We start from the raw sequence: 55964 nt of genomic DNA on the forward strand, positions 1-55964 counted from the left end.
GTGCCAACAGCAGGCCCAGCGCGACGAACAGTGAGCGCGGGGCAATCACCGGTTTCATGGGGTGGCGGGTGCCAGCGGTGTACGCCCGGGGTAGAAGGCGGCGGAAAGCTCGGCGAGGCCGGCGGGAATGCGCGGGCCGAGCCCACCGACCAGCAGGGTCGGGTCGATGGCCACCAGGCGCCCTTGCTTGCCGGCCTTGGTCGAGGCCAGGGCCGGGTTCTGCTTGAGCAGCGCCTGGCGGGCCTCGTCGCCGCCCAGGCGGCGGTCGGCGAAGATCACCACTTCAGGGTCCAGCGCCAGCAGCGCCTCGGTGGACAGCGCCTTGTAGCCTTCGTGAGTGGTCAGGTTCTTGCCACCAGCGTGCTCGATCATCCAGGCCGCCGCCGTATCCTTGCCGCCGGCCATGGGGCTGCTGCCGGCATGACCGAGCAGCAGCACAACGGTCGGCGCCGGGCTTTGCGCCTGGGCCTTGGCGACCCAGTCGGCCTGCTCGCTCAGGCGCGCCTGGTAAGCGGCGAATACGCTCTCGGCACGCGCCTCATCGTCCAGCAGCGCTCCAATGCGCATGAGATTGCCATGCAGCACCTGCAGGTCGGCATCGGCAGGCAGCGCCTCGACCTTCACGCCGGCGGCGGCCAGTTGCGCCAGCACCGGCGGCGGCCCCATCTCCTCGGTACCGAGCAGCACCTCGGGGCGCAAGGCCAGAATGCCCTCGGCGGCCAGTTGGCGCTGGTAACCGACGCTGGGCAGCTTCTGCAACGAAGCCGGGTGTTGGCTGGTGGTGTCCACGCCGACCAGTTTGGCCTCACCGCCGAGCGCGACCACCCACTCGCTCAGGGAGCCCCCGGCGCTGACCCAGCGTTGCGGCAGGTTGTCGGCGCTTGCCGCCAGTGGCACCAGCAGGCTGGCGAACAGGGTGAATGCAGCGAGGGGACGGATCATGGAGCAACTCCGGAAGCGGATTCGTATCGGCCGTCCGAATATAGGGGCGACCGAGGCTGGCAGTGTAGCGTCAGGCTGGCAGGGCGGGTGTCTGCTCGGCCAGAAGACGCCAATCCTCGCGCTCCGGCACGCCCGGTTTGCGCGCGCCGAACACCTGCACGATCAGCTCACCGCTGGCATCGAACGCCTCCCAACTGGTGATCACGCCGTCGCTGCTCGGTTTGCGTACGCGCCACAGCTCGTGAATGTCGCCGGTCTTGAGGTGCAGGTTGAACTGCGGGTCGAGCACGTTGAACCAGGTGTCCATCCACTTCAGGTTGCTCACCGGCCCGGTATGGATCTGGATGCAGTGACGGTTGCCGACGAACACCATGATCGGCACGTCGCCGGCTGCCGCGCGCTCGAACAACCCCGCAAGCGCCTCGGGCGCCAGCGGTTCGGCCCATTCACGGCCGGCCAGGCGTAACGCCTGGGTGCGTGCCGCGCCGTGGTTCTTCAGCAGGGCGAAGAAATGGTGGGTGTCCTTCAGTGCCGCCCAGCCGGCGCGCAAGGCGTCGCCGTCGATGGCGGCGTCCGGCTGAACAGTCGTAGGAGTCGGCATCGGTTTGAGCGCCAGTTCGCTGCTTTGCTGCTCATCGCGTAAACGCGCGAGCAGCGGCTCCCAGGCTTCCAGCTCGCTGTGTTCGGTAAGGTAGACCTTGTGCACCGCGGTGCCCTGGTGATCGAACACCTGGACGCTGCGCAACACGCCGCGCGGCGTCTGCTCGGCCACGGCGAAGACGCTGGCCCAACCACTGAGGAACAGGCGCAGGTCGATATCCGGCGACACCACTAGGCCCATCTGACCATTCCCGGCAATCGTCACCTCGCGGTAAATGCCCTTGCGCTCATGCACGCAGGATTCGTTGCGGGTCAGCGCCATCACGTGGCCAAGCTCGCCCAGCGCGGGCAGCAGCGTTGCCCAGTCAGGGCGCAGGCGCACGGTATCCACAGCCAGGCGGCTGGCGGTCAGCTCGGCCTCGCTGACGCCCAGCTTCGCCGCCGCATCCCGGGCCCGCAGGTGCGGCTGCTCGGCACGCAGGCTCTGCCAGGCGGCATACAGGCCTGCCCCGGCCACGGACTGATCGCTCATCACTTCAACTCCCTTGCAAGGCCCGCTGAACAGGCGAGGAAAAACCATAGACCGGAAGGGTAAACGGCTGGGTTGGAGAGTAAAACCCAGCAAACATTAAATAATCTTAACCGCCAGTCAATCCTGTTTACAAACGATAATCACTACCATCTAATGCGGCGTCCTTTTCCTTCGCCTCTCGACATGACAGGAGAATCGCATGTCGCCTACCCCGCCCTTCCCACTTCGCTCCTGCTTGGCCTTTTTGTTGTTCAGTCCTGCATTTGCTGGCGCGCAATCCCTGCAGTTGGAGAAAACCACGATCAGCGCAACGCGCATCGAGCAGAGCACCGACAGCGTCCCCAATACGGTGTCGGTCATCAGCGCGCGGGATGTAGATCGCAAGAACGTGAAGAACATCAGGGATCTGGTTCGTTACGAGCCGGGGGTGTCGGTCAGCGGTACGGGTAGTCGGTTCGGCCTGGCAGGCTTCACCATTCGCGGCATCGGCGGCAATCGCATCCTCACTCAGGTGGATGGTGTGCCGATGCCCGATGCATTCGCCTTCGGCCCGTTCCTCGACGCGCGGCGCAACTACGTCGACCCTGATACGCTCAAGCGCGTGGAGATCATTCGCGGCCCAGCCAGCTCGCTATATGGCAGTGATGCGATTGGCGGCGCGGTCAGCTTCCTGACCAAGGATGCCGCCGACTATCTCGACGCGGGTGATGACGCCTACGCACGACTCAAGACCGGCTACGATGGTGCCGACGACAGCTGGTCGCGCAGCGCCACGTTCGCCGCACGCCAGGGCCAGGTCGATGGCCTGCTGCACCTGGGCCGACGTGACGGCCAGGCGCTCGACACCTTCGGTGGCCGCGGCGGAATCGGGGCAGCACGGGAAGAAGCCAACCCTCAGGACTACACCGCCAACAATCTGCTCGCCAAGCTCGGCTGGAATTACCTCGACAATGATCGCTTGCAACTGACCTATGAGCGCTACGAAGACGATGCCGATACCCGGGTGCTCAGCGAATACAGCACCACGGCCACCGTTCGCACCTCCGACGCGACCGACAATACCGACCGCCAGCGTCTCAGCCTGCAGCACAGCTTCGCCCTGGATACGGCCATCAGCGACAGCGCCGAATGGCAATTGAGTTATCAGGAAAGCCAGATTCGCCAGCGCACTTTCCAGCAGCGGTTCAGCGGTGGCAGCCTGCGTGAGCGCAGCCGCGACTCGACCTATCAGGAAGACCTGTGGGCGTTCAACGCCAAGCTCGACAAAGCCTTCGACACCGGAGCAGCAAGCCACCACCTGATCTATGGCGTCGACTTCAAACGCCTGGAAAGCAGCGACCTGCGCAAGGGCCGCGAAGCATTCGCCAGCACCGGTTTGCCCGTCCCGGCCATCCCCGGCGATGAAAGCTTCCCGCTCAGCGACTTCCCCGAGCCCACCTCGACCGAATACGCCTTCTTCGTGCAGGACACCATCGACATCGGCCGCTGGACGCTGCTGCCCGGCCTGCGCTACGACCATTACAAGATGAAGCCCGAGGTTACGCCTCACTACCTGAACAGCCAGCCGATCAACCGCAACCCGGCTGATTATCGCGACGAGGCGCTATCTCCCAAGCTCGGTATCACCTATCGCATCGATGACGCCCATAGTGTTTACGGCCAATACGCAGCGGGTTTTCGCGCACCGAACCCGGTGGATATCTTTGGCGAGTTCATCAACTTCGCCCGTAATTATCAGACCATCGCCAACCCCAGCCTCAAGCCGGAAACCAGCGAAAGCTACGAAATCGGCCTGCGCGGTCAGTACGACGCCGGCGCCTTTGGCATCGCGCTCTTCTACAACCACTACGACGACTTCATCGAGCAGGTCACGCTGCCCAACGATCCAACGGGCGCGGGCCGCATGACGTTCCAGTACCAGAACCTCGACCGTGTGACCATTCGGGGTGCCGAGGCGCGTGGCGAACTGCGCCTGGATCGCCTCGGTCTGCCGGCTGGCAGCCATTTGCGCAGCGCCATCGCTTACGCCCGCGGCAAGGATGAGGCATCCGGCCAGCCGATCAACAGCATCGACCCGCTCAAGGCGGTGTTCGGCCTCGGCTACGATGCACCGAGCGGGCAGTACGGCGGCGAACTGAGCTGGACGCTGGCGGCCGCCAAGAAGCGCGTCGATCAGACGCAGATCGCCAATCAATACGAACCCTCGGGTTACGGCACGCTGGATCTGAGCGCGTACTGGAACATCGGCGCTGGCGTGTCGGTCAATGCCGGGCTGTTCAACCTGACGGACAAGCAATATTGGCAATGGGGCGACGTGCGCAGCCTCACCGAGAACAGCTCGAGCCTTGGCCGCTACTCCCAGCCAGGTCGCCACGCGGCTTTCAACGTGATCTGGGAAATCTGAGCCCAAAAGCCCCTCGCGCACGGACGCGCGCCCCTTCCATCCCCAGGCCGATGCGGGATAATCACCCGCCCTGGCCTGGAGAATTCGATGATCCGTCTATGCGCCCCCGATGAGCTGCCGGAAGCTCAGAGCCGGGGCTTCGATGTTGAAGGCATGCAGCTGCTCGCCGTGCGCAAGGGCGGCGAGGTGTTCGTGTACCGCAACCGTTGCCCGCACCGGGGCGTGCCGCTGGAATGGCAGGCCGACCAGTTTCTCGACCCCAGCGCCAGCCTGATTCAGTGCGCCCGGCATGGCGCGCTGTTTCTGATCGAGTCCGGTGAGTGCGTGGCAGGGCCGTGCGAGGGGCAAACGCTGCGGCCTATCGACAGCTGCGAGAATGGCGAAGGGATCTGGGTCGATCTGTAGCACCAATAACCCTGGGTATCGCTTCGCTCAACGCCAGGCTACAAGAGCGACGCCGCCCCGTAGCCCGGGTCGAGCGCAGCGATCCCCGGGAACGCTCTCAAGTCAGCAGCACATTCAGACGGCGTACCACCTCGATCCCCTGAGGCGAAATATCCACCCCATAGGCCAGCACCTCAACGCCCGCACGCACCGCCTCGCGCAGCGCAGCAGCATAGGCCGGATCGATTTCTTCGGCTGGGCGCACGGCGTCGATGCCCGACAGGTTCACGCAATACAGCTGCACGGCGCGCACGCCACTGCGCGCCAGGGCAGCCAGCTCGCGCAGGTGCTTGGCGCCACGCTCGGTGCGCGCATCCGGGAAGGCAGCGACCCGGCTGTCGGCAAACCCCAGGGTCACGCTTTTCACTTCGACGAAGGCCACGCCACTCGGGTACTCGAGGCAGAAGTCGACCCGGCTGCGCTCCACACCGTAGGGCACCTCGCGGCGCAACGCGCTGAAGCCGGCCAGCTCGGGGATTCGCCCGGCACGCAGGGCCTCTTCGACCAGCGCGTTGGCCCGCGCGGTATTGATGCAGGCCAGCCGGCCATGGGGCGTTTCACCGACTTCCCAGGTGCCGGGCAGTTTGCGTTTGGGGTCGTTGGAGCGGCTGAACCATACCCGACAGCCTTCGCTCATGCAGTTGAGCATCGAGCCGGTGTTCGGGCAGTGGATGGTCAGCAGCTCGCCGCCAGCGGTCTCGATATCGGCGAGAAAGCGCTTGTAGCGGCGCAGCAACCGGGCCTCTTCGAGGGGCGGATCAAACTGCATGGGCTTGCCAGCTCTTCAGGCCACGGGCGATGCGCGCGACGGCTTCTTCGAGACGCGGTAGGCTCTGGGTGTAGGCGAAACGCACATGGTGGCCGGCCTGGTGGCGACCGAAGTCCAATCCCGGCGTGAAGGCCACATGCTCGGTTTCCAGGAAGTGCTGGCAGAAGGCATAGGCATCGCCGCCAAAGGCGCTCACGTCGGCGTACAGATAGAAGGCTCCCTCGGGCTCGACGGCAATGCCGAAGCCGAGTTCGCGCAATGCTGGCAACAGAAAGTCGCGGCGCTGGGCAAAGGCGGCGCGGCGTTCCTCGAAGATGGCCATCGACTCTGGCTGGAAGCAGGCCAGCGCAGCATGCTGGGCCATGCTCGGGGCGCTGATGTAGAGGTTCTGCGCCAGTTTCTCCAGGTCCGCCACCGCCGCCTCGGGCGCCACCAGCCAGCCCAGACGCCAACCGGTCATGCCGAAGTACTTGGAGAAGCTGTTGAGCACGAAGGCTTCGTCATCCACCTCCAGCACGCTGCTGGCGTCCACGCCGTAGGTCAGGCCGTGGTAAATCTCGTCGACCACCATATGCCCGCCACGGACTTTCAGCGCCTGGGACAGGGCAGCGAGCTCGGCGGCGCTCAGCAGCGTGCCCGTCGGGTTGGCCGGCGAGGCGAGCAAGGCGCCGACGCTGTCGGCATTCCAGTGCTCGGCAACCGTTTCCGGTGTGAGCTGATAACGCTGCTCGGGGCCGACCGGCACCAACTGCGCCGCCCCTTCGACCAGGCGCAGAAAATGCCGGTTGCAAGGGTAGCCCGGGTCGGCCAGTAGCCAGTGCTTGCCGGGGTCGACCAACAGGCTCGCTGCCAGCAGCAGTGCACCGGAGCCGCCCGGCGTGATGAGAACGCGCTGGGGGTCTATGCTCAATCGATAGCGTTGCGCGTAGAAGCCGGCGATCGCCTCACGCAATGCCGGCAAGCCGCGCGCTGCGGTGTAACGGGTATGGCCGGCAGCCAACGCCGCCTGGCCGGCGGCCACGATGGGCGCGGCGGTGGTGAAATCCGGCTCGCCGATCTCCAGGTGAATGACGTCATGGCCCTCGGCCTGCAACTGATTGGCGCGCGCCAGCAGGGCCATCACGTGAAAGGGTTCGATCGCGCGGCTGCGGGCGCTGTAAGGCTGTGCCATGGGAATGCCCCGGGAAACGATAAAGGTGGAATTCTATCAGGGGCGCTGTGTCATACCGTGCCAACGCGCCACTGAAATACGTGTTTACATTGCGATTGCAGGCTTTGGCATCCGCCACGGGGTGGCTCCTCAGGCTCACCACGAAACCCAGGCAGGGCCGGCTGGAAACCAGACGCACAACCGCGACATCCGGGAGTGGCGCGGCTTGAGTCGATCTGGTAAGTTCGCCCGCTTGCAGTCGCAGGGCCGTTATTGTAAACGGCAACGGACACATACCCTGCGCAGTGGATTAGAGAGAGTGAGAGGCGGTCATCCATGCCCACCAAAGCAAAAGCAACAAACGGCCAATTGATTCGTGGCTTCGAACCCTACAAGGAAACCAAGGGCGAGGAGTACATGAGCGAGGCGATGCGCGCCCACTTCACCAGTATCCTGAACAAGTGGAAGCTTGAGCTGATGCAGGAAGTCGACCGTACCGTGCATCACATGCAGGACGAAGCGGCCAACTTCCCCGACCCAGCCGACCGCGCCAGCCAGGAAGAAGAGTTCAGCCTGGAGCTGCGCGCCCGTGATCGCGAGCGCAAGCTGATCAAGAAGATCGACGAGACGCTGCAACTGATCGAAGACGAGGACTACGGCTGGTGCGACTCCTGCGGTGTCGAGATCGGCATTCGTCGCCTGGAAGCGCGCCCTACCGCCACCCTGTGCATCGACTGCAAGACCCTGGCGGAAATCAAGGAAAAACAGGTCGGCTCCTGAGTCGATCCACAGACGGGGCGCTCAGGCGCCCCGTTTCGTTTCGCCCCGCACAAACGTCCCGCCATGCCTAAACCCGCCTATATCGGTCGCTTCGCGCCCACACCCAGTGGCTACCTGCACTTCGGCTCGCTGGTCGCCGCCCTCGCCTCCTATCTCGATGCCCGCTCCGCTGGCGGCCGCTGGCTGCTGCGCATGGAAGACCTCGACCCGCCCCGGGAAGTGCCTGGTGCACAGGCCGCCATCCTGCAGACCCTGGAGCGCTATGGCCTGCACTGGGACGGCGAGCTGGTGCGCCAGAGCGATCGCCACGGCGAATACGAAACGCTGGTGCAACGCCTGTTCGACCAGGGCCTGGCCTACGCCTGCACCTGTTCGCGCAAGCAACTCGAGGGCAGCGGCGGCATCTATCCGGGTCATTGCCGCAATGCCGGGCACGCCCGCCATGACGCAGCCATCCGCCTGCGCGTCCCCGAGCTGACCTACCGCTTCACCGATCGCGTGCAGGGCGAGTACAGCCAGCACCTGGGCCGCGAGGTCGGCGACTTCGTGATCCGCCGCCGCGACGGCCTCTACGCCTACCAGCTCGCCGTGGTGCTGGACGATGCCTGGCAGGGCATCAACAGCGTGGTACGCGGCGCCGATCTGCTCGACTCCACGCCACGCCAGCTTTACCTGCAAGAGCTGCTCGGCTTCTCCCAGCCGCGTTATCTGCACGTGCCGCTGATCATCCAGCCCGACGGCCACAAGCTCGGCAAGTCCTACCGCTCGCCGCCCTTGCCCGGCGACCAGGCCACGCCACTGCTGATCCGCGCATTACGTGCCCTGGGTCAGCCCGCGCCCGACGAGCTGGCCGACGCCTGCGCCGAAGAACTGCTGCAGTGGAGCGCCAGGTACTGGGACGCCGGCCTCATTCCCCGTACCCGCAACCTGGCGGAAAGTCAGTTGCGCTGAACGCCGCTAACGGGCAGCCTTGCGCACCCACCGTGATCATCAGGAAATCGCCATGCGCGCCCAGCTCGAAGAACTCATCGGCAAAATCAGCTCGGGCTGCCTGCCTCAGAACGAAATCAGCCGCATCGCCGACGAAGCGGCCCAGGCCTATGTCGACCCAGCCGCCTTCCTGGCGGCCAATTCGGACATCAATTACGACGACAGCTTCCCCATTCCCCTGGGCGAGTGGATGGTGGTCGGCAACCTGCCGGAGACCGTACTGTTCCAGGCCGACAGCTACGAAGCGCTGTTCGGCCAGATCACCGAGTCGTTCGGGCCCGAAGTGAGCTTCGTGCTGACCGCCAAGCAGTTGAAGAAAGTCGAACCGCTCAAGGCCCTGAACCGCATCCAGGTGCAGCTCGGCAGCCTGTCGAAAGAAACCCAGGGCTACACGCTGGTCGACTTCAGCGAACCGCTGGATGACGAGTTGCAGGCCGTGCTGGTTTACACCACCGACCTGCCTCGAGTGCTGGAGCTGGCAGTAGAAATCGGCATTTACGCGGCGCCAGCTTACGAAGCGCTGAAGGCTGCTCAGGCGGAATAAAGCCTCCCGGATATCGCTTCGTTCGACCCAGGTCGCGTCGCGTTACAGACCCGCCTCGTGCAGCCGACGCAGGTGTTCGATGTAAAGGCTGACCGGATCGACACCCTCGCCGACCCGGCCGAAGTGCTGGTTGACGATGTCCAGGTGATCGAGCGGGTAGTCGTCGCGAATCACCTTGCCCAGGTGCGAGCTGACCCGCCCGACCATGCCGTCGCATTGCCCGGCCTCACGCACGAAGGCGCGGGCGAAACGGCGACAGAACCAGTTCGACGGATCACGTCGGTTGCCACCCTGGTCGGTGATGCCCGGCTGCAGGGTGCCGGACCAGGAGTAATAGCGCACGCCATTGACCTCCTCGGGCCCGTCTTCGCCCCAGGTCGGGGGTAAACCCTGCGGGTACTGATGGTTGAAGATGCCCACGCCCTCGGTGGTCAGCGAGCGATGGGCAGCGATGGCGTTGATGGGCATCGTCGCGCCGCGCGCGCCGCTGTCCAGCAAGGTGAACAGCCGCGCCAGCATATGGGTGCCCATGCGCAGCAGCAGGCTTTTCAGGCCATTCGTGGCGTATTTGCGTTCCAGGTGATCGGCCAACTCCGAGCCCTGGTTGGGGCCTGCCACCGAGGTGACCGAGGCAATCCATTCCGGCCGATGTGCGGCAGCGTAGCGACACACCAGAGCACCCTGGCTGTGGCCGATCAGGTGCACCTTTTCCGCACCGCTGCGCCGCCGCGCCTCGGCGATCTGCAAAATCAGCTGCTCGCCGCGCAGCTCGGTTGCATGCACCGGCGACAGGCGCGCCGGATACACGTCCACGCCCTGGTTACGCAGCGCGGTAGTGATGCCGTACCAGTATTCGAAACCGAACAAGCTGACGAAACCCAGCATGCCGGGCACCAGCACCAGTGGATAACGGGGAACTGCACGATGACCCATTTCAGTCTCCATTGGGGCGTCCTTGTCCGAGTCGATGGTCACGCGCAACACGCATCATGACGGTCGATGGCCACTATCGAGCCATTCGACTTCATCCCTGACTGCCTCGCCCCTAGCATGGTTCCGTGAAACACCGAACATAGCGAGACGAGGTACACCATGAAAGCCCTGACCATCACCCTGCTGCTGAGCCTGCTCAGCGCCCAGGCACTGGCATTGCCCAGCCGCCATCCGGCCCCCATTCTGGGCGAAGCCGTCGACAGCAGCCAGCAGCAGTCCGCCTGCAAGCGATAAGACCAGCGGCCGGCAAGCTCACTGAAAACGACCTGCACAAGCCGCGGTGATTTAAGCCGAACTTAATTCCCTGGCCCAGGCTCAGAAAAATGGTCTGGTTCATCACAAGGGAAATTAACCATGTTCAAGCAAAGCCTGGGTGCCGCCTGCGTACTGGCCGTTCTGACCGGTTGTGCCGGCAAGCCCGAGAATCCGGTCGACCATTTCACCTTCCGCAACGAACCGCTGGTCAAGCAGGTGGAAAAGGACATGAGCAAGTCCACCGTGCTGGAACTGGGTGGCCCACCCTCTTCGGAAGTAAACCGCACCATCGCCCCCGGTACTTGCAACAACTACATCCTCAACAAGGATGGCAAGGAGCAGCCCTACTACGTCGCCTTCAACTCGGCTGACCGTGTGGAAAGCAAAGGCTTCCTGACCTGCGAACAGATGGAGATCAACGAGCGCGAGCGCGCCCGTGGTCACGGCATCTGATCGTCAGAGCTGAAATGAAAATGCCCGCCTCGTGAGAGAGCGGGCATTTTTTATGGCCAGCAAACCTGCTTCTAGCGCAGCTGCACCGAAGTGCAGTTGGCCATAAACAGGTTTTAGATGGCGCCGCGAGCGCGCAGTACGGCCAGCACCTGCTTGACGCCGTCCTCCACCGACACGCTTTGGGTGTCGATGACCAGGTCGGCATCGAGCGGCACATCGTACGGGAAAGACTCGCCCGGGATGTTGTCGCCAGCTGCCGCATACAGCCCCTGCGGATCACGCTCGGCACATGCCTGCGGCGAGGCCTGCACGTAGACGGTGATCAGCCGCTCGGCACCGATCAGCACCTTGGCCTGCTCACGCCCTTCGGCATCCGGCGCCACGAACGCGGCCAGGGCGATCAGCCCGGCTTCGTTGAACTGACGCGCCACATGGGCTGCACGACGCCAGTTCTCGGCACGGCCGGCACGATCCTGCGGCAGGCCTTTGTTCAGATCATGACGCAGGTTCTGGCCGTCGAGAACATAGACCGCACGCCCCATGTCGAACAGCTTGCGCTCCAGGGCGTAGGCCAGGGTGCTCTTGCCAGCCCCGGACAGGCCGCTGAACAGCACGGTAGCCGGCTGCTGGCCGAGGCGCGCAGCACGTTCCTCGGTGGACACGTGGCCGCTGTCGGCATGGTGCGCGCCGCTGCTGGCATCGGCGATGATCATGCCAGCGCCTACGGTGCCGTTGGTCAGGCGATCAATGACGATGAACGCACCGGTGGTGCGGTTGTGCTCGTAGCCGTCCAGGGCGATGGGCGCATCCAGCGCGACCTTGACCTTGCCGATCTCGTTGAGCTGCAGGCTGCTCGCCGCGCCCTGCTCCAGGGTGTTCACGTCGACCCGGTGGGTGATGCTGGCGATCGAGCCCGGCACGTAGCTGGTGGCACGCTTGATGTCGTATTTCTTGCCCGGCAGCATCGGCTCTTCGGCCATCCACACCAGCATGGCGTCAAAGGTGTCGACTACCTGCGGGCGGTTGTCGGCGTGCACCAGCATGTCGCCACGCGATACGTCGATCTCGTCTTCCAGGGTCAGGGTGATGGCCTGGCCCGGGCCGGCCTGCTCCAGCTCGCCTTCGAAGGTGACGATGGACTTGACCCGGCTACCCTTGCCCGACGGCAGCGCGATGACTTCGTCGCCCTTGCGCACGATGCCGCTGGCCAGGGTGCCGGCGAAACCGCGGAAGTTGAGGTTCGGACGGTTGACGTACTGCACCGGGAAACGCAGGTCGTCGAAGTTGCGGTCGCCCGCCACTTCGACGCTCTCGAGGATTTCCATCAGCGACTGGCCGGTGTACCACGGCGAGCGCTCGGACTTGTTGACCACGTTGTCGCCCTTGAGCGCCGACATGGGCACGAACTCCAGGGTGCTCGGACGCAGGTTGATCTTCTCGGCGAAGGCCAGGTAGTCGGCCTTGATCTGCTCGAACACGCCCTGGTCGAAGTCCTTGAGGTCCATCTTGTTGATGGCCACGACGATGTGCTTGATGCCCAGCAAGGACGCGATGAAGCTGTGTCGCTTGGTCTGGGTCTGCACGCCGTAACGGGCGTCGATCAGAATGATCGCCAGGTCGCAGGTCGAAGCACCGGTGGCCATGTTGCGCGTGTACTGCTCATGGCCAGGGGTGTCGGCGATGATGAACTTGCGCTTGGCGGTGGAGAAATAGCGGTAGGCGACATCGATGGTGATGCCCTGCTCGCGCTCGGCCTGCAGGCCGTCGACCAGCAGCGCCAGGTCGACTTCCTCACCAGTGGTGCCGCTCTTCTTCGAATCGCGGGTGATGGCTTCCAGGTGATCTTCGTAGATCATCTTGGAGTCATGCAGCAGGCGCCCGATCAGGGTGCTCTTGCCGTCATCGACGTTACCGCAGGTAAGGAAGCGCAGCAGTTCCTTGCGCTCGTGCTGAGCCAGGTAGGCGTGAATGTCCTGGCTGATCAAATCGGATTGGTGACTCATGGTGGGTGATCCTCAGAAATAGCCCTGACGTTTCTTTTCTTCCATCGAGCCGGCGGCGTCGTGATCGATCACGCGGCCCTGGCGTTCGGAAGTCCGGGTCAGGAGCATTTCCTGGATGATGTCGGTCAGGCTTTGCGCCTCGGATTCCACCGCGCCAGTCAGCGGGTAGCAACCCAGGGTGCGGAAACGCACCTTCTTCTTCTGGATGCGCGCCTTCTCCTCATCGCTCAAGTGCTCGAGGATGCGCTCGTCATCGATCATGATCAGCGTGCCGTTCTTCTCGATCACCTCACGCTCGGCGGCGAAGTAAAGCGGCACGATCGGGATCTGTTCCAGATAGATGTACTGCCAGATATCCAGTTCGGTCCAGTTGGAGAGCGGGAACACGCGGATCGACTCGCCCTTCTTGACGTTGCCGTTGTACACGTTCCACAGCTCGGGACGCTGGTTCTTCGGGTCCCAGCGGTGCTTGCTGTCGCGGAACGAGTAGACGCGCTCCTTGGCACGGGACTTCTCTTCGTCACGACGCGCGCCACCAAAGGCGGCGTCGAAGCCGTACTTGTCCAGCGCCTGCTTGAGGCCCTCGGTCTTCATCACGTCGGTGTGCTTGGCACTGCCGTAGGTGAAGGGGTTCATGTCCTGCGCCACACCGTCGGGATTGATGTGGGTGATCAGGTCCAGGCCCATCTCGCTGACCATTTTGTCGCGAAAGCTATACATTTCCTGGAATTTCCAGCGCGTATCGACGTGCATCACCGGAAACGGCAGTTTGCCGGGAAAGAACGCCTTGCGCGCCAGATGCAGCATCACGGCGGAATCCTTGCCGATGGAATAGAGCATCACCGGGTTATCGAATTCGGCGGCCACTTCACGAATGATGTGGATACTTTCCGCCTCGAGCTGTTTCAAGTGCGTCAGTTTGTCGAGCATGGCTACTCACGAGGTCACGGTATTTATTCAGGCCAGACGGGCCTTGGACGAGCGCGCACTCTAGCACAGCGCCTACTTCTAATCAGGGCGCCGCTTAGATCGAAACGCTCTAGGTTTATTCCAGTGAAACAGGCACCAGCACCTCGCCTCGTGGCGACTCCGGAGCCAGGACTGCGGACTGGCAGGCCACCATGGCAACACCGAACATGCCCTGGTGCGGCGACGACAGACCAGACCACGTCCGCACGACAGTGTCGAACCGCCAGCAGTTTCGGAAGAAAAACCTCGGATTTTGTTTCCTGAGATTGTTGAACACTACACAGGGGGCTCCACCGGCTTTAGGCTTGCCAAGCCAGCGGCACTGAGCGCTCTAGCGCGCCCGCCGGCGTTATCGGAACCGGTTACCGCGCTCAAGGAGAGCCCATGCAACAACGCCCCCTTTCACTGTCCCTGCTCACTCTCGCCATTACAGCTGCCAGCCTCTCGGCCCAGGCAGAAACCTATCAGATCGATGACGGCCCCAAAACCTGGGAAAACATCATCATCACAGATGGTCTGAACATCAGCGGTGCGCTGACCACTGCAGCCGATGCACTGACCCTGAAGCCAGGTACCCAGGTGTTGGGCGATCTGATTGTCGACGCCACCATCAAGACCACGGGCGCCGAGAATGCGCAAGGCCGCTACGCCAGGCCACTGACCCTGGGCAGCCTGAACACTTACCTGAACGACAGAGTGCGCATCGACGGCGACTTGATTAACAAAGGTCGCCTCAGCACTGGCGGCAGTGACGCGATTGGCATCAGAGTGTACAACACCAATATCAGCGGCACCCTGCAAAATGAAGGGACTATTTCCGTTGAAGACAGTACCTTCGAGGGGGTCAACGGCAATGGGGCCGGCAATGCCATGCCCATGGGCCTCAATTTGAACAATGCCAACCTGGGCGGACTGAGCAACAGTGGCCGCATCGCGCTGACCAGCAGCGACATCGCCAGGGGCATCATGATGGGTTACTCCCAGGTAACCGGAGTTCTGGAGAACACCAGCAGCGGCGTTATCGAAGTCACGGGCGATGAGATCCGCGCCATATCCGTCAGCTTCCTGAACGACGTGGGCGAACTGATCAACGCTGGCACCCTGCGCGCCACCGGTATTACTGCACCCGGCGACGCCAGCAACCTCAGCGAAGCCAACGGTATAAGCGTCGGGGATAGTCTCGTTCGCGGCCGGCTGCTCAACAGCGGCAACATCACCGTCAGCGGCTACGAAGCCACAGGCATCGAACTGATCACTTATGGCAGTAACGGCGATCTGGCACGCGTCAATGGTGATCTCGTCAACAGTGGCAGCATTGATGTGAGCGCCGTGGCCGAGCCTGGAGCGACGGCCCGTGCTATCGAGATTTCCAATGCGACCGTCGGCGGAGCACTGAACAATAGCGGCACGATTATCGCGCGCGGCACCGACTCTGCAGCGATCCATGTCGATGGCGGACATATTGCTGGGGATATCTTCAACAGTGGAACGATACAGGGCGGCCGTTACGGTATCTATCTCAAAAATCTGCAGCCCAGTGAAAACCTTCCCGCCCACGTGCCGTTCAGCTTGATTCATCAAAACGCAGGAACGATTGAGGGGGGCGAGTATGCTCTCTATGCCGACCCTGCAAGCACCGAAGCACGGCTGATATGGGCCGGCGGCACGTTGAAGGGCAACATCCACGGCAGTACTTACATCGACGTGATTGGTGATGCTGTGTTCGATGGCACTCACATCAGCGGTTTTGGCTACGGCAACTCTGGTGGGGGTGGCATCGACCTGTTCAATGCAGAGGACAGTCCACTGGGCCGCGCAGCAAGTCTCACCCTAACGCAACCGCACGTGACCATTGATGGCCACCTGGAAATGAACCGTGGCACCGTGCTGCAACTCAACCTGAGCCAGGCTACAGATCCCCAGACGGCAATCGTGAAGGTACGCACGGATGCCTATTTCTCGCCAAGCAGCAGCATCGCCCTGCGCCCGACATCCGAAGACTTCCGCGCCACGGGCCGGGAGTACAAGGTGATCGAGGCGGGTTCTGTAGAGTACGAAGGTACCGATAAGCTGGTGGTCAGCAGCTCGGCCTTGTTGAATATCGACTCGATCGCGATCACCGACACAGAGGTAAGGGCAACGGTCACCACCAAGTCCGACGAGCAGGCCGGAGCGGTCGTCGGTACTGCGGGCGCCAGTGCCAATGCCAGGGCTGCGTTCGCGCCCTTCTACAGCAGTGCTTTGGGCCAACTGGACAACGATGACCCCGTATTCCAGGCGTTCGCCAATGCCGACGAAGCGCAGCTTGCCGCCCTCAGCGAACAGCTTGCGCCTCACGTTGATGGCGCCGTACGTGCTGCTGCCAATTCAGTACAAAGAATGGTCAGCGGCGCCGTTGGTTCTCGAACCTCTTCCCTGCGCGGAGCATCGTCCGGCTCGGCATTCAGCGAAGCGGGCTTTTGGGTACAAGGTCACGACAGCGACCTGCGTCAGGGCCGTCGCAGTGGTATCGCCGGTTACGATGCAGACAGCCGCGGCCTCAGCCTGGGCCTCGATGGCAAACTGAATGAGCAGTGGACGCTGGGTGTTGCCTACAGCAACCTGGACACCAAGGTCAGCGGTCGCACCGGCAACAAGAGCGAGATCGACAGCCAGGTACTGACCCTGTACTCGGGCTTCGAGCAAGGGCCGATCTTCGTCGATACCAGCCTGAGCTACGGCTTCAACGACAACACCAGCAAGCGAGACATCGCCGGTACCCGTGCCAAGGGCGAATTCGACAGCCGCTCCCTGGCGCTGAATCTGGAAGCGGGCTACGGCCTGCATGCCGGCGGCGTTACCCTCGAGCCCCGTGTAGCCACGCGCTACAGCCGTCTGGACATCGACAGCTACCGTGAAAAAGGCTCTTCGGCAGCACTGGCGGTGAGCAGCCAACGCTATGAAGCAATCGAGCTCGGTGCAGGTGCACGCCTGGCCAGTGCCATCGCGCTGGGCCAGGGAGCGCTGGAGCCGGAGCTGAAGCTGATGGCCTACCACGACTTCGCAGCCGATCAATCCAGCAGCACGTCGAGCTTCGTGCTCGGTGGCTCGTCTTTCGTGACTCATGGTGCCAAGCCGGCACGCGATAGCTACGAGGCCAGCCTTGGCGTCAACTACCGTATCGGCGCCCTGAGCCTCGGAGCAGGCTACGAGCATGTGGGCCGCTCGGGCTTCGATGCCGATACGCTCCGCGCGAAAGTCCGTTACGACTTCTGATTGTGACCACGTGGCGTTCAGGGCAAAACCTGGACGCCACCTCTCCTCCTACTCCCTTCTCAAATCGGATTCGGGCAATCGATGAACAGATGCTCGAGGGCGAAGCGCCGACTCAGGTATTCGCCCAGGGCCTGCACACCGTAGCGCTCGGTGGCGTGGTGGCCGGCGGCAATGAAGCTGACGCGGTTTTCGCGGGCGCTGTGGTAGGTCTGCTCGGATGCTTCCCCGGTGAGATACAGGTCGACGCCTGCGGCGATGGCCTGGTCGATGTAGCCCTGGCCGCCGCCCGTGCACCAGCCGATACGGCTGACCATTCTATCCTCCTCCACCAGCAGTGGTTCGCGGCCCAGCACCTCGTGGACACGCCGTGCGAAGTCGCGGGCACTCAACGGTTGCGCCAGGGAGCCGACCAGCCCGACGGTACGCGGGTTATCCGGTTCCAGCGGGCCTTCGACGGTGATATCGAGCTGGCGCGCCAGCTGAACGTTGTTGCCGACCTCGGGGTGCACGTCCAGCGGCAGGTGATAAGCCAGCAGGCTGATGTCGTTGGCCAGCAAGGTTTTCAGACGACGCTGCTTCATGCCGGTGACGCAAGGGTTCTCGCCTTTCCAGAAATAGCCGTGGTGCACCAGCAGTACATCGGCGCGCGCCTCGACGGCGGCTTCGATCATCGCCAGGCTGGCGGTCACACCGCTGACGATGCGCTGAACCTGGGGCCGTCCTTCGACCTGCAGGCCGTTGGGGCAGTAATCGCTGATGCGCGCAGCGCCCAGGTAGCGTTCGGCGTCCTCTACGAGCGTGGTCAGGGCGATGGCCATACAGTTTTCCTCACGAACGGTGGCGAACCGCTGCTTTCTTGGCGCGGTTCTCTATAATGGCGCACCTTAAGGGCCCGATAGGGGCCTCGCAACCCTCAGGATTGATCGATGTTCAAGGCCCTGCGTTTTTTCGGCTGGCCACTCTTGGTTGGCGTTCTGGTATCGCTGCTGATCATGCAGCAGTACCCGCAACTGGTCGGCCTGCCCATGCACGACGTGCAGTTGCGCCAGGCGCCGATCTACGCCCGCTCCCAGGAGGGCCCGGCCTCCTACGCCACGGCCGTCAGCGTCGCCTCGCCGGCGGTGGCCAACCTGTACACCACCAAGTACGTGGGCAAGTCCAACCACCCGTTGCTCGATGATCCGCAGTTCCGCAAGTTCTATGGCGACAACCTGCCCGGCCAGCGGCGCATGGAGTCCAGCCTCGGCTCAGCAGTGATCATGAGCCCGGAAGGTTACCTGCTGACCAACAACCACGTGACCGCCAATGCCGACCAGATCGTGGTGGCCCTCAAGGATGGCCGCGAAACCCTGGCCCGGGTGATCGGCAGCGACCCGGAGACCGACCTGGCGGTACTGAAGATCGACCTCAAGGACCTGCCGGCCATGACCCTCGGGCGCTCGGACAATATCCGCATCGGCGACGTCACCCTGGCCATCGGCAACCCGTTCGGCGTCGGCCAGACGGTGACCATGGGCATCATCAGCGCCACCGGGCGCAACCAGCTGGGCCTCAACACCTACGAAGACTTCATCCAGACCGACGCGGCGATCAACCCGGGCAACTCCGGCGGCGCGCTGGTCGACGCCTACGGCAACCTGGTCGGCATCAACACGGCGATCTTCTCCAAATCCGGCGGTTCCCAGGGTATCGGCTTCGCGATTCCGGTGAAGCTGGCGATGGAGGTGATGCAAGCGATCATCGAGCACGGCAAGGTGATCCGCGGCTGGCTGGGCCTCGAAGTACAACCGCTGACCCCGGAGCTGGCCGAGTCATTCGGTTTGGAAGGCCGCCAGGGCATCATCGTCGCCGGCATCTACCGCAACGGCCCGGCGCAGAAGGCCGGCCTGCAACCCAACGACCTGATTCTCAAGATCGACGGCGAACCGGCGGGCGATGCGCGCCGCTCGATGAACCAGGTCGCCCGCGCCAAGCCCGGCGAGACCATTCGCATCGAAGTGATGCGCAATGGCAAGCCGATGGAGCTCAAGGCCGAGATCGGCATCCGCCCGCCTGTCGCCACCAGCAACTGATCCACAGCCAAGGCTGCATCGTCTAGACACAGATGTTGCAGTTGGCAGGCATTAAAATGTAATGTTATTACGTTTTATAATTTGCCAAGGATCTGCATCTTGCGTCGCTCCCTCGCGCTGTTCAGCAGCTTGCCGCTCGGCTTGCTGAGTGTCTCCTCGTACGCCGAAAGCACCGGTATCCTGCAACTCGATGAGAGCGTGATCAGCGCCGAGCATCGCCAGGAGTCGGCCGATGGCCCGGTAATGGGCTACCGCGCCACGCGCTCGGCAACGGCCACCCGTACCGATACCGACATTCGCGACACGCCGCAGAGCATCCAGGTAGTGCCTGCCCAGGTGCTCGAGGATCTCAACTCCACACGCATCGACCGAGCCCTGGACTTTGCCGGCGGCGTATCGCGGCAGAACAACTTCGGCGGCCTGACCTTCCTCAACTACAGCGTGCGCGGTTTCACCACCGGCGAGCTGTACAAGAATGGCTTCGCCATCAACCGTGGCAGCTACAGCTCGCCGGATACCTCCAACATCGAGCGCATCGAAGTGCTGAAGGGGCCGGCGGCCAGTCTTTATGGCCGCGGCGACCCCGGCGGCCTGGTGAATATCGTCAGCAAGCGCCCGCAGGAAGAGGCCTTCAGCACGCTGTCGTTCAGCGCCGGCAGCTGGGATCGCTACCGCAGCAGCCTGGATGTGAACACGCCGCTAAGCGAAGACGGCAGCCTGCTGTCGCGAGTCAACATGGCAATCGAAGACAACGGCAGCTTTCGCGATCACGTCGACGGCGAGCGGCGCATCGTCAGCCCCTCGCTGAGCTGGCAGCTGTCCCCCGACACCCACCTGCTGCTGGACGCCGAGTTTTCGCGAACCGAGTCGGTATTCGACCGGGGCATTCCTGCCGTCAATGGCCAGCTTGGTTCGGTGAAGCGTTCGACCTTCATGGGCGAGCCCAATGACGGTGGTGTTCGCAATGACAACCAGACCCTCGACCTCGCCCTCGAGCATTACCTGAGCGACACCTGGAAACTGCGACTGGCCAACCACTACACACAGGGCACCTTGCAGGGCAACAGCTCGGAACCCCAGGCACTGGTCGGCACGACTATCAGCCGCTTCTATCGCCAGCGCGATTTCGAATGGAACGACAACATCACCCAGGCCGAACTGCATGGTGATTTCAAATTCGCTGGCTGGCAGCACCAGACGCTGATCGGTCTCGAGTACGAGAACTACCGCAACAGCCAGAAGTACCCGCAGAGTGCGACGCTGCTGAGCTATGGCCTGGATATCTACAACCCGGTGTACGGCCAGCCCAAACCGGTACTGACCCGCGCCAACGACTTCCACGAACGCACCGAAAGCTACGCCCTCAACCTGCAGGATCAGATTGCCTTCACTGACCGTCTGCGCGGCCTGATCGGCGTACGTTTGGAGCATATCGAGCAAACCTCGCTCAACCGAGCGACGCGCATCAGCAACACCCAGGAAAAGGACGTTGCCACACCACGCCTCGGCCTGCTCTATCAGCTCACGCCAGCGGTGGGCGTGTTCGCCAATGCCTCGACCTCGTTCAAACCCAACACCCTTGGTACTCGTGGCCAGGTGTACAAACCAGAGAAAGGCCTGGGCTACGAGACCGGCGTGAAGCTCGACCTGCTCGACGGGCGCCTTGGCGGCACCATCGCGCTGTTCCAGATCGACAAGGAAAACGTCATCACCACCGACGCCGTGGGCGACAGCGTCGCGGCCGGCAAGGCGCGCAGCCAAGGCCTGGACATGCAGCTCAGCGGCCAATTGAGCGACGCGGTGCGGGTCATCGGCGCCTACGCCTACATCGATGCCGAAGTCACCGAGGGCGATGCAGCGCTGCCCAAGGGCAGTGACCTGCTGGGCATCGCTCGCCACAGCGGCAGCCTGCTGAGCGTGTACGAGTTCCAGAACGGCACCCTGCGCGGGTCCGACATCGGCGCCGCCTTCAACTATGTCGGCGAACGCTCTGGCCAGGCGGGCAGCGACTTTACCCTGCCGTCCTACAGCACGGTCGACCTGCTCGCCCATTACAAGGCCAGCGAAGACGTGACCCTGGGCCTGAACCTCAACAACCTGTTCGACCGCAAGTACTACGAACGCTCGTTCAACAGCGCCTGGGTCGTGCCGGGCGAACCTCGCAACGTCAGCCTCAGCCTGTCTCTCAACCTCTGATCGAAGGAAGCATCATGCGCATCTCACACAAAACCGCCGCTCTACTCGCCCTCCTGGCCTTCGCCGAGCACGCCAGCGCCCATGGTCTGTGGACCGAGCAGCGCCGCGGCAACATCGAAGCAGTCTATGGCCACGGCGCCGAAGACGACGCCTTCAAAGCCGAGAAAATCAGCCGGGCATGGGCCTTCGACGCTGCCGGCAAGAGCATTCCGGTGACCATCGAGCGCCTCGCCGACCACGCACGCCTCAAGCCCCTGAATGCACCAGCCTCGCTTGCCGTGGCCCTGGATAACGGCGCCTGGTCGAAGACTGCCGAAGGCAAGTGGATCAACCAGGGCCGCAGTCAGGTACCCGCCGCCGTGGAAGCCTTGCACACCTACAAATACAGCCTGTCGATCCTCCAGGCACATGCCCACCTGCCAGACCTCAAAGGGCTGCGCATGGTGATCGTGCCCCTGGCCGATCCTCTGGAGGTCGGCGTCGGCAAGCCGCTTCCCGTACGCGTGCTGATCGACGGCAAACCGGCCGCCGACGTGAAGCTGATCGGTGACTACCGCAGCGCGCCGGATACCATCAGCGCCACCACCGACGCCAAGGGCGAAGCGCAGGTGACGGTACGCAACGAAGGCCTGAACGTGATCGCCGCCGAGGCCACCCAGGCGGTGAAAGGTGATGCGGACATCGATAGCCGTGGCTATTTCACTTCGCTGACCTTTATCGGCCAGGGCCATCAGCACTGAGCCGCGTCGCGTCACCGACTTCGCGGATACTAAAAAGCCAGGGCCTATGCCCTGGCTTTTTCATGGACGGCTGACGCTCAGAGCGACACGAGTGCGTCGAGCAGCGCCTGGTTCTGCTCGGGCGAGCCGATGCTGATGCGCAGGAACTGGGCGATGCGTTCTTGCTTGAAGTGGCGCACGATCACGCCCTGTTCACGCAGCGAGGCGGCAATGCCGGCGGCGTCACGCTGCGGATGACGGGCGAAGATGAAGTTGGCGGCTGACGGCAGCACCTCGAAGCCCAGAGCCTGCAGGCCGGCGACGACCTTTTCGCGGCTGTCGATCACTGCCGCGCAGGTTTGCTCGAAGTAGGCGCGATCCTCGAACGCAGCAGCAGCACCGGCGATAGCGATGCGGTCCAGCGGGTAGGAGTTGAAGCTGTTCTTGATCCGCTCCAACGCCTCGATCAGATCCTCGTGCCCCACCGCCAGGCCGACGCGCAGACCGGCCAGCGAGCGCGACTTGGACAACGTCTGGGTGACCAGCAGGTTAGGGTATTTGCTCACCAGACTGATCGCCGACTCGCCGCCGAAATCGATATAGGCCTCGTCCACCAGCACCACGCTGTCCGGGTTGGCCTGCAGCAGGCGCTCCACCGCCTCCAGCGCCAACAGGCAACCGGTTGGCGCATTGGGGTTGGGGAAAATGATGCCGCCGTTGGGCCGCGCATAATCCTCGACGCGGATCTGGAACTGCTCGTCCAGGGCGATCGGCTCGGCCTGGATGCCGTACAACCCGCAGTAAACCGGATAAAAGCTGTAGCTGATATCGGGAAACAGCAGCGGCTTGCCGTGCTGGAACAGGCCATGGAAGGCATGGGCCAGTACTTCGTCGGAGCCATTGCCGACGAACACCTGGCTGCTCGGCACGCCGTAGTAGGCCGCCACCGCCTGCTTGAGGCGATCGCCGTTGGGATCGGGGTACAGGCGCAAGTCGTCGTTCAGCTCGGCCTGCATGGCGGCGATGGCTTTCGGCGACGGGCCGTAGGGGTTCTCGTTGGTGTTGAGCTTGACCAGCTTGGTCAGCTTCGGCTGCTCACCCGGCACATAAGGCACCAGGCTCTTGACGAAGGGGCTCCAGAATTTGCTCATCTGCCCTTCTCTCCTCGAAATTGTTCAGACGACGTGATGGACGACAAGAACGTCGTCCACCCTACGATCAGCGATCAGTTCTTGATGCGGTATTCGGCGCTACGAGCATGGGCGGTCAGCGACTCGCCGCGAGCGAGCACTGAAGCCACCTTGCCCAACTCGGAAGCACCGTCGGCCGAACAGTGGATGATCGACGAGCGCTTCTGGAAGTCGTAGACCCCCAGTGGCGACGAGAAGCGCGCAGTGCCGGATGTAGGCAACACATGGTTCGGCCCCGCGCAGTAATCGCCCAGCGCTTCGGCGGTATAACGGCCCATGAAGATCGCGCCGGCATGGCGGATCTGCGGCAGGTACTGCTCAGGGTTTTCAACCGAGAGTTCAAGGTGCTCGGGCGCAATACGGTTGGCCACTTCGATGGCCTGGGCCATGTCTTCGACCAGAATCAGCGCGCCGCGGCCTTCGATGGAGGTCCGGGCAATGGCCTCGCGCTCCAGGCTCGGCAGCAGTTTGGCGATGCTCTCTGCTACCTTGTCGAGAAACGCGGCGTCCGGGCTGACCAGGATCGACTGCGCGTCTTCGTCGTGTTCGGCCTGGGAGAACAGATCCATGGCGATCCAGTCCGGGTCGGTCTGGCCATCGCAGACGACAAGAATTTCCGATGGCCCGGCGATCATGTCGATGCCGACCTTGCCGAACACGTGGCGCTTGGCGGTGGCCACGTAGATGTTGCCCGGCCCGACGATCTTGTCCACCGGCGGTACGCTCTCGGTACCGTAGGCCAGCGCGGCGACGGCCTGGGCGCCACCGATGGTGAACACCCGGTCGACGCCGGCAATGGCAGCGGCGGCCAGTACGATCTCGTTGATCTCGCCACGCGGCGTTGGCACCACCATGACCACCTCGGGCACGCCAGCGACCTTGGCGGGAATGGCATTCATCAACACCGAGGATGGGTACGAGGCTTTGCCGCCAGGCACGTACAGGCCGGCACGATCGAGCGGCGTGACCTTCTGGCCCAGCACCGTGCCGTCGGCCTCGGTGTAGGTCCAGGAATCCTGTTTCTGCTTTTCGTGGTAGCTGCGCACCCGGGCGGCGGCGGTTTCCAGCGCCTGGCGCTGCTCGGCGGTAATGCGGGTGAGCGCCAGTTCCAGGCGCTCGCGCGGTAGAATCAGGTCGGCCATGGAGGCTACTTCAAGGGCATCGAAACGCTGGGTGAATTCGACCAGCGCGGCATCACCGCGCTCGCGCACCGCCTTGATGATATCCAGCACGCGCCCATTGACGCCGTCGTCGGAGACGCTTTCCCAGCTCAGCAGATGATCCAGATGCTGGGCGAAATCCGCGTCGGCAGCGTTGAGTCGGCGAATGGCAACTGGAGCGGTCATAGCTGAAGCCTCATCTGGATGGCGGTATTCTCAGGCGCCGCTAGAGTAGCAAGCCCACCGTGCGGGCACCTGAGAATTTGGCAATGACACGGATAGGACGTGCGTGGCTGCTAGGCCACGCGAGAGAGGGTCAATGCGGATGATGGCTCTCGACCGCTTCACGCAGCGTGTCGATCAGAGCCTGGACGCGGCCGTGCTGCATCTTCATGGACGCTTTGTTGACGATCAGGCGCGAGCTGATGTGGGCGATCAGTTCCTGAGCTTCCAGGCCGTTGGCCTTGAGCGTGTTACCGGTGTCGACCACGTCGATGATCTTGTCGGCCAGACCCACCAGAGGCCCCAGCTCCATGGAGCCGTACAGCTTGATGATGTCGACCTGGCGGCCCTGTTCGGCATAGTAGCGCTTGGCGACGTTGACGAACTTGGTGGCCACGCGCAGCCGGCCTTTCGGCTCGGGCGCCCCCACCGCACCGGCGGTCATCAGCTTGCAGCGCGCGATACGCAGGTCCAGTGGCTCGTAGAGCCCCTGGCCACCGTATTCGAGCAGCACGTCCTTGCCGGCTACGCCGAGGTCGGCAGCACCATGCTCGACGTAGGTCGGCACATCGGTGGCACGCACGATCAGCAGGCGCACATCGTCCTGGGTGGTCGGGATGATCAGCTTGCGGCTCTTGTCCGGATTCTCGGTCGGCACGATGCCTGCCGCCGCGAGCAGCGGCAGGGTGTCGTCGAGAATACGGCCTTTGGACAGGGCAATGGTCAGCATGTGGTCAGCCCGGCACGCGGCGAATCTTCGCCCCCAGCAATTGCAGTTTTTCCTCGATGCATTCGTAACCACGGTCGATGTGGTAGATGCGATCGATCACGGTGTCGCCCTGGGCGACCAGCGCGGCGATGACCAGGCTCGCCGAAGCGCGCAGGTCGGTGGCCATGACCGGAGCACCCTTGAGCTGCGGCGCGCCGGTGACGATGGCGGTGTTGCCCTCGACCTGAATCTGCGCGCCCATGCGGCTCATTTCGTATACGTGCATGAAGCGATTTTCGAAAATCGTCTCGATCACCGTGCCAGTGCCTTCGGCGATGGCATTGAGGGCGATGAACTGCGCCTGCATGTCGGTCGGGAATGCCGGGTACGGCGCGGTACGCAGGCTCACGGCCTTCGGACGCTTGCCCTTCATGTCCAGCTCGATCCAGTCGGAACCGGTAGTGATCTCGGCGCCCGCCTCCTGCAGCTTGGCCAGTACGGCTTCCAGCGTGCTCGGGTCGGCGTCCTTGACCTTCACGCGGCCACCGGTGGCCGCCGCGGCGACCAGGTAGGTGCCGGTTTCGATACGATCGGGCATCACGTTGAAACGTGCGCCGTGCAGGCGCTCGACGCCATCGATGGTGATGGTGTCGGTACCGGCGCCCTGAATCTTCGCGCCCATGGCGATCAGGCAGTTGGCCAGATCCACCACCTCCGGTTCACGCGCGGCGTTTTCCAGAACGGTGCGGCCCTTGGCCAGGGTGGCGGCCATCAGGATGTTTTCGGTGCCGGTCACACTGACCATGTCGAAGAAGAAGTGCGCACCGCGCAGGCCGCCCTCGGGCGCCTTGGCCTTGATGTAACCGCCTTCGACATCGATGATCGCGCCCATCGCTTCGAGGCCACGGATGTGCAGGTCGACCGGACGCGAACCAATGGCGCAACCACCTGGCAGCGCCACCTCGGCCTCACCGAAACGGGCGACCATGGGGCCGAGCACCAGGATCGAGGCGCGCATGGTTTTCACCAGCTCGTAAGGCGCGACCAGCGTCTTCATGGTGCGCGCATCGACTTCGACGCTGAGCTTCTCGTCGATGATCGGCTCGATACCCATGCGACCGAACAGCTCGATCATCGTGGTGATGTCGTGCAGGTGCGGCAGGTTGCAGATGGTCACCGGCGCGTCGCCCAGCAGGGTCGCGGCCAGGATCGGCAGTGCGGAGTTCTTCGCACCGGAAATGCGGATTTCGCCGTCGAGACGCACGCCGCCCGTAATGCTCAATTTATCCATAGCTAATTCGTCGTCTCAGGAACGCGCGGCCCAGTCGGCACGGCTGAAGAATTTCATGCTCACGGCGTGGATGCTGCCATCGGCGATCCAGGGGTTGAGGTGAGCGTAGATCTGTTGCTGACGCTTGACCGGGCTGAGGCCGGCCAACTCGTCGCTGATCAGGTTGAGCTGGAAGTTGCAGCCTTCGCCGTCGACCTCTACCTGAACATCCGGCAATTTGGTCTCCAAGAAACTTTTTACCTCAAGGGCCTGCATGCTCAACCTCGATCAACGTATCCAATATGCGTGGACGTCGCCTGGCGACGCCTGTGAAAGCAGACCATGTCCGGACAGCGGGACGCGCCTGGCAGCGTCATTCGGTGATGACCGGCAGACATGGGGCCGGCATCATACCAAAAAATCGCCAGCGGCGATTTTCCACTTCAGCCGGCGGCGCGCCTGGTAGCCAAGCGCTCAGGCCGACATCGGCAGCACGTGCTGCAGCTCGCAAACCTTGGCGATTCCGCCCATATCCTGGGGCAGCGCCCGCACGCTCAGTTGCTTGCCAGCAGTGCGCGCATCGCGCATGTAGCACAGCAGCAGCGACAGGCCGACGCTGCTGGATTTCTCGACGGCCGAGCAGTCGATCACGCAAGCCGCCGCCTGAGTGGCACGGATCAGCCGCCCGCCCTGCTCACGCAGGGCCGGGCCACTCTGGTGGTCGAGCACGCCGGAGAGTGCGAACACGCCCGGCGCCTGCTCGACGATGGCCGCTGAACTCACGACGTCCCCCGAGCTTGGCGGGCCCTGGCGACGGTGTCGGCCCAGCTGTCGATGACCTTGTCGAGATCGTTGCGGTTGCTCTGCATCGACTGGGCGAACTGATCGCGGAACAGCTTGCCGACGTTGATGCCGTTGATCACCACGTTACGCAGCTTCCAGGTTCCGTCCATGGCGACCATGGTGTAGGACAGCGGGTACACGGTGCCCTTGCCGTCACGGATCTCCATGTTCACCGAAGTCCGTTGCGAGTCCTGCTTGCCGGAAGCCGGGATCACGCGAATGTCCTGGTTGTTGTATTCCAGCAGCGCGTTGCCGTAGAACTGCATCAGGCTGCGCTTGAAGTTTTCCTGGAAGCGCGTCATCTGCTCGGGCGTGGCTTCGCGGGAGTAGCGCACGGTCATCACGCTGCGCGAAATGCCGTCGACATCAACCACTGGGCCGAGAATCTCGTTGAGCGAGTTGTAGAAGGCCTCGGGATTCTGGCGGTACTCATCCTTGTTGGCTTTCAGATCAGCCAGCAGGGTGTCGGTGGTTTTCTGCACCACTTCGTGGGCAGCAGGCGCAGCCATGGCCATCAATGGCAGGGTGGCCAGCAGAGCGACAAGGCTGTTGCGCAGGGTCTTGATCATCATCGGGTACCTCATTGGCTTTCCTGGTCACGGTTCACCGAATTGAGCAAGAACTTGCCAATCAGGTCTTCCAGCACCAGGGAAGATTGGGTGTCGTGGATGGTTCCGCCATCGGCCAGCAACTCTTCGTCGCCGCCCACGCTGATACCCACGTACTTTTCACCGAGCAGACCAGCGGTCAGGATCGATGCGGTGGAGTCCACCGGAAGATTGTCGACAGCGCTGTCGAGTTCCATCGTTACGCGCCCGGTGTAGCTGTCGCGGTCCAGATCGATGGCGGTGACGCGACCGATATTGACCCCCGCCATGGTCACCTTGGCGCGTACGGTAAGGCCGGCAATGTTGTCGAAATGCGCGTAAACCTTGTAAGTGTCGACGTTGCTACCCGGCGCCAGACCGCTGACTCGCAGAGCCAGCAGCAGCAGGGCCAGCAGGCCGGCGAGCAGGAACAGGCCGACACCGATTTCCATCGTGCGGTTTTGCATCAGAAATCTCCAAACATCAAAGCGGTCAGAATGAAGTCCAGCCCCAGTACGGCCAGCGAGGCATACACCACCGTGCGGGTGGTCGCACGGCTGATGCCTTCGGAAGTGGGTTCGCAGTCATAGCCCTGGAACACGGCGATCCAGGTCACCACGAAGGCGAAGACCAGGCTCTTGATCACGCCGTTGAGCACGTCTTCGCGGAACGAAACACTGTTTTGCATGTTGGCCCAGAACGAGCCTTCGTAGACACCCAGCCAGTCGACGGCGACCATCGCGCCGCCCCAGATGCCGACCACGCTGAAGATCATCGCCAGCAGCGGCATGGAAATGAACCCGGCCCACAGGCGCGGCGCGACGATGTGCTTGAGCGGGTCGACGCCGATCATCGCCAGGCTCGACAGCTGCTCGGTGGATTTCATGTTGCCGATCTCGGCGGTCAACGCCGAGCCGGCACGCCCGGCGAACAGCAGCGCGGTCACTACCGGCCCAAGCTCGCGCAGCAGCGTCAGGGCGACCATCTGCCCCACCGCCTGTTCGGAACCGTACTTGGCCAGAATGCTGAAGCCCTGCAGCGACAGCACCATGCCGATGAACACACCCGATACCACGATGATCGCCAGGGACAGCACACCCACCGAATACAGCTGCTTGATCAACAACTGCAGGCCATTGCCCGAGGTGCCGCGGCCGAACAGCGCGCGCAGTAGAAAGATCGTCGAACGCCCGAGCGCGGCGACCACATCGATACCCGCCCGCCCGAACAGGCGAACGCGTTCGAGTGAAGATGTCCTGCGCATCAGCGCCCTCCCAGTAGATCGTCGTGGTAATTCGGCGCTTGGAAATGGAAGGGAACCGGGCCGTCTGGCGTTCCCTGCATGAATTGACGTACCCGTGGATTATCCGAGTCACGCAGCTCGGCCGGCGTTCCCTGGCCCAGCACCTGACTGTCGCCGACCACGTAGATGTAGTCGGCGATGCTGGCCGTTTCGGCCAGATCATGGGACACCACGATGCTGGTGATCCCCAGCGCATCGTTGAGCAGACGAATCAGCCGAACCAGCACGCCCATGGCGATCGGATCCTGGCCGACGAACGGCTCGTCGTACATGAGAATCTGCGGATCCAGAGCGATTGCCCGCGCCAGCGCCACGCGACGCTTCATGCCACCGGATAGCTCATCAGGCATCAGCTCGATGGCGCCGCGCAAGCCGACGGCCTGCAGCTTCATCAGAACAATGTCACGAATCATTTCTTCGGGCAGCTGGGTGTGCACACGCAGCGGAAAGGCCACGTTCTCGAACACGTCGAGGTCCGTGAACAGCGCGCCGCTCTGGAACAGCACGCCCATCTGCTTGCGCATATCGAACAGCTCGCTGCGCGACAGGTCGGGCAGGTTCAGGTCATTGACCCGAATCTCGCCAGCGCTCGGGCGCAGCTCGGCCGCGATCAGGCGCAACAGCGTGGTCTTGCCACAGCCGGACGGCCCCATGATCCCGGTGACCTTGCCACGCGGGATGCAGATATCGACGTTCTTGAAGATGTGTCGCTCGCCGCGCTGAAAACTTACGTTCTTAAGCTCGACCGCGTACTGATTTTCCGCGCTCATCGGAACTCCATTGCGTACTGCCTTCCTAATCAGACGCCCGGGATCGGGACAAGGGCACTCCGTTCGCCCCTAGAAAAGGCTGCGGACTATAGCATTTGCGCATTTGCCCGCCAAAGCTGGGCCGCACCAGCGTTCAGGGTTGTGACAGCTTTGCCATTTACCGGTTGCTGCATGAATGATGAGTCCACAGGGCTTTCCCGCTATAATCCCCGTCTTTTTCGTCGAGCAGTCCAAGCCGAGCATGAACCAGACCCGCGACCTGATTGATTCCGCACAGCGCACCATTCGCCTCGAGATCGAGGCGGTGCAAGAGCTGCTGCCTCGTATCGACGCCAATTTCGTCAAGGCTTGCGAGCTGATCCTGGCCAGCAAGGGCCGCGTGGTCGTGGTGGGCATGGGCAAGTCCGGGCATATCGGCAACAAGATCGCCGCGACCCTGGCCAGCACCGGCACCACGGCGTTCTTCGTGCACCCGGCCGAGGCCAGCCATGGCGACATGGGCATGATCACCCGTGACGACGTGGTGCTGGCGCTCTCCAATTCGGGCTCCACCGCGGAAATCGTCACCCTGCTGCCGCTGATCAAGCGCCTGGGCATCACCCTGATCAGCATGACCGGCAATCCCGAGTCGCCACTGTCGAAGGCCGCTGAAGTCAATCTCGACACCCGCGTGGCTAAGGAAGCCTGCCCGCTCAACCTGGCGCCGACCTCCTCCACCACCGCCTCGCTGGTGCTGGGCGATGCATTGGCCATCGCCCTGCTGGAAGCCCGCGGTTTCACGGCCGAGGATTTCGCCTTCTCCCACCCCGGTGGTGCTCTGGGTCGCCGCCTGCTGCTCAAGGTGGAGAACGTCATGCATGCCGGGGACAGCCTGCCTCAGGTCAAGCGCGGCACCAGCCTGCGCGATGCCCTGCTGGAAATGACTCAGAAAGGCCTGGGCATGACCGCCGTTCTGGAAAGCGACGGTCGACTGGCCGGCATCTTCACTGACGGCGACTTGCGTCGCGCCCTGGACAAAGGCATCGACGTACGCGATGCCCGCATCGACGACGTCATGACCCCCCATGGCAAGACCGCCCGGGCCGACATGCTTGCCGCCGAGGCCCTGAAGATCATGGAAGACAACAAGATCAGCGCTCTGATCGTGGTCGATACGAACCATCGTCCGATCGGCGCCTTCAACCTGGGCGACCTGCTGCGCGCGGGGGTAATGTGATGAACGATCTACTGCAACGCACCCACGCCATCAAACTGGCGATCTTCGACGTCGACGGCGTGCTGACCGATGGCAAGCTGTATTTCCTGGTCGACGGTAGCGAATTCAAGACTTTCAACACGCTCGACGGCCAGGGCATCAAGATGCTCATCAACTCCGGCGTACGCACTGCCATCATCAGCGGTCGCAAAACGCCGGTGGTCGAGCGCCGCGCCCAGAACCTCGGCATCCAGCACTTGTACCAGGGCCGCGAGGACAAGCTCGACGTCCTCGACGAGCTGCTCGGCGAACTGGGCCTGAGTTACGAGCAGGTGGCCTACCTGGGCGATGACCTGCCTGACCTGCCGGTGATTCGCCGCGTCGGCCTGGGCATGGCCGTGGCCAGCGCCAACGACTTCGTGCGCCAGCACGCCCACGGCGTGACCCAAGCACGGGGCGGCGAAGGCGCTGCTCGTGAATTCTGTGAACTGATCATGCGCGGACAGGGCACGCTTGACGCCGCCCAATCCGTCTACCTGTAGGGCTCGCCGATGCTGCGCAAATTCCTCACTCCCGTCCTGCTGACCTTCGGCGCACTGCTGGTGGTGGCGGCTGGCTACTGGAACATCAACCCGGACAGCTTCTCCAGCGCGCCGCAGCACACTGGGCCGGAAAACCCCATCGATTTCTATGCGATCAACGCGCGCAGCGTGCAGTATCTGCCCGACGGTCGCGTCCAGAACGACATGACCAGCGAAAAACTCGAGCACGTGCAGAGCACCGACACCACGCTGCTGACTGAACCGCGCATGAACCTGTTCCGCGGCACCGAGCTGCCCTGGAAGGTACGTAGCGCCCGTGGCGAAGTCGGCCCCGACGGCAACGAAGTCGAACTGATCGATCAGGTGCGCGTCGAGCGTACGGACGAAAAGGGCCGCCCCACTATACTCACCACCAGCCGCCTGACCGTATTCCCGCAGAAGGAATATGCGCAGACCCAGCAAGCCGTTAGAATCGACGCGGCCAATGGGGTGACCACGGCACAAGGAATGAAAGCGTACTTGAATGACGGCAGGATGATCCTGCAGTCCAACGTAAGAGGCCAGCATGAGGTTCGTTAAAACCCTCCCCCTACTTCTCAGCCTCGGCGCCACGCTCGGAAGCGTAAGCGCCTGGGCTCTGCCGAGTGACCGCGATCAACCGATCCGCGTGCAGGCCGACAGCGCTGAACTGGACGACAAACAAGGCGTGGCGGTATACCGCGGCGACGTGGTGATCACTCAGGGCACCATGAAGATCACCGGCGACACCGTCACCATCACCCAGAATGCGCAGGGTGAAGTCGACGTGTTCACCTCGGTGGGCAAACCTGCCTATTACGAGCAGAAGCCGGCCGCCGACAAGCAGATCGTCAAGGCGTACGGCCTGACCATCCAGTACTTCGCCGCCAACGAGCGCATCGTGCTGATCGATCAGGCCAAGGTCGTGCAGGAAGGCAACACCTTCGAAGGCGAGAAGATCGTCTACGATACGCGCCGTCAGATCGTAAACGCCGGCCGCGCCACCGGCACCAACGTGTCGAGCCCGCGACCGCGCATCGACATGGTGATTCAGCCGCAGAAGAAGGCAGCCCCCGCTGCCGAGCAGGGCCAATAACCATGGCGACTCTCAAAGCCCAGCACCTGGCCAAGAGCTACAAGGGTCGCCAGGTCGTGCGCGACGTGAGCCTGAGCATCGAAAGCGGCCAGATCGTCGGTTTGCTCGGCCCCAACGGCGCCGGCAAGACCACGTGCTTCTACATGATCGTGGGCCTGGTACAGGCCGATCAGGGTCGCGTACTGATCGACGACCTCGACGTCAGCCACCAGCCGATGCACGGCCGCGCGCGCGCCGGGATTGGCTACCTGCCCCAGGAAGCCTCGATCTTCCGCAAGCTCAGCGTTTCCGACAACATCATGGCGATTCTGGAAACCCGTAAAGACCTCAACCGCGAACAGCGGCTGCAGGAACTCGAGAGTCTGCTGCAGGAATTCCACATCACTCATATTCGCGACAACCTGGGCATGAGCCTGTCCGGTGGTGAACGCCGCCGCGTCGAAATTGCCCGCGCCCTGGCCACCTCGCCGAAATTCATCCTGCTCGATGAACCCTTCGCCGGCGTGGATCCCATTTCGGTCGGTGATATCAAGCAGATCATTCACCACCTCAAGGCCAAGGGCATTGGCGTGCTGATTACCGATCACAACGTGCGCGAAACCCTGGACATCTGCGAAACTGCCTACATCGTCAGCGAGGGCCAGCTCATTGCCGAAGGCGATTCGGCGGCGATCCTGGCCAACCAGACTGTCAAGGACGTCTACCTGGGTCACGAATTCCGCCTGTAGCGGATCCCTCCCCATGAACCTCTGCAAGAGCCTGTTACCGTCCGAGCGACATCGAAACGAAATGGTAACAGGCTCTAGGCAAAGGGCTTGGATTCAGGCATATAATTTGCTTCCTAGTGGCGCTTCGTCGCCCTGTCGTGGATTACGTACAGACGCCGGATAAGGTCTGCAATGAAACCATCGCTAGTCCTGAAAATGGGCCAGCAGCTGACGATGACACCGCAGCTGCAACAAGCCATTCGCCTGCTCCAACTGTCGACCCTGGACCTGCAACAGGAAATCCAGGAGGCGCTGGAATCCAACCCGATGCTGGAGCGTCAGGAAGAAGGCGAAGACTTCGACAATTCCGACCCGATGGCCGATGGCGCCGAAAGCCCGACCTCGCCCGCCGCCCAGGAAGAGACCTTTCAGGAATCCAGCTTCCAGGAAAGCACCCAGACCGTCGACAACCTCGAAGAGGGTGAATGGGGCGAACGCATTCCCAACGAATTGCCCGTCGACACGGCCTGGGAAGACATCTACCAGACCAGCGCCAGCAGCCTGCCTAGCAACGATGATGACGAATGGGATTTCACCACCCGCACCTCATCCGGCGAGAGCCTGCAGAGCCATATGCTCTGGCAACTCAATCTGGCGCCCATGTCCGACAAGGACCGTCTGATCGCCGTGACGCTCATCGACTGCATCAACGACCAGGGCTATCTGGAGGAAACCCTCGACGAAATCGTCGAGTCGTTCGCCCCCGAGCTGGACGTCGAGCTGGATGAAGTCGAAGCCGTTCTGCACCGTATCCAGCAGTTCGAGCCATCGGGCATCGCTGCACGGGATCTGCGCGAGTGCCTGCTCCTGCAACTGCGCCAACTGCCCGCCTCCACGCCCTGGCTCAGCGAAGCGCAGCGCCTGACCAGCGATTATCTGGATCTGCTCGGCAACCGTGACTACAGTCAGCTGATGCGCCGCATGAAACTCAAGGAAGATGAGCTGCGCCCGGTCATCGAGCTGATCCAGAGCCTCAACCCGCGACCCGGCTCGCAGATCGAGTCCAGCGAACCGGAGTACGTGGTGCCGGACGTGATCGTGCGCAAGCACAATGATCGCTGGCTGGTCGAGCTCAACCAGGAAGCCATGCCGCGTCTGCGCGTCAACGCCCAGTATGCCGGCTTCGTGAAGCGCGCCGACTCCAGCGCCGACAACACCTTCATGCGCAACCAGCTGCAGGAAGCACGCTGGTTCATCAAGAGCCTGCAGAGCCGCAACGAAACCCTGATGAAGGTCGCCACGCAGATCGTCGAGCACCAGCGCGGCTTCCTGGATTATGGCGACGAGGCGATGAAACCGCTGGTACTGCACGACATCGCCGAGGCGGTAGGCATGCACGAGTCGACCATCTCCCGCGTCACCACCCAGAAGTACATGCACACACCGCGTGGCATTTACGAGCTGAAGTACTTCTTCTCCAGTCATGTCAGCACCTCCGAAGGCGGTGAATGTTCGTCGACCGCGATCCGCGCAATCATCAAAAAACTGGTCGCAGCGGAAAATGCGAAAAAGCCATTGAGCGACAGCAAGATCGCTGGTTTACTGGAAGCACAGGGCATTCAAGTGGCGCGCCGCACAGTCGCCAAGTACCGTGAATCGCTCGGTATAGCGCCTTCGAGCGAACGCAAGCGACTGATGTAAACGCCCTTGTGGGGGACTTCTAAAAACGTTGGCGAGGCAGTCAGCGCAAGGCAAAAACAGGCGAGAAGCGACCGGGGTCGCGCTCGACTTTACGAGTTGTAAATGAGCATTCGAGCCTGTTTTTAACGCAGCGATGACAACGTAGGTAGTTTTTAGAGGTGCCCCGTAGCAAAGCCCCAGTGTTCCTGCGGTGGGTTCACTACCCGCCACTCACACACGGCAACAAGGAGAAGCGGTATGCAAGTCAACATCAGTGGACACCAGCTGGATGTGACAGACGCACTACGCAGCTACATCGAAGAGAAGCTCGAGCGCCTCGAGCGACACTTCGACAAGATCACCAATGTGCAGGTCATCCTGGAGGTCGAGAAACTCAAGCAGAAAGTCGAAGCCACCTTGCACATCGCAGGAGGCGAAGTGGTGGCCAATGCCGAGCACGACGACATGTATGCAGCCATCGATCTACTCACCGACAAACTCGATCGCCAACTTATCAAGCACAAGGAAAAACAGCTCGATCGCCAGCAGGGCGCAATGGCCCGCTGAGTTCGTCCTTCTCCTATGATCCGACTTGAAACCATCCTGACCCCCGGCCGTTCTTTGGTGAACGTGCCGGGCGGCAGCAAGAAACGCGTCCTCGAACAGATAGCCAGCGTGATCGCGCGTGACCTGCCCGATCTCGATGGCCAGACCATCTATGAAAGCCTGATCGCCCGCGAGAAGCTCGGTTCGACCGGCTTCGGTAACGGCATCGCCATTCCCCACTGCCGCCTGCCCGGCTGCAGCACGCCGATCAGTGCCCTGCTCAAGCTGAGCACTGCGGTCGACTTCGACGCTATCGATGGCGCCCCCGTCGACCTGCTCTTCGTGCTGCTGGTTCCTGAGGCGGCCACCGACGAACACCTCGAACTGCTGCGCCAGATCGCCAGCATGTTCGACCGTGAGGATGTCCGCGAACGGCTTCGCCAGGCTCAAGACAGCGAATCCCTGTACCAGACCGTCGTGAACGTCCAGAACGGCCAATAGCCTGCGGGGTGAACCCATGCGCCTGATCATCGTCAGCGGTCGTTCCGGCTCGGGCAAGAGCACGGCGCTCGATGTGCTCGAAGACAATGGGTTCTATTGCATCGACAACCTGCCCGCTGGGTTGCTGCCAGAGCTGGCGGAGCGCGCATTACCCAACACCGAATTGCTGCATCCGCAGGTGGCGGTGTCCATCGACGCACGCAACCTGCCCAGCCAGCTCAGGCGCTTCGCCGAACTGCTCGATGAGGTTCGCTCGCGCAATATCCACTGTGATGTGCTGTATCTGGATGCCAGCGAGGAGACCCTGCTCAAGCGCTTCTCGGAAACCCGCCGCCGCCATCCGCTGACCAACGATCAGCGCTCCCTGGCCGAGGCCATGGTCGCCGAGGTCAAGTTACTGAGCCCGATCATCGACCGGGCCGACCTGAAGATCGATACCACGCACCTGAATCTGTATCAGTTGCGCGACATTCTTAAACTGCGCCTGCTCAACCAGTCGGAGCCAGGCACCGCGTATCTGATCGAATCGTTCGGCTTCAAGCGTGGCATGCCGGTGGACGCCGATCTGGTGTTCGACGTGCGCTGCCTGCCCAATCCTTACTGGAAACCCGAGCTGCGTGATTTCACCGGCCTGGAGCAGCCCGTAGAGGAATATCTGGCAGCACAGGCGGATGTCGAGGAAATGTATCAGGACATCTACACCTACCTGCACAAGTGGCTACCGCGCTTCGCCGCCAGCAACCGCTCCTACGTGACCGTGGGTATCGGCTGCACGGGTGGTCATCACCGCTCCGTCTATCTGGCCAATCGCCTGGGCCAGGCCCTCAAGCCGCTACTGAAGAACGTTCAGATCCGCCACCGCGACCTCAGTTAAGGAATTGCCGCGATGCCCGCCCGTGAAATCACCATCATCAACAAGCTCGGTCTGCATGCCCGGGCCGCCGCCAAGTTCGTTGGCGTCGCGGGGCGCTTTCCGTGCCAGATCAAGATTGGTCGTAGTGCCGAATCGATGGTCGACGGCAAGAGCATCATGGCGGTGATGATGCTGGCGGCAGGCAAAGGCACCAACGTGCACCTGCTGACCGAAGGCGAACGCGAGGACGAGGCGCTTCAGGCGCTGGTCGACCTGATCAACAACTACTTCGACGAAGGCGAATAACCGAGGCGCAGCCGCTTAGAGGAACCAGGCCGAAGCGCCGTCGAGGAGTTTGAGGGCGAGGATCAACCCGCCCGCAAAAACCACCATGAAACCCAATGCATAACGCAGCGAGCGGCGGTTGGCCACGATCAGCTCATGCAGTGGGCTCATGGATGCTCCCAAAAATGTGAATCACGCCAGCGCGGCTTGATAGCGACGGGCAACTTCCGCCCAATCGACCACGTTATAGAACGCGCCGATGTATTCCGGACGACGATTCTGGTAACGCAGGTAATAGGCGTGCTCCCACACGTCCAGGCCGAGGATCGGCGTGTTGCCGTTCATCAGCGGGCTGTCCTGGTTACCGGTACTTTCGACTACCAGCTTTTTCTGCGGTGTCACGCTGAGCCAGGCCCAGCCACTGCCGAAGCGGGTCAGTGCAGCCTTGGTGAAGGCTTCCTTGAACGCCTCGAAGCCACCCAACTGGCTGTCGATGGCCGCTTTCAGATCGCCCTGTGGCTCGCCGCCACCGCTGGTGCTCATCACCGTCCAGAACAGCGAGTGGTTAGCGTGACCGCCACCGTTGTTGATCACGGCACCGCGCTTGTCTTCCGGTACCTCCTTAAGACGGGTCAGCAGCTCCTCGACCGGCAACTCGCCCAGTGCGTTGCCTTCCAGCGCGGCATTGAGGTTGTTGACGTAAGTCTGATGGTGCTTGCTGTGGTGAATCTCCATGGTCTGCGCATCGATGTGCGGTTCCAGGGCATCGTAAGCATAAGGCAGAGCAGGCAGGCTATACGGCATGGTTTCACTCCTCTAATGGTACTGACGGGCGGCAGGCATCGGATGCGCTGCCGTTGACGCATCGCCGGACGCATGTGCCTCCAGCAATCGATCTGTACGGGGGTAGGCCCCGTGCTCGGCGACAAAGTTCAATACACCGGCGTAAGTGCGCCGGCTGTGATTCATGGCGGCCTGGCGCAGCGCAGGCGACAGGTGCGCGGCCGCCATGCAGTGCAACAGGTATTCATGACAGGCGCACAAATGCTCGGCCGCGCCCTCGGGGTGGCCGATCGTCAACTGCAGGTCGGCCAGGTTGTGCTGCGAGACGACGAACGCGGCCACCGCTGCATCGGCATCGCGCCAGCGCTCGAACAGCACCTGCGCCAGGGCGAGTGCCTGTAGATACTGCTCGCGCGCCTCGACCCAGCGGCCTTCGGCGAAGTAGCGGTTACCGGCTTCGATGAGTCGTTTCCACTGCTCCATGATCTGCCTCCTCGCCTGACGTCAGACACCGATGCGCTGCAACGCCTAGAGACCACCTTCGGTAAGGCGTTCAGGGTTGAGCAGCTGTTCCAGTTCGGCACGGCCCAGCTCGGTCATTTCCTCGGCTACATCGATGATGGGGCGGCCTTCGCGGTAGGCTTTCTTGGCGATTTCCGCAGCTTTCTGGTAGCCGATCAACGGATTGAGCGCGGTTACCAGAATCGGATTGCGCCCCAACGCTTCCTTGAGCTTGGGCTCGTTGACCTTGAAGCTGGCGATGGCGCGGTCGGCCAGCAGGCGGCTGACATTGGCCAGCAGCTCGATGCTGCCGAGCAGGTTGTGGGCGATGACCGGCAGCATGACGTTCAACTCGAAGTTGCCGGACTGCCCGGCCACGGCGATGGCGGCGTCATTGCCGATTACCTGGGCGGCGACCATGGCGGTGGCTTCGGGGATCACCGGGTTGACCTTGCCGGGCATGATCGACGAGCCGGGCTGCAGGGCTTCCAGCTCGATCTCGCTGAGGCCGGCCAGGGGCCCCGAGTTCATCCAGCGCAGGTCGTTGGCGATTTTCATCAGCGAAACGGCAGTGGTCTTGAGCTGGCCGGACAGCGCGACCGCGGTATCCTGGGAGCCGATCAGAGCGAAGAAATTGGTGCCCGGCGTGAACTGCCGACCGGTCAGGGCATTGAGCTCCTGGCAGAACAGCTCGGCAAAACGCGGATGGGCGTTGATGCCGGTGCCCACCGCGGTGCCGCCCTGAGCCAGCGCCTGCAGCGCCGGCAGCAACCCGGTGAGTAGCTGGATGTTGGCCTGGATCTGCTGAGCCCAGCCATCGAGCACCTGGCTCATGCGCACGGGCATGGCATCCATCAGGTGAGTACGGCCGGTCTTCACGTACGGCTGCACCGCCAGGGATTTGTTGCACAGCACTTCGAGCAGATGCCCCAGGGCGGGCAGCAGCTTTTCGCTGACCTCGATGGCGGCACTGACATGGATGGTGGTGGGGATGATGTCATTGCTGCTCTGGCCGCAGTTGACGTGATCGTTGGGGTTGATCGGCTCGCCCAGAATGCGCGTGGCCAGGGTGGCGATCACCTCGTTGGCGTTCATGTTGGAGCTGGTGCCGGAGCCGGTCTGAAACACATCCACCGGAAAATGCTGCATGAAGTCTTCGGCCAGCAATTGCTGGCATGCCGCGACGATTGCATCGCCCTGGGCGGGCAGGATCTGCTCCAGGTCGACGTTGGCGCGAGCGGCCGCCGCCTTGGCCAGCACCAAGGCTCGTATGAACGCCTCGGGCATGGCCTGCCCCGACACCGGGAAGTTGTTGACCGCACGCTGGGTCTGGGCGCCATACAGCGCTGCGGCGGGCACAGCCAGTTCACCCATGCTGTCGCGTTCGATACGGGTGTCGCTGCGGTGGTTACTCATAAGGATTTCCTTCTGCCAGTTCGGACATAGAAAGCGAGGGCTGCATGCGCAACGTTGCCAGACGATTGCGCGCGCGATTGAGGCTGCCTTGCTGCTCGCGGTCGACCGCCAGGTGCTGCAGGGCATAGAGCGAGCGGTAGGCGTGATCCAGGCAGACACTGCGCCAGTGCCAGGGCAGCGCCGTATCGCAGGCGGTGTCCATGAGCAGGGTCAGGGTGGTCAGCGACATCCGCCAGGGGCACAGGCGCCCGTGTTCGACCAACTGCCTGCCCTGGGCCCAATGCAGTTCCAGCAGCCGCGGCTCGTCCGGCAGCAGCGCGCAGCGAATCCTGAATCCCAGCCAGTGCCAGCAATCCAGACAGGGCGTATTGCTCGTGCGAAATCTCATGGCAATCCCTCAAAAGATAATGATATTAATTCCTAAATAGGAAAAATAATCAATCCCTTGCGGTAAATGCAAACGCAGATGCCGATTCAGCAGGAAGGAGTAAGCGGGAAGTAGGCAGATATGCCCGGTGAGCCTTATGAAGGGAAACACGAGTATCTAAAACCGTCGCCTTGCGCGACGGTTTTCGAGAAAAGGGCACCTGGGATGCCCCGTTGAACTCAACTGCCGGCGACGGTCATTTTCTCGATCAACACCGAGCCCGTGCGGATATTGCTGCGCAGTTCCAGATCGCTACCCACCGCGACGATCTGCCGGAACATGTCGCGCATGTTGCCGGCGATGGTCACCTCCTGCACGGCGAACTGGATCTCGCCATTTTCGACCCAGTAACCGCCCGCACCGCGTGAATAGTCACCGGTCACCATGTTCAGGCCGTGGCCCATCAACTCGGTGACCAACAGACCGCGACCCATGCGCTTGATCAGTGCCTGCTGATCTTCCTCGCCGTGGCTGACGAACAGGTTGTGTACGCCTCCGGCATTGGCGGTGCTGGGCATGCCCAGCTTGCGCCCGGAGTAGGTGCTCAGGATGTAGGAAACCAGCCGGCCACCCTCGACGAACGGCTTGGCGTAAGTGGCCAGCCCGTCGCCATCGAACGCGGCGCTGCCCATGGCCCGCGGAATGTGCGGGCGCTCGTCGAGATTCAACCAGGACGGGAACAGTTGCTCGCCCAGAGTGCCTTCCAGGAACGACGACTTGCGGTACAGGGCGCCACCTGAGATGGCGCCGAGAAAGCTGCCGAACAGCCCGGTGGCCAACTCCGCGGAAAACAACACCGGCACCTCGCAGGTCGGCACCGGCCGAGCGCCAAGGCGGCTGACCGCCCGTTGCGCGGCGCGCCGGCCGATGCTGGCAGGGTCAGCGAGCAGATTGCCCTGGCGGTTCACGTCATACCAGTAATCGCGCTGCATCTGCCCTTCGCTCTCGGCGATCATCACGCAACTGAGGCTGTGGCGGGTGCTGGCGTAACCGCCGATGAAGCCATGGCTGTTGCCATACACGCGGCAGCCCTGGTGGGTACCCAGGCTGGTGCCATCGGCATTGCGAATGCGCGCATCGGCATCGAAGGCCGCCGCTTCGCAGATCAATGCACGCTCGACGGCTTGCTCGGGGGTGATGTCCCAGGCGTGATAGAGGTCCAGCTCCGGCAGGTCGCGGGCCATCAGTGCGGCATCGGCCAGGCCGGCGCTTTCGTCCTCGGAGGCGTGCTTGGCAATCGCCAGGGCGGCGGCCACGGTTTCGCGAATGGCTGCCTCGCCGGTGGCCGAGGTACTGGCCGAGCCTTTGCGCTGGCCCACGTACAGGGTGATGCCGAAACCCTGGTCGCGATTGAACTCGACGGTTTCCACCTCGCGCTGACGCACCGTGGTGGAAAGCCCCTGCTCTACCGATACGGCGACCTCGCAGGCGGTGGCGCCCTGCTTTTTGGCCTCGGCGATAATCTGTTCGACCTGCGCCTGCAAACCGGGCAACGCGGCGGGTCCGACTACTTCCACTTCACTCATAACGACTCCTGAACGATAGCCACAGCGGCAACGACGCGGGTCGCGCATGCGGCAAGAAACTTGCTGCTATCATGGCGGCGTTTCCCATTGGATCACCGCCCCATGTCTGATTACTCCGATGACTTCTCCGGCGAGAAGAGCAAATCCCAGGTCAAGCGCGAGCTGCATGCGCTTCAGGAACTGGGCCAGCGCCTGGCCGGCCTCAAGCCCGACTTGCAGCGCAAGCTGCCGCTGACCGACGCCCTGCGCCGCGCCCTGGAAGAAGCACCGAAGCACACCGCCAATTCGGCCAAGAAGCGCCATGTCCAGTTCATCGGCAAGCTGATGCGCGAACAGGACATCGACGCCATCGTCGCGCTGCTCGACCAGGTCGACGCATCCACGCGCCAATACAACGAACGCTTCCACAACCTCGAGCGCTGGCGTGACCGGCTGATCGAGGGCAACGACGAGGTGCTGGAAAAATTCATCACCGAGTACCCCGACGCCGACCGCCAGCACCTGCGCGGGCTGATTCGCCACGCCCAGCACGAAGCGGCCCAGAACAAGGCGCCGGCCGCCTCACGCAAGATTTTCAAGTACATCCGCGAGCTCGACGACGCCCAGCGCGGCCTGCGCTAGGCGCCGTCCTGCGCGGGTGACGCCCCCGCCCGCGCCCATCACGCGCCGGTCCCGCCGACTGTGATCGCATCGATCTTCAGGGTAGGCTGACCGACGCCGACCGGCACCGACTGACCATCCTTGCCGCAGGTACCGACGCCGCTGTCCAGCGCCAGGTCGTTGCCGACCATCGATACCCGGCTCATCGCCTCCGGGCCGTTGCCGATCAGGGTCGCGCCCTTGACCGGTGCGGTGATCTTGCCGTCCTCGATCAGGTAAGCCTCGCTGGTGGAAAACACGAACTTGCCGCTGGTGATGTCGACCTGACCGCCGCCGAGGTTGGCGCAGTAGATGCCCTTCTTCACCGACCGGATGATTTCCTCGGGGTCGCTCTCGCCAGCCAGCATGTAGGTGTTGGTCATGCGCGGCATCGGCAGGTGCGAGTAGGATTCGCGGCGGCCGTTGCCGGTGCGCGCCACGCCCATCAGGCGGGCGTTGAGCTTGTCCTGCATGTAGCCCTTGAGCATGCCGTTCTCGATCAGCGTGGTGCACTGGGTCGGCGTGCCCTCGTCGTCCATGCTCAACGAACCACGGCGCTCGGCCAGGGTGCCGTCGTCGACGATGGTGCACAGTTTTGACGCCACCTGCTGGCCGATCTTGCCACTGTAGTTGGAACTGCCCTTGCGGTTGAAGTCGCCCTCCAGGCCGTGGCCGACCGCCTCGTGCAGCAGCACGCCGGACCAGCCGGCACCCATCACCACCGGCAGGGTGCCGGCCGGTGCGGCGATCGCCTCGAGGTTGACCAACGCCTGGCGCAGCGCCTCGCGGGCGTAGCCCATGGCCCGGTCTTCGCTGAGAAAATAGCGGTAGTCGGTACGCCCACCGCCGCCGTGGCCGCCGCGCTCACGACGGCCGTTCTGCTCGACGATCACACTGACGTTGAAGCGCACCAGCGGGCGGATATCGGCGCCCAGGCTGCCGTCGGTGGCTGCGACCAGCACGCGGTCCCAGACGCCGGCCAGGCTCACCGTCACTTGCTTGATGCGCGGATCCAGGCCGCGGGTGGCGACGTCGATGCGCTTGAGCAGCTCGACCTTCTGGGCACGGTCGATCACGTCCAGCGGGTTGTCGGCGGCGTACAGCGGCATCACTTCGGTAGCCTTGAAGGCCTGCACGCGGCCCTGCTGGCCGGCGCGGGCAATCGAGCGCGCGGCGCGAGCCGCCTGGCTCAGCGCTTCGGGGGTGATGGCATTGCTGTAGGCGAAGCCGGTCTTTTCACCGGACTGGGCACGCACCCCCACGCCCTGATCGAGGTTGAAACTGCCTTCCTTGACGATGCCGTCTTCGAGCACCCAGGTTTCCGAGACCTGGGTCTGGAAGTACAGGTCGGCGGCGTCGATGCCAGGGCCGGCCAGCTCGCCGAGCACGCCAGGCAGATGCTCCAGGGTCAGGCCGCCGGGGCTCAGCAGTTGCTCGCTGACGGTCGATAACAGGTCGCTCATAAGGTCTCCACATCAGGCTGCCGCGGCTCGGCCGCAGCGAAAAATCGTTTGTGTCGCAGCACAGGCATGCGCTCGCGGATCGCCAGCTGCTCGCCGGCATCGCGCTTGGCCAGCAGCATCGTTTCACCCTCGGCGTACTCTGCCAGCTTACGCCCCCAGGGGTCGACGATCAGGCTGTGGCCGTGGGTTTCTCGGCCGCCAGGGTGAATGCCGCCCTGGGCCGCCGCCAGCAGGTAGCACTGGGTTTCGATGGCGCGGGCGCGGATCAGCACCTCCCAGTGCGCCGCCCCGGTAACCCGGGTGAAGGCCGAGGGCGCAGTGATCAGCTCGGCGCCTGCCTCACGCAGGGCGCCATATAGCTCAGGAAAGCGCAGGTCATAGCAAACGGTCAAACCCAGACGCCCGACGGGTGTGTCGGCCAACACTATTTGCCCGCCATGGGCATAGTCGTCCGACTCGCGATAGCGGCCGCGGCTGTCGCTGACGTCCACATCGAACAGGTGCAGCTTGTCGTAGCGCGCGACGAACTGGCCGTGCTCATCGACCAGTAGCGAGCAGGCCCGCGGCTTGCCTTCGGGCTCGCCTTGCGGCGGCAGCGGCAAGGTGCCGGCAACGATCCACAGGCCGAGCTCTCGGGCAGTGCGCCGCAGCCAGGGTAATACCGGCCCCTCGCCGCTGGCCTCCAGCCGACCCAGGGCGGCGGCATCGTGCCGGCCCAGGGCCGAAAAGTTTTCCGGCAGCACGGCCAGTCGTGCGCCATCCGCCGCCGCTTGCTCCAGCAGGCGCCGAGCCTGCTGGAGGTTGGCGGCGATATCGTCCTGGCTGACCATCTGGATCACGGCGAATGGCATCGGCACCTCCGGCTCAGTTGGGCTTCTCGAACGGCTTGTCGAATTTCAGCTCCGGGTCGTGCAGCGTGCCCTTGACGTCGTACTGCACGCTGGCGAAGCGCGCCACGCGGTCGCCGAGCAGCTTGTCGGCGATGAACAGCGCGCCGCCGATAGCCGGTGCCCCAACGATCAATGCGGCGATTGGCAGGTTGTTGGTGACCGGCAGGGTGACCAGCAGCTTGGCATCGATCCCCTCGTTGACCATGTTCAAGGTACCGTTGAGCTCCAAGTTGCTCGACGGACCGGTCATGGTGATCGGCTCCTGGGTGACGAAAACGCCGTCGGTGGCCAGCAGGTTGCCTTTCACCCGGTCGTAGCTCAAGCCCTTGTCGAGCAGGTCGGAAAAATCGAGACGCAGGCGACGGCCGATGGAGTTGAAGTTGAGCAGGCCGAACACTCGCAGCGCCGAGGCCGAGCCCTGTACGTCGACGAACTGACCTTTGCGCAGCGCCGCATCGAGGCTGCCGGAATAGCGCTTGAGGCTGAACCAGGCGGGAGAGCCTGGCCAATGCCCATCAGCATCCAGGCGGAAGCTCTCGCTGGTCGCCGATGGCGCGTAGCCCCACGCCTTGAGCACTTCGGATAATTTCTCGCCCTGCATGCGCCCCTTGTACCAGCTGCGCGTCTGCCCCGGCACGCCCTGCCAGCCGATCGCGCCGCCCAGCTTGAGGCCCTTGAGGTTGATATCCAGGTCGCTGAACTGCACGCCCTGGGCATCCGGGCGCGCCTTGAGCGACCAGGTGCCCATGTCGTCGTCGCCCTGGAACACGTGGGCGATGCGCAGATCCAGCGCAGGAATCTGCCGCGGGTCGAAGTCGGCCAGCGGGTCTGGTGCTTCCGGCTCCGGCGCGTTCTCGGTCTTCGGCTTGGACGCCGGCAGGCGCACGTATTCCATGTCGGCGACGATAGGCTTGCCGGTTGCCTCGAACAGATCGATACGGCCCTTGGCCAGAGTGCTGTCCAGGCTCAGCGACCAACCGCCATCGAGCGGACGCAAGCCGACATCGAGATCGTCGAGCTGCTGACCGAGCCCCTCGAAACGCCCGATGCGCAGCTCGGCGTCGCTGAACAGTTGCTGGGCATTCTGGCGGGACGACTGCTGGTAGGGCTCGATCGCCTTCTGCCACTCGGCCAGGTTGACCTGGGCGACACGGCCCCGCACGCGCACGCCACGGGTGGTCGGCAGAATCGCCGGGCCGTCACCGAGGCGCAGCTCACCACGGCTCTGCTCGAACTTGCCCGGTGGCGCGGCAAGGGTAAAGCTGGCGACATCGGCGTAGTCGAGCCAGTAGCGCTGCTCGGCGCCGCTGAAAGTCATGCGCCAATCAGCGTAACGCTCTTCGTTGCTCGCCTTGCCGAAGGGTGCCGGCAGCGCAATGCTCAGGCCCTTGAGGTTGGAGTCGACGCGCAACTGGCTTTGCGCTCCCTCCAGGCTCAACCGCAGGCGATACGGCAGGGTGCCTTCGGCGGGCAGCTTCTGCGTGACGCCCAGCCATTGCGTCAGGTTGTTCAGGGCCACCACACCATTGGCTTCGATATGGCTGCGCGCCTGACCCGGCCGGCCATCGGCCACCGCCTTGCCACGAATGGCGTGGCCAAGCGCCCGCGCAGTTATCGACGGTGCGCTCAGGCCCTTGCTCGTGTCGTAGCGGAAATCGCCGGTCACGTCACTCAGTTGCAGCTCCGGCTTGCTGATCGCCAGCGAGGCCTTGTCGGCGCTGAAGTCGACGATCACGTTGGCCGGCTCGCCTTTCTGCAGCGGAATGTCCAGATCCAGCGCACCATCCAGGACGCCCTCGCCCTTCCAGCCGGCGAAGGTATCGGCGACACCCAGCGGTGTTTCCTGAAGAATCTTCAGGCCGTCGCCAACGCTGCTCTGCAGCTTGCCGTTGAGTTTCAGGTGTGGGGTCTGGCCAGCGTCGACATGGGGGATATCAGCGAACGCTTCGCGCACACGGCTGTTCAGGATGCTGCCTTCGGAAACCCGCACGCGTACGCCGCTGTCTTCGATCAGCACCTGCCCACGGGCATCACGCAACGTGGGCCAGCCGGGCTGAAAGGCCAGCTCGGCGTCCTCCACGTCGAAGAACAGGCTGATGCTGCGCACTGCAGGATCGGGGTTGCGGTTGATCGAACCCTGATACTGAAAGTAGCCCTCGTTGACCTTGCCGCTGTGGATGGCGGTCTTCAGCCATTCGTCGAGGGCCGGGCTGAGCACCGGCGTCGGCAGGTATTTCTCGGTGAAGCGCGCATCGCCGTCGCGCATACCGACGCGCAGGTCCATGTAGTCCTCGCGCTCGGGGTCCTTGAGCATGCGGATCAGGAAGTCGCCAGCCACCTTGCCCTCTTCGCCCACCACCTGCAAATAGGGCGCGCGCAGGGTGAAGCCTTCGTCGTCGAGGGTCCAGGTCAGCCGACCCTTGGCCTCTTGGTAGACCCAGGCCTTTGGGAACAGGGTGGTCAGGTGCAGGGAGAAATCTTCGCTGTCGACCTTCAGCTCGCCGCCGCCGAGGTCGCCGGTGATGCTGCCACTGCCGTTCTCGACGGCAGGCGAGGCATGCCAGGCGGAAAAGCCGACACGCTCCAGGTTGGCAGAGAACTGCAGGCGCTGCGGACCTTGCGCCTCCGGCTGATAGCTGGCGTTGAGGTTACGCAGGCCGCCATGGGGCTTGAGGGTCTGCAACAGATCCAGCGCCGTGTCCGGCAGCGGCGCCAAGCTCTCGACCAACGGCACCAGAGGGCCGACATCGAGGCGGTCGGCGCTCAGCTTCCAACGCTGTGACTGGTCGTCCTTGGCAGCCTGATGGCCCAGGGCGATGCGTGCTTCACCCCAGCGGTCGTCGCCGCGGCTGAAGGCGAAATCATCCAGCAACAGGTCGAAGTCATCACCGTTGCGCTCGAAGTAGGCATTCAGGGCCAGGTCCTTGAGGGCGACGGACTTGCGCTCGCCATAATGCCCCTTGATGGCCGGGGCATGCAGGCGGGTGACCGCGCGCTGTAACTGACGCTGATCCCACACGCCCCACAGCTCTCCGCCCAGTTGCAGGTTGTCGAGGTGCCAGTCGCGCGTCAGCCTGGGCGGCAGCCAGGCTGCCCAGTCGCTCTGCGGCGCATTCAGATAAAGCTCGGCGCGGGCGTCCTGCCAGTGATCGGGCTGGATACGCGTGCGCAGCTGCAGAGCCAGGGGTTGGCCATCCGGCAGATGCAGGCGCGCGTTCAGGCGCTGACGGCTGCTGCCGTTATCGACGCTGAGGTTGATGTCGGTGAGTTGCAGCGGCTCCTGCCCGAGCGGCTGGACGCTCACCCGGCTGCCGAGCAGGGAAAGATGGCCGAGCACCCGGGACTGGCGCAACGCCTTGGCGACATCCAGCGGCGGCTGATTCTGCCGTTGCGGCAGGCCGTCCACATGCCAGGCGCCCTGCTCGTCCTCGCGCAGGGTCAGGCTCAGGCCATCGAGCTGCAGGTCGGCGAGGCGCGGTTGCCAGGCCATCAGGCTGCCGAGCAGGTCAGGCACCACCTTCACCTGCTCGAGCGCTAGCGCCTGCTCGCCTTCGCCAATACGCAGATCGCGCACGGTCAGCAGCGGCGCGAAACCGCTCCAGTGGCCTTCCAGCGCGCCAATGGCGACCGGCATGCCCAGGGCCTCGCTGGCGCGGGTTTGCGCCTCCTCACGATACTCGGCCACCAAAGGTACCAGCTGGCGACCAAGGCTCACATAAAAGGCGGCCAGCACCAGGCCCAGCGCACACAGCCCCAGGCTCCAGCGCAACAGCGTGGCGAACGCCAGCCCCAAACGCGCCATTCAGTTCATGCTCCGTTCCGGCCGGGCGCCTTCAAAGCAGCACCACATCGTATTGTTCCTGGGAGTACATGGTTTCGACCTGGAACTTGATGGTTCGTCCTATGAATGCTTCGAGGTCGGCGACGTTGCCCGACTCTTCGTCGAGCAGACGGTCGACCACCTTCTGGTTGGCCAGCACGCGGTAGCCCTCGGGCTGGTAGGCGCGGGCTTCACGAAGAATTTCGCGGAAGATCTCGTAGCAAGTGGTTTCCGCGGTTTTCAGCTTGCCGCGACCCTGGCAGTGGCTGCACGGCTCGCACAGCACCTGCTCGAGGCTTTCGCGGGTGCGCTTGCGGGTCATCTGTACCAGGCCAAGTTCGGTGATGCCGATGATGTTGGTCTTGGCGTGATCGCGCTCCAGCTGTTTTTCCAGGGTACGCAACACCTGGCGCTGGTGCTCCTCGTCTTCCATGTCGATGAAGTCGATGATGATGATCCCGCCGAGGTTGCGCAGGCGCAGTTGCCGGGCAATCGCGGTGGCCGCTTCGAGATTGGTCTTGAAGATGGTTTCCTCGAGCGTGCGGTGACCGACGAAGGCGCCGGTATTGACGTCGATGGTGGTCATCGCCTCGGCCGGATCAATGATCAGGTAGCCGCCGGACTTGAGCGGCACCTTGCGCTCCAGGGCCTTCTGGATCTCGTCCTCGATGCCATGCAGGTCGAAGATCGGCCGCTCGCCCGGATAGTGCTCCAGACGATCGGCGATCTCCGGCATCAGTTCGGCGACGAAGCTGGTGATCTTGCCGAAGGTTTCCCGCGAGTCGACGCGGATCTTCTCGGAGCGCGGGCCGACCAGATCGCGCAGGGTACGCAGGGCCAGGCTCAGGTCTTCGTAGATCACCGAGGGCGTCGGCGCACTCTTCATCTGTTCGCCGATCTGCGTCCACAGGCGGCGCAGGTAGCGGATGTCGACGAGGATCTCGTCGGCCCGCGCGCCATCGGCCGCGGTGCGCAGGATGAAACCACCGGCTTCGGCAATGCCTTCGGCGGCCACGCAATCGGCGACCACCTGCTTGAGGCGCTCGCGCTCGGCTTCGTCTTCGATCTTCAGGGAGATGCCGACATGACTGGTGCGCGGCATGTACACCAGATAACGCGACGGGATCGACAGCTGGGTGGTCAGGCGCGCGCCCTTGCTACCGATGGGGTCCTTGGTGACCTGCACGGTCAGGCTCTGGCCTTCGTGCACCAGGGCGCTGATGCTCTCCACGGCGCTGCCTTCGCGGCTGGAAATTTCCGAAGCATGGATGAACGCCGCACGCTCCAGGCCGATGTCGACGAACGCCGCCTGCATGCCGGGCAGCACGCGCACCACTTTGCCTTTATAGATGTTGCCGACGATGCCACGGCGCTGGGTGCGCTCGACGTGCACCTCCTGCAGGACACCGTTTTCCACCACCGCCACGCGCGACTCCATCGGCGTGATGTTGATCAGGATTTCTTCACTCATGCGCCCATCTCTTGGCTGAGATGAAGTTGAAAGCAGCGCCGGGCCCATCACGCCCGTACCATCGCGGCCTGCAACCTCTGGGTTATGCGCTGGCAGTCTGTTGCCAGCACGGAATCGCGAATTGCGCGAGCAGTTCGGCAGTCTCGCACAACGGCAGGCCGACCACCGCTGAATAACTGCCCTGCATCTGGCTGACGAACACTGCAGCCAGCCCCTGAATACCATAACTGCCGGCCTTGTCGCGCGGCTCGCCAGTGGCCCAATACGCTTCGATCTGTGTCCGGTCGAGGGGTTTGAAGCGCACCGTGCTGGTCACCACACGGGCCTCGGCGCGGGCCTGGCTGACCAGCGCGACGGCGGTCAGCACCTGATGCTCGCGGCCGGACAGCGCAGCCAGCGTGGCCAGCGCATCCTCGCGGTCGACGGGCTTACCGAGAATACGGCCATCGAGCACCACGGCGGTGTCTGAACCGAGCACCACGGCGTCCTGGTGATCCGCCAGGGTATCGAAGGCCGCCTGCGCCTTGGCTAGCGCCAGGCGCTCGACGTAGGCGGCTGGCGCCTCGCCCGGCTGTGGGGTTTCATCGATGGGCACCACATGAGTGGCGAAGGAAACGCCGATCTGCGCGAGCAGCTCGCGACGGCGCGGCGACGCAGAGGCCAGGTAGAGCGTGGTCATGCACAGGTCTCGCAATCAAGCGCCGCAGCGCGGTTCAGTTGACTCGCATGCGCCGGTGCACCGCGCGCAGCAGGGTGCACACCCAGGGCCAGAGCAGCGCGCTGACCAGAGCCGGCAACACGAAGGCCAGAGTCGGCGGGCGGTTGCCGGTCAGGGCGTTGAGCCACAGTTGCACCAGTTGGGCCACGCCGAACACCACCAGCAGCACCATGCTCTGCTGCCACATGGGAAACATGCGCAGGCGCTGGTGCAGGCTCAACACCAGAAAGGTGATGAGGGTGAGGATCAGCGCGTTCTGTCCCAGCAGCGTGCCGTTGAGCACGTCCGCCAGCAGGCCGATGCAGAAGGCACTGGTCATGCCGACGCGGTGCGGAACCGCCAGCACCCAGTAGGTGAGAAACAGCGCCAGCCACAGCGGCCGGCCGATCTCCATGAAACGCGGCAGCGTGGACACACTGAGCAGCAGCGCCAGTACCAGGCTGGCCCAGATCACCCAGAGGTTGCTGGAACGGGTGGCGATCATTGGCGGGCCTCCTCAGCGCCGGCGGGTTCTGCCGGCGCAGCTTCAGGTGCCGGCGCTTCGACTGGCGGCGCATCCTCGACCGGCGCCTCGGCATCGGGATGCTCGAGGGCGCGGCGATCGACCTCCTCCTGGGCCTCGGCCGACTCGGCAGCGCGCTGCTCCGGCGTGCGCGGGTCGGTGAAAACCAGCAGCATGTAGCGGGTCCGGTTGAGATTGGCGGTCGGCACTGCGCGCACGATGGCGAACGGCTGGCCGGAGTCGTGCACCACCTCGGTCACCGTAGCCACCGGATAGCCGGCAGGGAAGCGCTGGCCAAGGCCGGAACTGACCAGCAGGTCGCCTTCCTTGATGTCGGCGGTGTCGGCCACATGGCGCAGTTCCAGGCGCTCGGGGTTGCCAGTGCCGGTGGCGATGGCGCGCAGGCCGTTGCGGTTGACCTGCACGGGAATACTGTGGGTGGTATCGGTGAGCAGCAGCACACGGGAGGTGTACGGCATCACTTCGACCACCTGGCCCATCAGGCCGCGGGCATCGAGCACCGGCTGGCCGAGCACCACGCCGTCCTTCTCGCCCTTGTCGATGAGAATGCGATGGGTGAAAGGGTTGGGGTCGATACCGATCAGCTCGGTGGCCAGCACCTCGTCGTCGACCAGGGCCGAGGAGTTGAGCAGCTCGCGCAGCCGCACGTTCTGCTCGGTCAGCGCGGCCAGCTTCTGCAGGCGGCGCTGCATCATCAGCTGTTCGGCCTTGAGCTTCTCGTTCTCGGCGGCCAGCTCGTTGCGTGAGCTGAGTTCCTGGGTGGCGCTTTCCCACAGGGTGACCGGCAGGCGGCCGAGCCAGTAGACGGGCTCGACGATCAGGCCGAGCTGGCTACGAACCGACTGCAGGACGGTAAGACGGGCGTCGACGACCATCAGAGTGGCCGACAGCACGGCGAACACCAGCAGGCGTACACCGAGCGACGGACCTTTGGCGAATAGCGGCTTTATGGCGATTACCTCGTAGCCTGCCCGGAAGCTGCATGCGGCGCGATGGTAGCTTCCGAGCTGCTGCAGCGTGAGGCGTGCGGCTTATTCGGTGGACAGCAGATCCATGGTGTGGCGATCCATCATTTCCAGCGCCTTGCCGCCGCCACGGGCGACGCAGGTCAGCGGATCCTCGGCGACGATCACCGGCAGGCCGGTTTCCTGGCTCAGCAGCTTGTCGAGGTCACGCAGCAGCGCGCCACCACCGGTCAGCACCAGGCCGCGCTCGGCGATGTCCGAAGCCAGCTCCGGCGGCGACTGCTCCAGGGCGCTCTTGACCGCCTGAACGATGGTCGCCAGGGACTCCTGCAGCGCTTCGAGCACTTCGTTGGAGTTGAGGGTGAAGCTGCGCGGTACGCCTTCGGCCAGGTTACGGCCACGCACGTCGACTTCACGAATCTCGCCGCCCGGGTAAGCGGTGCCAATTTCCTGCTTGATGCGCTCGGCGGTGGACTCGCCGATCAGCGAGCCGTAGTTGCGGCGCACGTAGGTGATGATGGCTTCGTCGAAGCGGTCGCCACCAACCCGCACGGATTCGGCGTAAACCACACCGTTCAGGGAGATCAGCGCGATTTCGGTAGTACCACCGCCGATATCGACGACCATCGAACCACGGGCCTCTTCGACCGGCAGGCCGGCACCGATGGCAGCGGCCATTGGTTCTTCGATCAGGAACACTTCGCGGGCACCGGCGCCCAGGGCGGATTCACGGATGGCGCGGCGCTCGACCTGGGTCGACTTGCACGGCACGCAGATCAGCACGCGCGGCGACGGCTGCAGGAAGCTGTTTTCGTGAACCTTGTTGATGAAGTACTGCAGCATCTTTTCGCAGACGCTGAAGTCGGCGATCACGCCGTCCTTCATCGGGCGAATGGCGGCGATGTTGCCAGGAGTACGACCGAGCATGCGCTTGGCGTCGGTACCGACAGCGACGACGCTCTTCTGATTGCCATGGGTACGAATGGCGACGACCGACGGCTCGTTCAGGACGATGCCGCGCTCGCGTACATAAATGAGGGTATTGGCAGTGCCCAGGTCAATCGACAGATCGCTGGAAAACATGCCACGCAGTTTTTTGAACATGGGATAGGGACCCTAGGCAACGCGTGGTAAAGATCGGCGCAAGAAAACACGCAGGTAAAAAAGTGCGGCAAACTCTAACAACGGCAGGGATTTTGAGCAAGGCACCAATATGTTAGATTGCCTGTTTTTCCGCGGCCTTGAGGCATCTTTCACACGGGTGGCGACAGCACTGAAAAGCTGTCATGCGCTACCGGTAACCGCCCCAAGCCGCACGTCGCCGCCTTAGACCGCCAGCCAAACGCATCCGTTCCCTGCCACCTGTGCACGGGTACCTGCCGATACGCACGCTGGCGACCGCCTGGCGGCCAGTTTTCAAAGGGAGAACCCGATGGCGCTTGAACGCTCCGAGGTGGAAAAGATCGCACACCTGGCCCGCCTGGGCCTGAGTGACAGTGAACTGCCACAGACCACCGCAACCCTCAACAGCATTCTGGGCCTGATCGACAACATGCAGGCGGTCGACACCACCGGCATCGAGCCCCTGGCCCACCCGCTGGAAACCACCCAGCGTCTGCGTGCCGACGCCGTTACCGAAGCGAACCAGCGCGACGCCTACCAGGCCATCGCCCCGGCCGTGGAAAGCGGCCTGTACCTGGTTCCCAAAGTCATCGAGTAAGGAAAGCCTTCCGCCATGCATCAATTGACCCTGGCCGAGATCGCCCGCGCACTCGCCGACAAGCAATTCTCCTCTGCCGAGCTGACACAGAGTCTGCTGAGCCGCGTCGAGCAGCTCGACCCGCAGCTCAACAGCTTCATCACCGTCACCGCCGACCAGGCCCTCGAGCAGGCCAAGGCCGCCGACGCCCGCCGCGCTGCGGGTGAAAACGGCCCGCTGCTCGGCGCGCCGATCGCCCACAAGGACCTGTTCTGCACCCAGGGCGTGCTGACCAGTTGCGGCTCGAAGATCCTCACCGGCTTCAAGGCCCCCTACGACGCCACCGTGGTCGACAAGCTCAAGGCTGCCGGCACCGTCAGCCTCGGCAAGCTCAACATGGACGAGTTCGCCATGGGCTCGGCCAACGAATCCAGCCACTACGGCCCGGTCAAGAACCCCTGGGACACCAGCCGTGTACCCGGTGGTTCCTCCGGCGGCTCCGCAGCTGCCGTGGCGGCACGGCTGATTCCGGCTGCAACCGGCACCGACACCGGCGGCTCGATTCGCCAGCCGGCCGCGCTGACCAACCTCACCGGCATCAAGCCGACCTACGGTCGGGTGTCGCGCTGGGGCATGATCGCCTACGCCTCCAGCCTCGACCAGGGCGGCCCGCTGGCCCGCTCTGCCGAGGATTGCGCCCTGCTGCTCGGCGCCATGGCCGGTTTCGACCCGAAGGATTCGACCAGCGTCGATCAACCGGTCGATGATTACCTGGCAGCCCTCGCCCAGCCGCTGGCGGGCCTGCGCATCGGCCTGCCCAAGGAATACTTTGGTGCCGGCCTGGACGCGCGCATCGGCGAGAAAGTCATGGCCGTGGTCGAGGCGCTGAAAAAGCTCGGCGCCACCGTCAAAGACATCAGCCTGCCGAACATGCAGCACGCCATCCCGGCCTACTACGTGATCGCTCCGGCCGAGGCCAGTTCCAACCTGTCGCGTTTCGACGGCGTGCGTTTCGGCTACCGCTGCGAGAACCCGAAGGACCTGCAGGATCTGTACAAGCGCTCCCGTGGCGAGGGCTTCGGCGAGGAAGTGAAGCGCCGCATCATGGTCGGCACCTATGCACTGTCCGCTGGCTACTATGACGCTTACTACATCAAGGCCCAGCAGATCCGCCGCCTGATCAAGAATGACTTCGTGGCGGCCTTCAAGGACGTCGACGTGATCCTCGGCCCGACCACGCCGAACCTGGCCTGGAAGCTCGGCGAGAAGAACGCCGACCCGGTCTCCGCCTACCTGGAAGACATCTACACCATCACCGCCAACCTGGCCGGCATCCCCGGTCTGTCGATGCCGGCGGGCTTCGTCGACGGCCTGCCGGTGGGCGTGCAGTTGCTTGGCAACTACTTCCAGGAAGGCCGCCTGCTCAACGTCGCACATCAGTACCAGCAGGTCAGCGACTGGCACCAACAAGCACCGAGCGGATTCTGAGGAACACTTTATATGCAATGGGAAACCGTCATCGGGCTCGAGATCCACGCTCAGCTCAGCACCCAATCGAAGATCTTCTCGGCCAGCG

At 63.4% G+C, this 55964-nt stretch carries 58 protein-coding genes (2 of these 58 cut by a window edge); 25 read left to right on the top strand and 33 right to left on the bottom strand.

What is annotated here, in order from left to right; translation table 11 throughout:
* The 3 genes from BVH06_RS07075 to BVH06_RS07085 form a co-directional block, all read right to left on the bottom strand.
* Positions 1–58: the 5' portion of an iron ABC transporter permease gene (locus BVH06_RS07075; RefSeq protein WP_075933622.1), read on the bottom strand. It extends 980 nt beyond the left edge of the window; the window shows 58 of its 1038 coding nt (coding positions 1–58); its start codon is at positions 56–58; its stop codon lies off the left edge, out of view.
* Positions 55–942, bottom strand: coding sequence for a hemin ABC transporter substrate-binding protein (locus BVH06_RS07080; protein ID WP_075933623.1), 888 nt, complete (start codon positions 940–942; stop codon positions 55–57). The genes BVH06_RS07075 and BVH06_RS07080 overlap by 4 nt, the downstream gene beginning before the upstream one ends.
* A gap of 70 nt (positions 943–1012) precedes the next feature.
* Complete coding sequence (locus BVH06_RS07085) at positions 1013–2074, bottom strand: hemin-degrading factor (protein WP_075933624.1); 1062 nt, start codon at positions 2072–2074, stop codon at positions 1013–1015.
* Between the two features lie 199 nt (positions 2075–2273).
* On the opposite strand from BVH06_RS07085, the gene BVH06_RS07090 reads away from it, so the two are divergent.
* Positions 2274–4478, top strand: coding sequence for a TonB-dependent hemoglobin/transferrin/lactoferrin family receptor (locus BVH06_RS07090; protein WP_075933625.1), 2205 nt, complete (start codon positions 2274–2276; stop codon positions 4476–4478).
* An 87-nt stretch (positions 4479–4565) separates the two neighbouring features.
* The gene (locus tag BVH06_RS07095; protein WP_075933626.1) at positions 4566–4883 is read left to right on the top strand and encodes a Rieske (2Fe-2S) protein; all 318 of its coding nucleotides are present in this window, start codon (positions 4566–4568) and stop codon (positions 4881–4883) included.
* 97 nt (positions 4884–4980) lie between these two features.
* Here the strand turns inward: BVH06_RS07095 and sfsA are convergent, their stop codons facing one another.
* Together sfsA and BVH06_RS07105 are read right to left on the bottom strand one after the other, a co-directional pair.
* The gene (sfsA, locus tag BVH06_RS07100; protein ID WP_075933627.1) at positions 4981–5691 is read right to left on the bottom strand and encodes a DNA/RNA nuclease SfsA; all 711 of its coding nucleotides are present in this window, start codon (positions 5689–5691) and stop codon (positions 4981–4983) included.
* Positions 5681–6862 (bottom strand): pyridoxal phosphate-dependent aminotransferase, encoded by a 1182-nt coding sequence (locus BVH06_RS07105; protein WP_075933628.1) that lies wholly within the window; start codon positions 6860–6862, stop codon positions 5681–5683. The genes sfsA and BVH06_RS07105 overlap by 11 nt, the downstream gene beginning before the upstream one ends.
* A gap of 315 nt (positions 6863–7177) precedes the next feature.
* On the opposite strand from BVH06_RS07105, the gene dksA reads away from it, so the two are divergent.
* The 3 genes from dksA (at position 7178) to BVH06_RS07120 (ending at position 9155) form a co-directional block, all read left to right on the top strand.
* Positions 7178–7621, top strand: coding sequence for an RNA polymerase-binding protein DksA (gene dksA / locus BVH06_RS07110; protein ID WP_013792734.1), 444 nt, complete (start codon positions 7178–7180; stop codon positions 7619–7621).
* A gap of 63 nt (positions 7622–7684) precedes the next feature.
* Positions 7685–8572, top strand: coding sequence for a tRNA glutamyl-Q(34) synthetase GluQRS (gluQRS, locus tag BVH06_RS07115; protein ID WP_075933629.1), 888 nt, complete (start codon positions 7685–7687; stop codon positions 8570–8572).
* A gap of 52 nt (positions 8573–8624) precedes the next feature.
* Positions 8625–9155, top strand: coding sequence for a hypothetical protein (locus BVH06_RS07120; RefSeq protein WP_075933630.1), 531 nt, complete (start codon positions 8625–8627; stop codon positions 9153–9155).
* A 42-nt stretch (positions 9156–9197) separates the two neighbouring features.
* Here the strand turns inward: BVH06_RS07120 and BVH06_RS07125 are convergent, their stop codons facing one another.
* Entirely contained in the window at positions 9198–10088 is an 891-nt protein-coding gene (locus BVH06_RS07125; protein WP_075933631.1) for a triacylglycerol lipase, read from the bottom strand.
* A 159-nt stretch (positions 10089–10247) separates the two neighbouring features.
* On the opposite strand from BVH06_RS07125, the gene BVH06_RS26020 reads away from it, so the two are divergent.
* Together BVH06_RS26020 and osmE are read left to right on the top strand one after the other, a co-directional pair.
* Positions 10248–10382 (top strand): hypothetical protein, encoded by a 135-nt coding sequence (locus BVH06_RS26020; RefSeq protein WP_256575144.1) that lies wholly within the window; start codon positions 10248–10250, stop codon positions 10380–10382.
* A gap of 120 nt (positions 10383–10502) precedes the next feature.
* The gene (gene osmE, locus BVH06_RS07130; protein ID WP_075929195.1) at positions 10503–10856 is read left to right on the top strand and encodes an osmotically-inducible lipoprotein OsmE; all 354 of its coding nucleotides are present in this window, start codon (positions 10503–10505) and stop codon (positions 10854–10856) included.
* Positions 10857–10969: 113 nt separating this feature from the next.
* Here the strand turns inward: osmE and cysN are convergent, their stop codons facing one another.
* The gene (cysN, locus tag BVH06_RS07135) at positions 10970–12859 is read right to left on the bottom strand and encodes a sulfate adenylyltransferase subunit CysN (RefSeq protein ID WP_075929196.1); all 1890 of its coding nucleotides are present in this window, start codon (positions 12857–12859) and stop codon (positions 10970–10972) included.
* A 12-nt stretch (positions 12860–12871) separates the two neighbouring features.
* Positions 12872–13789 (bottom strand): sulfate adenylyltransferase subunit CysD, encoded by a 918-nt coding sequence (gene cysD / locus BVH06_RS07140; RefSeq protein ID WP_075929197.1) that lies wholly within the window; start codon positions 13787–13789, stop codon positions 12872–12874.
* Positions 13790–14212: 423 nt separating this feature from the next.
* On the opposite strand from cysD, the gene BVH06_RS07145 reads away from it, so the two are divergent.
* On the top strand, positions 14213–17083 hold the full coding sequence (locus tag BVH06_RS07145; protein ID WP_083651901.1) for an autotransporter outer membrane beta-barrel domain-containing protein: 2871 nt from the start codon (positions 14213–14215) through the stop codon (positions 17081–17083).
* 59 nt (positions 17084–17142) lie between these two features.
* Here BVH06_RS07145 and BVH06_RS07150 read toward each other — a convergent pair whose 3' ends face one another.
* Positions 17143–17901, bottom strand: coding sequence for a Nif3-like dinuclear metal center hexameric protein (locus BVH06_RS07150; RefSeq protein ID WP_075929198.1), 759 nt, complete (start codon positions 17899–17901; stop codon positions 17143–17145).
* 108 nt (positions 17902–18009) lie between these two features.
* Between BVH06_RS07150 and algW the strand changes: the two genes are divergently transcribed.
* From algW to BVH06_RS07165, 3 genes are all read left to right on the top strand, one after another.
* Positions 18010–19155 (top strand): Do family serine endopeptidase AlgW, encoded by a 1146-nt coding sequence (gene algW, locus BVH06_RS07155; protein ID WP_075929199.1) that lies wholly within the window; start codon positions 18010–18012, stop codon positions 19153–19155.
* Between the two features lie 96 nt (positions 19156–19251).
* Positions 19252–21351: a TonB-dependent siderophore receptor gene (locus BVH06_RS07160; protein WP_139315594.1), complete on the top strand. Its 2100-nt coding sequence runs from the start codon at positions 19252–19254 to the stop codon at positions 21349–21351.
* Between the two features lie 14 nt (positions 21352–21365).
* Positions 21366–22091: a DUF4198 domain-containing protein gene (locus BVH06_RS07165; protein ID WP_075933632.1), complete on the top strand. Its 726-nt coding sequence runs from the start codon at positions 21366–21368 to the stop codon at positions 22089–22091.
* 77 nt (positions 22092–22168) lie between these two features.
* On the opposite strand, the gene hisC is transcribed toward BVH06_RS07165, so the two are convergent.
* The 10 genes from hisC to BVH06_RS07215 form a co-directional block, all read right to left on the bottom strand.
* Positions 22169–23221, bottom strand: a complete 1053-nt coding sequence (gene hisC, locus BVH06_RS07170; RefSeq protein WP_075933633.1) for a histidinol-phosphate transaminase — start codon at positions 23219–23221, stop codon at positions 22169–22171.
* A gap of 74 nt (positions 23222–23295) precedes the next feature.
* A complete protein-coding gene (gene hisD / locus BVH06_RS07175; RefSeq protein WP_075929202.1) occupies positions 23296–24606 on the bottom strand; it encodes a histidinol dehydrogenase in 1311 nt (436 codons plus the stop codon).
* A 130-nt stretch (positions 24607–24736) separates the two neighbouring features.
* Positions 24737–25372, bottom strand: a complete 636-nt coding sequence (gene hisG / locus BVH06_RS07180; RefSeq protein ID WP_075929203.1) for an ATP phosphoribosyltransferase — start codon at positions 25370–25372, stop codon at positions 24737–24739.
* Positions 25373–25376: 4 nt separating this feature from the next.
* A complete protein-coding gene (gene murA, locus BVH06_RS07185) occupies positions 25377–26642 on the bottom strand; it encodes a UDP-N-acetylglucosamine 1-carboxyvinyltransferase (RefSeq protein ID WP_075929204.1) in 1266 nt (421 codons plus the stop codon).
* 15 nt (positions 26643–26657) lie between these two features.
* A complete protein-coding gene (locus BVH06_RS07190; RefSeq protein WP_027909990.1) occupies positions 26658–26897 on the bottom strand; it encodes a BolA family protein in 240 nt (79 codons plus the stop codon).
* A gap of 198 nt (positions 26898–27095) precedes the next feature.
* Positions 27096–27404, bottom strand: a complete 309-nt coding sequence (locus tag BVH06_RS07195; protein ID WP_075933634.1) for a lipid asymmetry maintenance protein MlaB — start codon at positions 27402–27404, stop codon at positions 27096–27098.
* The gene (locus BVH06_RS07200) at positions 27401–28033 is read right to left on the bottom strand and encodes a phospholipid-binding protein MlaC (RefSeq protein ID WP_075929308.1); all 633 of its coding nucleotides are present in this window, start codon (positions 28031–28033) and stop codon (positions 27401–27403) included. The genes BVH06_RS07195 and BVH06_RS07200 overlap by 4 nt, the downstream gene beginning before the upstream one ends.
* Before the next feature lie 11 nt (positions 28034–28044).
* Positions 28045–28518, bottom strand: coding sequence for an outer membrane lipid asymmetry maintenance protein MlaD (mlaD, locus tag BVH06_RS07205; RefSeq protein ID WP_075929206.1), 474 nt, complete (start codon positions 28516–28518; stop codon positions 28045–28047).
* Positions 28518–29315, bottom strand: a complete 798-nt coding sequence (gene mlaE, locus BVH06_RS07210; RefSeq protein WP_074881392.1) for a lipid asymmetry maintenance ABC transporter permease subunit MlaE — start codon at positions 29313–29315, stop codon at positions 28518–28520. Before mlaE ends, mlaD begins: the two co-directional genes overlap by 1 nt.
* Positions 29315–30124, bottom strand: coding sequence for an ATP-binding cassette domain-containing protein (locus BVH06_RS07215; RefSeq protein ID WP_075929207.1), 810 nt, complete (start codon positions 30122–30124; stop codon positions 29315–29317). Before BVH06_RS07215 ends, mlaE begins: the two co-directional genes overlap by 1 nt.
* Positions 30125–30365: 241 nt before the next feature.
* Between BVH06_RS07215 and BVH06_RS07220 the strand changes: the two genes are divergently transcribed.
* The 10 genes from BVH06_RS07220 to BVH06_RS07265 all read left to right on the top strand — a co-directional run bounded on the left by BVH06_RS07220 (position 30366) and on the right by BVH06_RS07265 (position 37568).
* On the top strand, positions 30366–31340 hold the full coding sequence (locus BVH06_RS07220; RefSeq protein ID WP_075933635.1) for a KpsF/GutQ family sugar-phosphate isomerase: 975 nt from the start codon (positions 30366–30368) through the stop codon (positions 31338–31340).
* Positions 31340–31861: an HAD family hydrolase gene (locus BVH06_RS07225; RefSeq protein ID WP_075929209.1), complete on the top strand. Its 522-nt coding sequence runs from the start codon at positions 31340–31342 to the stop codon at positions 31859–31861. Before BVH06_RS07220 ends, BVH06_RS07225 begins: the two co-directional genes overlap by 1 nt.
* 9 nt (positions 31862–31870) lie before the next feature.
* Positions 31871–32440, top strand: a complete 570-nt coding sequence (lptC, locus tag BVH06_RS07230) for an LPS export ABC transporter periplasmic protein LptC (RefSeq protein ID WP_075933636.1) — start codon at positions 31871–31873, stop codon at positions 32438–32440.
* Positions 32427–32975 (top strand): lipopolysaccharide transport periplasmic protein LptA, encoded by a 549-nt coding sequence (gene lptA / locus BVH06_RS07235; protein WP_075929211.1) that lies wholly within the window; start codon positions 32427–32429, stop codon positions 32973–32975. The genes lptC and lptA overlap by 14 nt, the downstream gene beginning before the upstream one ends.
* Positions 32976–32977: 2 nt before the next feature.
* Entirely contained in the window at positions 32978–33703 is a 726-nt protein-coding gene (gene lptB, locus BVH06_RS07240) for an LPS export ABC transporter ATP-binding protein (protein WP_075929212.1), read from the top strand.
* 171 nt (positions 33704–33874) lie between these two features.
* On the top strand, positions 33875–35383 hold the full coding sequence (locus tag BVH06_RS07245) for an RNA polymerase factor sigma-54 (protein WP_075933637.1): 1509 nt from the start codon (positions 33875–33877) through the stop codon (positions 35381–35383).
* A 237-nt stretch (positions 35384–35620) separates the two neighbouring features.
* Entirely contained in the window at positions 35621–35929 is a 309-nt protein-coding gene (hpf, locus tag BVH06_RS07250; RefSeq protein WP_013792760.1) for a ribosome hibernation-promoting factor, HPF/YfiA family, read from the top strand.
* A 15-nt stretch (positions 35930–35944) separates the two neighbouring features.
* Positions 35945–36409 (top strand): PTS IIA-like nitrogen regulatory protein PtsN, encoded by a 465-nt coding sequence (gene ptsN / locus BVH06_RS07255; protein WP_075929214.1) that lies wholly within the window; start codon positions 35945–35947, stop codon positions 36407–36409.
* Positions 36410–36425: 16 nt separating this feature from the next.
* Entirely contained in the window at positions 36426–37283 is an 858-nt protein-coding gene (rapZ, locus tag BVH06_RS07260) for an RNase adapter RapZ (RefSeq protein ID WP_075929215.1), read from the top strand.
* A gap of 12 nt (positions 37284–37295) precedes the next feature.
* Positions 37296–37568 (top strand): HPr family phosphocarrier protein, encoded by a 273-nt coding sequence (locus tag BVH06_RS07265; protein ID WP_075929216.1) that lies wholly within the window; start codon positions 37296–37298, stop codon positions 37566–37568.
* 15 nt (positions 37569–37583) lie between these two features.
* On the opposite strand, the gene BVH06_RS26025 is transcribed toward BVH06_RS07265, so the two are convergent.
* The 6 genes from BVH06_RS26025 to pmbA all read right to left on the bottom strand — a co-directional run bounded on the left by BVH06_RS26025 (position 37584) and on the right by pmbA (position 42200).
* Positions 37584–37718: a hypothetical protein gene (locus tag BVH06_RS26025; RefSeq protein ID WP_256562703.1), complete on the bottom strand. Its 135-nt coding sequence runs from the start codon at positions 37716–37718 to the stop codon at positions 37584–37586.
* 21 nt (positions 37719–37739) lie between these two features.
* The gene (locus BVH06_RS07270) at positions 37740–38351 is read right to left on the bottom strand and encodes a superoxide dismutase (protein ID WP_075929217.1); all 612 of its coding nucleotides are present in this window, start codon (positions 38349–38351) and stop codon (positions 37740–37742) included.
* A 12-nt stretch (positions 38352–38363) separates the two neighbouring features.
* Positions 38364–38813 (bottom strand): hypothetical protein, encoded by a 450-nt coding sequence (locus BVH06_RS07275; RefSeq protein ID WP_075933638.1) that lies wholly within the window; start codon positions 38811–38813, stop codon positions 38364–38366.
* A 45-nt stretch (positions 38814–38858) separates the two neighbouring features.
* Complete coding sequence (gene fumC, locus BVH06_RS07280; protein WP_075933639.1) at positions 38859–40247, bottom strand: class II fumarate hydratase FumC; 1389 nt, start codon at positions 40245–40247, stop codon at positions 38859–38861.
* Complete coding sequence (locus tag BVH06_RS25835; protein WP_075929220.1) at positions 40240–40635, bottom strand: hypothetical protein; 396 nt, start codon at positions 40633–40635, stop codon at positions 40240–40242. The genes fumC and BVH06_RS25835 overlap by 8 nt, the downstream gene beginning before the upstream one ends.
* Before the next feature lie 218 nt (positions 40636–40853).
* A complete protein-coding gene (pmbA, locus tag BVH06_RS07290) occupies positions 40854–42200 on the bottom strand; it encodes a metalloprotease PmbA (RefSeq protein WP_075929221.1) in 1347 nt (448 codons plus the stop codon).
* A 102-nt stretch (positions 42201–42302) separates the two neighbouring features.
* Here pmbA and yjgA point away from each other — a divergent pair, with 102 nt between their 5' ends.
* Positions 42303–42821 carry a ribosome biogenesis factor YjgA gene (gene yjgA, locus BVH06_RS07295; RefSeq protein ID WP_075929222.1) on the top strand — a complete coding sequence of 173 codons (519 nt, stop codon included), beginning with the start codon at positions 42303–42305 and terminating at the stop codon, positions 42819–42821.
* Between the two features lie 38 nt (positions 42822–42859).
* Here the strand turns inward: yjgA and tldD are convergent, their stop codons facing one another.
* From tldD to mreB, 8 genes are all read right to left on the bottom strand, one after another.
* Positions 42860–44302 carry a metalloprotease TldD gene (tldD, locus tag BVH06_RS07300; protein ID WP_075933640.1) on the bottom strand — a complete coding sequence of 481 codons (1443 nt, stop codon included), beginning with the start codon at positions 44300–44302 and terminating at the stop codon, positions 42860–42862.
* Positions 44299–45153: a carbon-nitrogen hydrolase family protein gene (locus BVH06_RS07305; protein WP_075933641.1), complete on the bottom strand. Its 855-nt coding sequence runs from the start codon at positions 45151–45153 to the stop codon at positions 44299–44301. The genes tldD and BVH06_RS07305 overlap by 4 nt, the downstream gene beginning before the upstream one ends.
* 13 nt (positions 45154–45166) lie before the next feature.
* Complete coding sequence (locus BVH06_RS07310; protein WP_075933642.1) at positions 45167–48994, bottom strand: YhdP family protein; 3828 nt, start codon at positions 48992–48994, stop codon at positions 45167–45169.
* A gap of 31 nt (positions 48995–49025) precedes the next feature.
* Positions 49026–50483 carry a ribonuclease G gene (gene rng, locus BVH06_RS07315; RefSeq protein ID WP_075929226.1) on the bottom strand — a complete coding sequence of 486 codons (1458 nt, stop codon included), beginning with the start codon at positions 50481–50483 and terminating at the stop codon, positions 49026–49028.
* A gap of 82 nt (positions 50484–50565) precedes the next feature.
* Complete coding sequence (locus BVH06_RS07320) at positions 50566–51162, bottom strand: nucleoside triphosphate pyrophosphatase (protein ID WP_075929227.1); 597 nt, start codon at positions 51160–51162, stop codon at positions 50566–50568.
* A 34-nt stretch (positions 51163–51196) separates the two neighbouring features.
* Entirely contained in the window at positions 51197–51685 is a 489-nt protein-coding gene (gene mreD, locus BVH06_RS07325; RefSeq protein ID WP_075929228.1) for a rod shape-determining protein MreD, read from the bottom strand.
* Positions 51682–52674: a rod shape-determining protein MreC gene (gene mreC, locus BVH06_RS07330; RefSeq protein WP_075929229.1), complete on the bottom strand. Its 993-nt coding sequence runs from the start codon at positions 52672–52674 to the stop codon at positions 51682–51684. The genes mreD and mreC overlap by 4 nt, the downstream gene beginning before the upstream one ends.
* 81 nt (positions 52675–52755) lie before the next feature.
* Entirely contained in the window at positions 52756–53793 is a 1038-nt protein-coding gene (gene mreB / locus BVH06_RS07335) for a rod shape-determining protein MreB (protein WP_070884352.1), read from the bottom strand.
* A 328-nt stretch (positions 53794–54121) separates the two neighbouring features.
* Between mreB and gatC the strand changes: the two genes are divergently transcribed.
* The 3 genes in view from gatC to gatB are tightly spaced (at most 15 nt apart) and all read left to right on the top strand, a layout consistent with a single transcriptional unit that may run on beyond the window.
* Positions 54122–54409, top strand: coding sequence for an Asp-tRNA(Asn)/Glu-tRNA(Gln) amidotransferase subunit GatC (gene gatC, locus BVH06_RS07340; protein WP_013792779.1), 288 nt, complete (start codon positions 54122–54124; stop codon positions 54407–54409).
* Positions 54410–54424: 15 nt separating this feature from the next.
* Positions 54425–55876, top strand: a complete 1452-nt coding sequence (gatA, locus tag BVH06_RS07345; RefSeq protein ID WP_075933643.1) for an Asp-tRNA(Asn)/Glu-tRNA(Gln) amidotransferase subunit GatA — start codon at positions 54425–54427, stop codon at positions 55874–55876.
* A 12-nt stretch (positions 55877–55888) separates the two neighbouring features.
* Positions 55889–55964, top strand: the beginning of a protein-coding gene (gene gatB / locus BVH06_RS07350) for an Asp-tRNA(Asn)/Glu-tRNA(Gln) amidotransferase subunit GatB (protein ID WP_075933644.1). It continues 1373 nt past the right edge of the window; 76 of the gene's 1449 nt are visible here — the first part of the coding sequence; its start codon is at positions 55889–55891; its stop codon lies off the right edge, out of view.

It is taken from the genome of Pseudomonas sp. PA27(2017) (assembly GCF_001945445.1).
Taxonomy (GTDB): Bacteria; Pseudomonadota; Gammaproteobacteria; order Pseudomonadales; family Pseudomonadaceae; genus Aquipseudomonas.

Coding starts and splice junctions, on each gene's coding strand:
- cysN (WP_075929196.1), bottom strand. CDS start 12,859: ATGAGTCACCAATCCGATTTGATCAGCCAGGACATTCACGCCTACCTG.
- rapZ (WP_075929215.1), top strand. CDS start 36,426: ATGCGCCTGATCATCGTCAGCGGTCGTTCCGGCTCGGGCAAGAGCACG.
- hisD (WP_075929202.1), bottom strand. CDS start 24,606: ATGACCGCTCCAGTTGCCATTCGCCGACTCAACGCTGCCGACGCGGAT.
- BVH06_RS07320 (WP_075929227.1), bottom strand. CDS start 51,162: ATGACCACGCTCTACCTGGCCTCTGCGTCGCCGCGCCGTCGCGAGCTG.
- mreD (WP_075929228.1), bottom strand. CDS start 51,685: ATGATCGCCACCCGTTCCAGCAACCTCTGGGTGATCTGGGCCAGCCTG.
- gluQRS (WP_075933629.1), top strand. CDS start 7,685: ATGCCTAAACCCGCCTATATCGGTCGCTTCGCGCCCACACCCAGTGGC.
- BVH06_RS07225 (WP_075929209.1), top strand. CDS start 31,340: ATGAACGATCTACTGCAACGCACCCACGCCATCAAACTGGCGATCTTC.
- mlaE (WP_074881392.1), bottom strand. CDS start 29,315: ATGCGCAGGACATCTTCACTCGAACGCGTTCGCCTGTTCGGGCGGGCG.
- gatA (WP_075933643.1), top strand. CDS start 54,425: ATGCATCAATTGACCCTGGCCGAGATCGCCCGCGCACTCGCCGACAAG.
- BVH06_RS07310 (WP_075933642.1), bottom strand. CDS start 48,994: ATGGCGCGTTTGGGGCTGGCGTTCGCCACGCTGTTGCGCTGGAGCCTG.
- BVH06_RS07265 (WP_075929216.1), top strand. CDS start 37,296: ATGCCCGCCCGTGAAATCACCATCATCAACAAGCTCGGTCTGCATGCC.
- BVH06_RS07190 (WP_027909990.1), bottom strand. CDS start 26,897: ATGCAGGCCCTTGAGGTAAAAAGTTTCTTGGAGACCAAATTGCCGGAT.
- BVH06_RS26025 (WP_256562703.1), bottom strand. CDS start 37,718: ATGAGCCCACTGCATGAGCTGATCGTGGCCAACCGCCGCTCGCTGCGT.
- lptC (WP_075933636.1), top strand. CDS start 31,871: ATGCTGCGCAAATTCCTCACTCCCGTCCTGCTGACCTTCGGCGCACTG.
- mreB (WP_070884352.1), bottom strand. CDS start 53,793: ATGTTCAAAAAACTGCGTGGCATGTTTTCCAGCGATCTGTCGATTGAC.
- osmE (WP_075929195.1), top strand. CDS start 10,503: ATGTTCAAGCAAAGCCTGGGTGCCGCCTGCGTACTGGCCGTTCTGACC.
- BVH06_RS07200 (WP_075929308.1), bottom strand. CDS start 28,033: ATGATCAAGACCCTGCGCAACAGCCTTGTCGCTCTGCTGGCCACCCTG.
- algW (WP_075929199.1), top strand. CDS start 18,010: ATGTTCAAGGCCCTGCGTTTTTTCGGCTGGCCACTCTTGGTTGGCGTT.
- hisC (WP_075933633.1), bottom strand. CDS start 23,221: ATGAGCAAATTCTGGAGCCCCTTCGTCAAGAGCCTGGTGCCTTATGTG.
- ptsN (WP_075929214.1), top strand. CDS start 35,945: ATGATCCGACTTGAAACCATCCTGACCCCCGGCCGTTCTTTGGTGAAC.
- BVH06_RS07095 (WP_075933626.1), top strand. CDS start 4,566: ATGATCCGTCTATGCGCCCCCGATGAGCTGCCGGAAGCTCAGAGCCGG.
- gatC (WP_013792779.1), top strand. CDS start 54,122: ATGGCGCTTGAACGCTCCGAGGTGGAAAAGATCGCACACCTGGCCCGC.
- BVH06_RS07150 (WP_075929198.1), bottom strand. CDS start 17,901: ATGGCCATCGCCCTGACCACGCTCGTAGAGGACGCCGAACGCTACCTG.
- BVH06_RS07090 (WP_075933625.1), top strand. CDS start 2,274: ATGTCGCCTACCCCGCCCTTCCCACTTCGCTCCTGCTTGGCCTTTTTG.
- sfsA (WP_075933627.1), bottom strand. CDS start 5,691: ATGCAGTTTGATCCGCCCCTCGAAGAGGCCCGGTTGCTGCGCCGCTAC.
- BVH06_RS07105 (WP_075933628.1), bottom strand. CDS start 6,862: ATGGCACAGCCTTACAGCGCCCGCAGCCGCGCGATCGAACCCTTTCAC.
- BVH06_RS07245 (WP_075933637.1), top strand. CDS start 33,875: ATGAAACCATCGCTAGTCCTGAAAATGGGCCAGCAGCTGACGATGACA.
- hpf (WP_013792760.1), top strand. CDS start 35,621: ATGCAAGTCAACATCAGTGGACACCAGCTGGATGTGACAGACGCACTA.
- lptB (WP_075929212.1), top strand. CDS start 32,978: ATGGCGACTCTCAAAGCCCAGCACCTGGCCAAGAGCTACAAGGGTCGC.
- BVH06_RS07270 (WP_075929217.1), bottom strand. CDS start 38,351: ATGCCGTATAGCCTGCCTGCTCTGCCTTATGCTTACGATGCCCTGGAA.
- BVH06_RS07120 (WP_075933630.1), top strand. CDS start 8,625: ATGCGCGCCCAGCTCGAAGAACTCATCGGCAAAATCAGCTCGGGCTGC.
- murA (WP_075929204.1), bottom strand. CDS start 26,642: ATGGATAAATTGAGCATTACGGGCGGCGTGCGTCTCGACGGCGAAATC.
- pmbA (WP_075929221.1), bottom strand. CDS start 42,200: ATGAGTGAAGTGGAAGTAGTCGGACCCGCCGCGTTGCCCGGTTTGCAG.
- tldD (WP_075933640.1), bottom strand. CDS start 44,302: ATGAGCGACCTGTTATCGACCGTCAGCGAGCAACTGCTGAGCCCCGGC.
- dksA (WP_013792734.1), top strand. CDS start 7,178: ATGCCCACCAAAGCAAAAGCAACAAACGGCCAATTGATTCGTGGCTTC.
- BVH06_RS07125 (WP_075933631.1), bottom strand. CDS start 10,088: ATGGGTCATCGTGCAGTTCCCCGTTATCCACTGGTGCTGGTGCCCGGC.
- hisG (WP_075929203.1), bottom strand. CDS start 25,372: ATGCTGACCATTGCCCTGTCCAAAGGCCGTATTCTCGACGACACCCTG.
- BVH06_RS07080 (WP_075933623.1), bottom strand. CDS start 942: ATGATCCGTCCCCTCGCTGCATTCACCCTGTTCGCCAGCCTGCTGGTG.
- rng (WP_075929226.1), bottom strand. CDS start 50,483: ATGAGTGAAGAAATCCTGATCAACATCACGCCGATGGAGTCGCGCGTG.
- BVH06_RS07220 (WP_075933635.1), top strand. CDS start 30,366: ATGAACCAGACCCGCGACCTGATTGATTCCGCACAGCGCACCATTCGC.
- BVH06_RS07215 (WP_075929207.1), bottom strand. CDS start 30,124: ATGAGCGCGGAAAATCAGTACGCGGTCGAGCTTAAGAACGTAAGTTTT.
- BVH06_RS26020 (WP_256575144.1), top strand. CDS start 10,248: ATGAAAGCCCTGACCATCACCCTGCTGCTGAGCCTGCTCAGCGCCCAG.
- BVH06_RS07085 (WP_075933624.1), bottom strand. CDS start 2,074: ATGAGCGATCAGTCCGTGGCCGGGGCAGGCCTGTATGCCGCCTGGCAG.
- BVH06_RS07305 (WP_075933641.1), bottom strand. CDS start 45,153: ATGCCATTCGCCGTGATCCAGATGGTCAGCCAGGACGATATCGCCGCC.
- cysD (WP_075929197.1), bottom strand. CDS start 13,789: ATGCTCGACAAACTGACGCACTTGAAACAGCTCGAGGCGGAAAGTATC.
- BVH06_RS07145 (WP_083651901.1), top strand. CDS start 14,213: ATGCAACAACGCCCCCTTTCACTGTCCCTGCTCACTCTCGCCATTACA.
- yjgA (WP_075929222.1), top strand. CDS start 42,303: ATGTCTGATTACTCCGATGACTTCTCCGGCGAGAAGAGCAAATCCCAG.
- fumC (WP_075933639.1), bottom strand. CDS start 40,247: ATGAGTAACCACCGCAGCGACACCCGTATCGAACGCGACAGCATGGGT.
- BVH06_RS07275 (WP_075933638.1), bottom strand. CDS start 38,813: ATGGAGCAGTGGAAACGACTCATCGAAGCCGGTAACCGCTACTTCGCC.
- lptA (WP_075929211.1), top strand. CDS start 32,427: ATGAGGTTCGTTAAAACCCTCCCCCTACTTCTCAGCCTCGGCGCCACG.
- BVH06_RS07165 (WP_075933632.1), top strand. CDS start 21,366: ATGCGCATCTCACACAAAACCGCCGCTCTACTCGCCCTCCTGGCCTTC.
- BVH06_RS25835 (WP_075929220.1), bottom strand. CDS start 40,635: ATGAGATTTCGCACGAGCAATACGCCCTGTCTGGATTGCTGGCACTGG.
- mlaD (WP_075929206.1), bottom strand. CDS start 28,518: ATGCAAAACCGCACGATGGAAATCGGTGTCGGCCTGTTCCTGCTCGCC.